A 55,581-nucleotide genomic window follows, 5' to 3' on the forward strand; every position below is an offset into this window, starting at 1 on the left:
GCGCTGAACGCCCCGTGCGTGTTCATCCTCCAGAACAACGGGTGGGCGATCAGCGTGCCCACCCGCGCCCAGACGAAGGCGACCAACCTGTCACGCCGCGCCGACGGCTACGGCATTCCCGGCGTGCGGGTGGACGGCAACGACGTGCTGGCGACCTACGTGGTGACCCGCGAGGCGGTCGAGCGTGCCCGCCGAGGCGAGGGACCGACCCTGATCGAGACGGTGACCTACCGGGTCAAGCCCCACACCGTCGCGGACGACCCCAGCCGCTACCGCACCGCCGACGACACGGCGGGCTGGGACGAGAAGGACCCGGTGGTGCGCCTGCGAACCCACCTGCTCGCCCAGGGCCACCTCACCGAGGAACAGGACGCCGAGATCGTCCGCGAGATCGAGGCCGAGTTCGAGGCCGCGCTCGCGGAGGCCGACGCCTACCCCGAGCCCACCCCCGCCGAGATCGTCAATCACGTCTTCGCGGAGCCGACCCCGGCGCTGCGGCGACAGCGGGCCGAGCTGCTGGCGGAGGAAGGGCAGTGAAGCCGTCCGCCTTTGCTTACCGCCCCACGCCCCTCACCCCCCGCTTTCCCGAGGTGTCCGCATGACCGCCCCCGCAACCCCCACGGTGACTGCCCTGCGCACCATGACGATGGTCGCCGCCATCAACGACGCCCTTGCCCTCGCCCTGGAACGCGATCCCGACGTGCATATCTTCGGGGAGGACGTGGGCATCATGGGCGGCGTGTTCCGCGCCACCGACGGCCTGCAGGCCCGCTTCGGAACGGACCGCGTCTTCGACACCCCGCTGGCCGAGGCCGGAATTGTGGGCATGGGCATCGGCATGGGGCTGGCGGGCCTGAAGCCCGTCGCGGAGATTCAGTTCGCGGGCTTCCTGTACCCGGCGCTCGATCAGATCCTGTCGCACCTGGGGCGCTACCGCCACCGCACCCGCAGCCGTTACCACCTGCCGATGGTCGTGCGGGCACCCTACGGCGGCGGCGTTCACACCCCCGAGCAGCACGCCGACTCGCCCGAGGCAATCCTGGCCCACACCCCCGGCGTGAAGGTGGTTATCCCCTCCACCCCCCGCGACGCCAAGGGGCTGCTGCTCGCCGCCATCGAGGACCCCGACCCCGTCTTCTTCTTCGAGGCGATCAAGCTCTACCGCTCGGTGAAGGAGGAGGTGCCCGAAGGCCACTACACCATTCCGCTGGGGCAGGCCCGCGTGGTGACGGAAGGCGACGACGTGACGGTCATCTGCTACGGCGGCATGGTCGAGGTCGCGCAAAAGGCTGCCGACGCCGCCCGCGCCCACGGCATCGGGGTGGAGGTGATCGACCTGCGGACGCTGGTGCCGCTGGACACGGGCACCATCCTGACCTCGGTGCAGAAGACCGGCCGCGTGATCGTGGTGACCGAGGCGCCGCGCACCGGGGGCTTCCACAGTGAAATCAGCGCGACCATCGCGGAGGAGGCCATCGACTTCCTGCGGGCGCCCATCGTGCGGGTGACGGGCTTCGACGCGCCCTACCCGCCCTTCACCTCCATCGAGGACGCCTACCGCCCCAATCCGGTGCGGGTGGCGAAGGCGATCCGGAAGGTCATGGCGTACTGACCGAGTGCGTCCTGGGGCACGTTTGGGCCTCAGCGCCGAATCATGAAGCTCACGCACCGTAGAGGGGATGCGTCCCGCGCCCCTGCTGCTCACCGCCGCCCTGCTCACGGGGACGGCGGTCTTTGCCGTAGACCGCTTTCGCTCGTCTGAAGAGGCGGTAGCCCAGCCGCCTGCCCCGGTGCTGGCCGCCGCGCAGACGACACCCTCTCCATCCCCTGCCCCCATACCGGAGCCTGAACCCGCGCCCGAGCCTGAACCGGAACCTGCGCTGGAACCCCCCCCGCCGTCCCTCCCTGTCTCCGCCAAGGTGCCCGGCATCCGGCACGAGTACCAGCGGCTGAACAACTGCGGCCCGGTCACGGTGGGCATGGCGCTGAGCCGCTGGGGCAGCACCCTGACCCAGTACGACATCGCTCCCAAGCTCAAGCCCTCGGCGGGGGACGTGAACGTGTCGCCGGACGAGCTGGCCGCCTACGCCCGCTCGCAGGGGATGGACGTGCACCTCGCCACGAACGGGGACCGCCCGCTGCTCAAGCGGCTGCTGGCCGCCGGGATTCCGGTGATCGTGGAAACGTGGTTTGTGACCCCCGACAGCGGTGGCATGGGCCACTACCGCCTGCTGACCGGGTACGACGACGCGGCGCAGACCTTCAGCGCCCTGGATTCTTACCTGGGGCCGCTGACGATGCCGTATGGCCGCTTTGACGAACTGTGGCGCTCGTTCGGGCGCACCTTCCTGGTGGTGACGCCGCCGGAGCGGGCAGCGGAAGTCGAGGAACTGCTCGCCGAGCGGGCCGACCCAGTGCGGGCGAAGGCCGAGGCGCTGCGGGTCGCACTGGCCGAGGCCGAGCGGCGGCAGGACGCGGTGGGGTGGTTCACAGTGGGGCACGCCAAGCTGGCCCTCGGGGACGCACGGGGCGCGGCGCGGGCCTTCGATCAGGCATTCGCGGCCCAGCCCGACCCCACGCTGGACCCCACCCGGCCCGGCCGACACACGGGGGGCCTGCCCTGGCGGGCGACGTGGTATTCCTTCGGGCCGTTCGAGGCGTACCTCCGCACCGGGCGCAACGCCGACGTGCTGCGCCTGACCGGGGAGATCCTGCGTGACGTGCCCACCCACGAGGAAGCGCACTACTGGCGGGGCCGGGCCTTGGGTGCCCTGGGGCGCACCGCCGAGGCGCAGGCCGCCTACCGTGAGGCGCTGCGGCTGCGGCCGGGCTACGCGGCAGCGCGGGCGGAACTGGCAAAGGGCTGACCCACGGCGGCTCGGCGGGCGCTGTCGCCGGCTCTCCTGCTCCGTGTGGGTGCGGGAGGAACGGGGGGCTGGCCCACGACGAACGGCGGCCCACGGCGGTGTTACCCTGTTCCATGCTCTCCACCGCCCGCCTCACGCCGGAAGCTTTCGCCAGCGCCCGCGCCTTCCTGCTGGAGCGGGGCAGGCCGCTGGAAGCCGCCCGCTTTCGCCACGCCTTCGAGGGGGGAAGCGCGGCAGACGTACTGGACGCCCTGAGTGTCTACCGCAATCCCGACGGCGGCTTCGGGCGGGCGCTGGAGCCGGACGTGCGGGCGCCGGGCAGCAGCGTGCTGGCGACGGGGACGGCGCTGGAGGTGCTGCACGACCTCGACGTGCCCGACTCCGACGAACTGCTTGACGGCGCGGCCACGTGGCTGCGAGAGAATCTGCACGTCACGCTCGGCGGGTCGGTATGGCCCTTCCTGCCCCCGGAGGTGCAGGCGCAGCCCCACGCCCCCTGGTGGAGTCAGGTGGAACCCGAAGCGTTCGCGGCGGCCTTCGGGCAGTTCCGGGTCAACCCCCGCGCGGGCATCGTGGCGCGGCTGCACCGCTGGCCGGAACTGCTGCCGGAAGGCCTCCTTGCGCAGCTCACCCTGGAAACGCGCGACGCCATCCTCGCCGGGCTGGAGCCGGGGGACGTGAACGGGCACGCGGTCGCCGCCCTCTTCGCCCAGACCCCTGAAGTGCCCGAGCACCACCGCCAGCCCGTGCTGGAGTACCTGGGCGACGTGCTGCCGGAGCGGGTGGCGAGCACACCGGAGGCCCTCGCCGGGTACGGCCTCGACCCCCTGCATGCGGCCCCCACCCCCGCCTCCCCCCTCGCCCACGCCCTCGAAGAGCCACTCGCGGCGGCGCTGGGCCACCTCCTGACCTCTCAGCGCGGAGACGGCTCGTGGGGGCCGACCTGGGACTGGGGCGGCACCTTCCCCGACGTGTGGCCCGAAGCCGAGGCCGAGTGGCGCAGCGTACGGACGTGGGAGGCGCTGCGGGCGCTGCGGGATTGGGGACGGGTCAAGCAGCGGTAGGAGTCCTTCGCCCTCCCGCCGACCAAAAGAAGCTGCCCCACCTCCTGCGGCAGGGCGGCCCTTCTTGCTGTGTCTACTTCTTCGGCGCTTCGATGGTCTTGACGGTCTTGCCTGCGGCGCGGGCCGGGGCCTTTTGCACCGTCTGGCCCAGGGAGGCGGTCTCGCGCTCGACCTGCTTGTTGATGATGACCTGCTGAATGATCCCGATCAGGGTCGACAGGATGATGTAAATCGTCACGCCCGCCGGGAAAGTCAGGGCAAAGTACAGGAAGATGATGTAGATAAAGGCCTGCTGCCGGAACATGTCGGGGCTCTTGCGGGTCATCACGTAAAGCTGACCGATGTTCACAATGAGGTAGATCAGCGCGAGGATGTAGAAGGGGTCCGGAATGGCGAGGTCCGGCAGCCACAGGAAGCCGCTGTCGAACTCGAAGTTGCGGATGGTGGACCACAACGCAATCAGCACCGGGAAGGGCAGGAAGGTCGAGAAGCAGCCCGCCGGGTTGAAGTTGTAGTCTCGGTAAAGCTGCGCCATCTCGGTCTGCATGGCCCGCTGCGAGTCGGGGTCACGCTTGTCCTTGTACTTCTCCTGAATCTCCTTGATCTTGGGCTGCATCACCTGCATGCGGGCGGTGGTGCGGCCCTGCGCCTGCATCAGCGGCCACATGATCAGCCGCAGCAGCACCGTGAGCAGCACGAGGACCAGGCCCCAGTTGCCCACGAAGCGGTACAGCGTCTCCATCAGCTTCACGATCAGGAGGCTGATCTGCCCGAACCAGTTGGGATCGAACAGCCCCGGCAGGGTGCTCAGGCTGCTCTGGTACAGGTGAATCAGCTCGTTGCGCCCGCCGTAAACCTCCAGGTTGCTGTCTCCCGTCAGGCCCACCCGGATCAGGCCCTGTTCGCCCCCGGTCAGCGCGGCGTCGGCCCGCGTCTCGCCCTGGGGCCGCACGATCAGGGCGTGGGCGACCTGGCTGGGATTTTCCTGCAACGCGGCGTAGACGATATTCTCGACCGTCAGGGTGCCGCTGCCCTGCACGGCGGCGGGCTGCCCGCCCACCGGCACCGCCTGCACGCGGGGGTTGTCGGCCTTGCCCAGACCGGGAAACAGCATGGAGTACGTGTCCGGGCCGTTCTCGATCTGCGTCCGCACGTCCACGAGGTAGTTGCGCGGGTGCAGGGTGACGGTCTTGGTCACGGCCACGCCGTTCTGGGTGTAGCGGAACACGGCGTCCTGGCGGTTTTGCGCGAGGTTCTGGGTCAGCCGGGGCGTGCTGGCCTCGGCGGGCGCGGCGGGGTCAAGGCCCTCGCCTTCCAGGGCCAGCGCCTTGCGGCTGCCCACCATGTTCACGATGCCGCGCTGCTCGCGCAGGGCGGTGAAATCGTAAGTCCCGTCGGCACGCTGCTTGATAAAGGGCGTTCCCGCGTAGTTCTTGACGTACCAGCCGATCACCTCGCCCCGTGCGTTGAACACCACGTCGCTGAGGTTGCTGGTGGCGATGAACTCGTCGCCGGGCTGGCCGTCGAAATCGGCCACGATCCACTCGGGCGTGATCGCCTTGCCGAAGGTGGGAAGGGGGCCGGTGGTGCCGCAGCCGGTGAGCAGCAGCAGCGCCCCCAGGGCCGTCAGGGGAAGCAGGGTTCGGGTCTTCATCAGGGTGACTTTCTGGAGGGAGGGCGGCGGGAGGGGGAAGAGCTGTCCGGAGACGGGTGGCGGCGCGGCCATTCCTCCGGCACCGGATCGAAACCGCCGGGCACCAGCGGATTGCAGCGCACGACGCGCCACGTCGCCAGCCAGCCGCCCTTCAGGGCACCGTGCCGCTCGACCGCCTCGGCCGCGTACTGCGAGCAACTCGGGGTAAAGCGGCAGGTCGGGGCGGGCTTGCGCGGCGAGAGGTCACGCTGGTACCAGCGAACAAGCCGCACCAGGGTACGGGCAGGCGCACTCATCGGGGGGCCTCCTCGGTTGGGGCAGGGGCGGGGGGGGTCACGGGGCCGGGTACGCGGGGGGCAGGGGCAGAGTTCCCGCCCCGGCCACCGCGCTTGCCCTTGCCCGGCGTGCCCGCCAAGGCCCGCGCCAGCGCCACCTGAAGCTCCGGGAAGGGCACTTTCAGGACCGCCGGGTTGGGCAGCAGGATGGCGCGGCAGGGGGGCAGGCCGCCGGGCAGGGTCCGCAACGCCTCGCGCACCCGGCGGCGGGCACGGTTGCGGTCCACCGCGCGGCTGAGGGTCTTTTTGGGCACCACGATCCCTATGGTGGCGCGGGGCCGCCAGACTTCACCGTAGCGGGGGCGGTAATCGGTGACGCGCAGGGTGAACAGGCGGTCGCGCACCACCGCCCCGTGCTGACGCACCCGCCGGAACTCGCGGTCGCCGGTCAACGAAACCAGCGCCACCGGACGGCGGGGCCGCTCCGGGGTGGCGCTGGGGGGTTCAGTCTGGACGATGGCCTGCTCCTGGCGGGGCGGCCTTACTCGTCGCTGACGGTGAGCTGGTGACGGCCCTTGGCGCGGCGACGCGCGAGGATGTTGCGGCCCGCCTTGGTCTTCATACGGGCGCGGAAGCCGTGGGTCTTGGCCCGCTTGCGGACATTCGGCTGGTAGGTACGCTTCATGGTCTTACTCCTTACTCGCGGCGGGCGGCCTGGGGCTTCTCACCCCTGCGGCCTGCCGTGCATGCGCGACAACTCGCCCCCTGGGAGGCAAACTCCGGGAGTGTAGCACGCGCCCCCGGGGGGCGGGAAGGGGCACGGCAGCCACGACCGCCACCGCACTCATCCCGGAAACCGTTCCTGGCAGCGTGACCCCCGGCCCACTGTGACCCCTGAGCTTGCCGCCCCCGCCTCCGCCGCGCTACTAATGGCGGGATATGCGTGACGCCTTGTGGGCTGCCCTGAAGACCGTGAATGACCCGGAACTGCACCGCGACCTCGTGTCGCTGGGCATGATCGAGCGGGCGGAGGTCGAGGGCGGGGTGGCGCAGGTCAAGGTCAACCTGACCACGCCCGCCTGCCCCCTGAAGGGCCAGATTGAGGGCGACGTACGCTCGGCCGTGCTCGGGGTGCCCGGCATTCAGGACGTGGTCGTGACCTTCGGCGCGATGGTCCGCACCGGGGGCCAGCCCGCGTTGCCCGGCGTCAAGCACGTGCTGCTGGTCGGCAGCGGCAAGGGCGGGGTGGGCAAGAGCAGCGTGGCGGTGAACCTCGCGGCGGCGCTCGCGCGGGACGGGGCGCGGGTGGGCCTGCTCGACGCCGATGTGTACGGCCCTAGCGTGGCGCACATGCTGGGCCGCAGCGCCGAGCGCGTGACCGCCAACGCCGAGCGCAAGATGCAGCCCCTCGAGGCGCACGGCCTGCGCTTCCTGAGCATGGCGAACCTCTCCCCGGCGGGGCAGGCGCTGGTATGGCGCGGGCCGATGCTGCACTCGGCCATTCAGCAGTTCCTGAAAGACGCGGCCTGGGGCGACCTCGACTACCTGATCGTGGACCTGCCGCCGGGCACGGGCGACGTGCAGCTTTCCCTGACCCAGACCATTCAGGTGACGGGCGCGGTGATCGTGACCACCCCGCAGGACGTGGCACTGATCGACGCGGCGCGGGCGGTGGACATGTTCCGCAAGGCCAGCGTGCCCGTGCTGGGGGTGATCGAGAACATGAGCTACTTCGTGGCGCCTGACACCGGGCTGACCTACGACATCTTCGGGCGCGGCGGAGCGCAGAAGCTGGGCGGCCTGCCGCTGCTGGGCGAGGTGCCGCTGGACCTCGAGGTCCGCAAGGACGCCGACGCGGGCGCCCCCGCCGTGCTCGCGCACCCGGACTCGGCGGCCGCGCAGGCCCTGACCGGGGTGGCGCGGACACTCGCCGGGCGGGTCAGCGTGCAGGCCCTCTCGCATCTCCCCGACCAGCTCCCGGTGGTCTGAGGTGACAGCCCCGGCCCCCCAGCCCACGCCTGCGCCCCCCCCGGAGCGCACCAAACACCGGTTGCTGGAGCGGCTCAAACGCGCCGGGCCGCAGACGGTACAGGACCTCGCGGCGAATCTCGGCATCAGTGTGCCGGGAGCGCGGCGGCACCTGCTCGACCTTCAGGAACAGGGCCTGATCGAGGCCCGCACCGAGCGGCCCGGCGGCCGGGGGCGGCCCCAGCACGTCTTCGTGCTGACCGACCGGGGCGAGGCGACCTTTCCCAAGACGTACTCGGCGCTGTGTGTGGACGTGCTGCGCCACCTCCAGACCCTCTACGGGGACGAGGCGGTCACGCGGGTGCTGGGTGCCCGCAGCGCGGAACTCACCGCGCAGGTGCAGGCCGCGCTGCCCGCCGAATTGCCGCCCGAGGAGCGGATTGCCCGGTTCGCCGCCTGGCTGACCGAGCTGGGCTTCGACGCGGTGGCCGAACCCGGAGCGCGGGCGGGCGAGTGGCTGATCGCAGAGCGCAATTGCCCCAACCTGACGGTGGCGCGGAGCTTCCCGGAGCTGTGCCACAGCGAGCTGCGGCTGTTCACGGACGTGCTGGGCGTGCCCGTCACCCGCGAGACGCGCATCGCCTGCGGGCAGGGCCAGTGCCGCTACCGGATCGGACCCTGACCGTGACTGCTCCCGACCGGGCCAGCGGCCAGCCCCTCTACAGCCTCGTCGCGTGGCCGCCCGAGGCACTCGACACCTGGTTGCGGCGCACCCAGGAGCGGCTGGGGGTGCGCGGCTTCGGGGCGCCGCACCTGAACCTGCGGGCGCCCTTTCAGACCGACCTGAGCACGGGCGAACTCGTCGCGGCTTTCCGGGAGGCGCTGCGGGGCACCGCCCCCTTCGAGGTCCCGGTGCGCGGCTGGAAGCGGCTGCCGCACATGCTTTTTCTGGAGTGCGTGCGGACCCCCCATCTCTCCGACCTGCACGCCCGCGCCCTGAGCGTGGGGCCGTCCACCCGCGCCCCCCACGACGGCGAGGGGTACACCCCGCACCTCACCCTGGGCCTGGGCATTCTGCCGCGCGTGGAGGACCTGATCTGGGCGGAGGTCCAGAAGCTCACGCCCCCGGCCACGTCGTTCGGGGTGGAGGTCCTGAGCCTGACCCGGGAGGAACGCGGCGAGGTGCAGGAGGTGCATACCTTCCCCCTGGGCGAGGGGGCCGAACTGCTCGCCCGCCTCACCGGGGAAGCGGGGCGGGCGGAGGTGCGGGGAGCGGAGGGCTAAACCAGCGTCGGCACGCCGAGCATCGGGGCCAGCGCCGCCGCGAAGCGCTCGTATCCGGCGAAGTCGAGCTGCTGCTCGTTGTCTGAAAGCGCTGTGGCGGGGCTAGGATGCACCTCAACGTGGATGCCGTCGGCGCCGACCGCCAGGGCTGCCTTCGCCAGTGGAATCAGCAGGTCGCGGCGCCCGGCGGCGTGGGTCACGTCCACGATCACGGGCAGGTGCGTCTCCTGCTTGGCGAGGGCCACCGCCGAGAGGTCGAGCGTGTTGCGCGTCCACTTCTCGAAGGTGCGGATGCCGCGCTCGCAGAGGATGACTTCGGGGTTGCCCTCCGAGAGGACGTACTCGGCGGCATAGAGCCATTCCTCAACGGTAGCCGCCAGCCCGCGCTTGAGCAGCACCGGGCGCCGGGCGCGGCCCACCTCGCGCAGCAGGGCGAAGTTGTGCATGTTGCGGGCACCGATCTGGAGAATGTCGGCGTGTTCGGCCACGACCTCCACGTCACGGGTGTCCATCACCTCGGTGACAAACAGCATCCCGTGTTCGCGGGCGACCTGCCCGCCGATCAAGAGGCCGTCCACCCCCATCCCCTGAAAGCCGTAGGGACTCGTGCGCGGCTTGTACGCCCCGCCACGCAGAATCCGGACGCCCCGGCCCGCCAGGAACGCGGCCGTCTCCTCCATCTGCCCGGCCGACTCGATGGAGCACGGCCCCGCGATGATGACCGGGGGCGCGTCCCCGCCGATCCGCACCCCGTCGATGTCGAGCACGGTATCGGCAGGCTGCACCTTGCGCGACACCAGCAGTTGCTTCTTGTCGTTGCTCTCCTCGAGGTCGAGGCTGGCCTTGAAAATCTCCTTGAAGACCGCCTTGACCGCCGCGTGCGAGAAGGGGCCGGGGTTGAGGCGCTCCAGCTCGCGCAGTTGCTGCTCCTCGCGGGCGGGGTCGTAGTGCTGGGGGCGGCCCTCGGCGGACTTGGCCCGCCCGATCTGCGCGACCACCTCGCCCCGGCGGGAGAGGAGGGTCAGGAGATCCCGGTTGATCGCGTCCACCTCCGCGCGGAGGTCGTCGATGCTGCGCTGAGAAGTCATGCGGCCAGTGTAGGGGGGCACGCCTGAGCCGTCCGTGACCCTGCTAGTCAATTCGGGGCTGGTGTGTCCGGTGCATTGACCATATGCACCGCCACCCGCGCGAGCGCCGCGTACAGCTCCCGCGCCTCAGCCTCCCCGATCTCAGGCGTCTCCCGCAGCGCCGCGTTCATGCAGGCCAGCCACGCCCGGCCCCGCGTGGGCGTGATCTCGAACGGGAGGTGCCGCGCCCGCAAACGGGGGTGCCCGTAATGCTGGTGGTAGAGGGGCGGCCCGCCCAGAAAGCCCGACAGGAAGGCGAACTGCTTTTCCGCCGTGTGCGTGAGGTCCTCGGGAAAGATCGGCGCGAGGTCGGGGTCGCGGGCGACGTGGGCGTAAAAGCGGCGCACCAGCGAGGCGAGCGCCTCCGGCCCGATGCGGTCGTAGAGGGAGCCGCCCTCGGCGAGGGAGAGGGGTGCGGTCATGGCGGCCAGCTTCCAGCTCCCAGCGGCCAGCGTCAAGAAGCCCCAGCACAGGCTGAGGCTTCTCGGAGTTCTAGCTGGCGGCTCTCAACTCCACTGCCACACCGCCGGTTCGTACTCGTAGCTGCCGAGCAGCCGAAGGCCCTGACGCCGCAGGTGCCCGATGGCGTGGAAGGGGAAGTGGTAGCCCGTGACCCACAGTCCATCCTCCACCGCCTCATTGAAGATGCGCTGGCGGGTGCGGGCGGCGAGCGCCCCGTCGGTGTCGAAGCCGATGTAGGCGCCCCGGTGCCGCAAGGAGAGCAGGAAGTGTCCCGCCGCGTCCCCGAAGACCATCAGGCCCGCGTTGCCACTGCCCGCCCGCACGCTGAGGTGCCCCAGGGTGTGCCCCGGCGTGGCAACCGCCGTGACGCCGGGGACGATCTCGGCACCGGGCTGAATCAGCGTGAAGCGGTCGCGCAGCCCGATCAGGTTGGCCTGCACCGCCGCGTTGGGATTGGCCTGGGTGGTCCAGAACTGAAACTCGGCCGAGCCCATCACGTGCCGGGCGCTGGGGAAGGTGGGCTGCCCATTCGTGGTGAGGCCGCCGATATGGTCGCCGTGCCCGTGGGTGATGAACACGGTGTCGATGCTGGCCGGGTCGATTCCCGCCCGCCCGAGGTTGGCGACCAGTTGCCCACCCGTCCCCCCGCGCCCGGTGTCGATCAGCACGCGGCGACCGCCGACCTCCAGCACGACCGGGTTGAAATGGTTGACCGTGTTCGTGGCGGCGACGTGGTACTCGGCCAGGGTCTCGGCGAACTCGGCCTGACGGTCGGGGTTGGCCCCCCAGGTCGGCAGCACGGCGGCGAGGGGCGCGGTGCCGTCGCTCACGACGATGGCCGTCATGTCCCCGATGCGCTGGCGGTAAAAACCGTTGCCGTTGAGGGGTCCGGCAGCGGCGGGAGCGGCGGTGGCGGGCGCGGTCTGGGCGCGGACCAGCGGGGCGGCGGCTGTGACCAGGCCCGCTACACCCAGCAGGCGCAAGGTGTCGCGGCGGTTGAGGGGCGGGGCGGGGGTGTCGGACGGACGGCTCGAATCGCTCATAGGGCAACCTCCTGGGCAGGGTGTGACCCTTTGACGTTAAGGGACCCGGCCTGCCGGATGTGTAGCCGCTCCTGCGGAAGGCTTGGGAGTTCGCCCCAGTCCGTAGAGCCCCAGCCCTGCCCGCATCGCCGGGCCACTCGCCAGCGCGAAGGCCAGGGTGCCCCAGCCCACCAGCCCGCCCAGCAGCCAGCCCAGCGCCAGCACGATCAGCTCGATGCCGCCGCGCACCCGCGCCACGTCCCACCCGGTGCGGCGCGAGAGCCCCAGCACCAGCCCGTCGCGCGGCCCGGCCCCCAGCCCCGCTGCGACGTAGGTGCCCGTCGCCAGCCCCAGCAGGCCCACGCCGAGGCCAAACTGCACCCAGCGGGCAAGCAGGCCGGACGGGTCGGGCACCAGCGGGGCCAGCCCATCCAGAAAGAGGCCGATCAGCAGCACGTTCAGCACCGTTCCCGGCCCGATGCGCTCGCGCAGCCACAGGGCGCTGACTGCCACGATCAGCACCCCCGTCAGGATGCTCACCGTGCCCAGGGTCAGTGGGAGGTGCCGGGTCACGCCCAGGTGAAAGGCCTCCCAGGGCGCCACACCCACCCGCGCGTCCAGCATCAGCCGCAGGGCGAGGCCGTACAGGGCCAGGCCGAGAACCAGCAGGGCGTACCGTCCCGCCGTGGGCAGGCGCGTGGCGGCGGCGAGGGGTGCGGGCCGGGACATGGGGGCGAAGGTAGCACCCCGCCCATACCCGGCCCAGAGTCTCGCTTAACCCTCCCCCGCGTTCCGCGCCCCAGGGGACACAATCGGGGGGACGGAGGTTTCGCCTATGGACTCGCAGATCAACGACCGCCTCGAGGACACCCTCAGCCAGCATGACCGGCTCGAAGCCCTGGCCGACACCTTGCAGCCCAAAGTGCGCGAACTGCTGGATGCCCTGCCCGACTCTGTGGAGGCCGCGCTGCACGGAGAACCGCTGGGCCATCCCCTCCACCCCATCCTGATTCACCTGCCGCTGGGGGGCTGGATCGTGGCGGGACTGCTGGATTTCCTACCGGGAGGGTCGCCCGAGAACGAGGCCGCCGCCGACCGGGCGCTGCTGCTGGGCACGGTCGGGTCGGTGGCGGCCATCGCCGCCGGGTGGACCGACTGGGCGAACACGCGCGGCGAGGCGCGGCGCACCGGCCTGATTCACGGCACGGTGAATGAGGTGGCCTTCCTCCTCAACGTGGCGTCCCTACTGGCCCGCAAACGGCAGAAGCGGGGGCTGGGCAAAGTGCTCTCGGGCACGGCGCTGGGGTTGGCGGGGCTGGGCGGCTTCCTGGGCGGACAGCTCGTCTATCGCCACGGCCTCGGCGTGGGCAAGACCCTGGCGCACCCACAGGGCTGAACGGGGAGAGGAGGGGGGGAGGGGAAGCGGGACAGGCCGCTCCCTTCACTCCTCGCGTGATCCGACCGGAAAAGCCGGATGAATCCGCAACGCCCGCGTCAGCGCGACCACCCACGCCAGTGAGAACAGCGCTCCGCCCAGCACATCGGTCGGGGAGTGAACGCCGATGTAGACGCGAGACCACATCATTCCCAGGACGTACAGCGTGCCCAGGATCAGCGCGGGGACGCGCCAGTGCGTTGGCCCCCCGCACTTCTTCCCCTGGCCCAGCTTCGGACGGCGCGAGGCCTACTGGCAGGTGATCTCCGTCTGCTGAGGCGCGAGGTCAATCCGGCACGGCGTCGTTCCGTCCCCGTACACAAGTTGGCCGGACAGAAGTGCAGGGCCATCTGGCAAGAAGGCGTAACCCTCGTCATCCGTGTTGTAGCTCTGGCCGTTCAACTCCAGGCGTGCCCCAGCGGCCGGACGACCGTCCTGCCACCGCACCAGAACCCAACGGCTCAGGATAAAGTTGCCGCGCCAGTCAAACACAGTGACTCCACTCAGGGGAGGCACCACGACCACCCGGTCGGTGCCCACGCCCACTGTGATGGGCAACCGCGCCAAGTCGACGCTGATCTCCGTGCTCTGCCCTGTCCCCAGGTCTGTGAGAATCAGTTCCCCCTGGCTGTTGGTGGTCATGGGGGCCGCACCATTGATCAGCAGCGGAAGATTCGGGACGCCAGTCTGCACCACAATCGCCCGCTGAGTCATGGCCGGGCTGACCAAGAGCCGTCCACCGGTGAAGGTCAACGCGCCCTGAGCCAGGGCAGTGACGTCACCCGCAGTGGAGACGCCCAGACTGAGCTGTACCGGACCAGCATAGCTGTAGGCCGCAGAAACCGGGCCGGGCTGACGCCATTCAGCCTCCACCTTATGGCCCGGCGCGGGCTGATAGGTCACGTTCAGGCTTCCAGACAAGGCCTGGGGAGCGCTCTCGGCAGCTACGGCGGCCCGCAGGGTGGGAGCCAATTGATAGGTCAGCCCCACACTGGCCCGCCACGACTGCGGGGAGGCCTCTCCCGTAACCGTGACGGCGAGATCGGGTGTGGCCTGGTACGCCCACCCACCTCCCACCGACCATGAAGTTGCCAGTCCTCCCTGAAGGGCGCCGAAAGCGCTCCACCGATTGGTCACATAAGCTCCACTCAGGGCCAGGACCGTCTGGTTGGGGCGCCCCAGGGGAGTTTGAACAGCGGCGCCCAGCACCCATTGACGGGTGCGGTACCGAGTCGTCAGATCCAGGAACGTGCCCGTCGTTCCTGTTCCGCCCTGATACCTGACACCGAAGCTGTGGCTCCACCGCGTCGACGCAGCGTAGTTCAGCCGAGCCGTGGCACGGCTCTGCGTGGTCTGCCAGCGGAGAGAGGTCACCAGACTCATCTGTGGAGACAGACCGAATTCTGCTTGCCCCCCGACTGTCCATCCCCCAGGCTGCCAGCCCACGCTGGCGGCATAAAGGCCGCTGCCAGCGGGCAAAAAGGTGTAAGTTTCGGAGAACTCGCGGGTGAACTCGCGGACTCCGGTTTCATCGGTCACGATCGCCGTCAACGCGTGAAACCCCTGGCGGTCGACCTCAGCACCCTGAATCCGCAGGACCCCGGCGCGGGCGGCGACCCGGCGCCACTCCTGGCCATTAAGCAGAACAACCACCTCGGCGTCTAGGGGCAGGGCTAGGTCCCAAGCTGGGAGGACGCGCCGCATCCCATACTGACCCTGCACGCTGACACCGCGGAACTCCTGCCGTTCCAAGAGCGTTGAGGTTCCGGAGGGAAGGGTGTCCCAGTGCCCCGAGATCAGCAGATCAGGGGTGAAGGCGTAGGACAACCGGGCGCGGGGAGAGAAGATCCAATCGCCCTCCTGCACCTCAGTGAAGAGGTCGGCGAAGACCATGGTCTTTCCCTGAACGAAGCTCGCTCCCAGGGACGCGCGTAACTCCAGAGCCTCACCGCCCTGCACGTTCCCGACGCCCTCTAAGGCGGCCGACACACCAAAGGCGGGCAGGGTAGGAGACGAGGAGACGGGCTTGCGCCCACCCAGATCCAAGACATCGCTGCCGAGGCGTTCGGGCGCGATGCTGAGGTCAAGACGCTGATCCTCAGGGCTGTAGAGAACTCGCGTTCCTTCTGCCGGAACGAAGTAGATCTGTCCGTCACAGACGACCTGGGTCCCGACAAGGGCAGCTTCACTGTCCCGAACCAGCGCTCTGGGCAAATAGAACCGGGGCGGCGCAACTGGCTCGGCATACACAACGTGATCGCCGCGACCACTCCCACTGACCGACACCTGCAGGAGCTGCGGCGGCCATTCACAGCCCTGTGCAGATGCCGTCCCGAGGAGCGCCGCCAGAAGGATGCTGCCCTGCCCCAGGCTACGCCGACCCCAGCACCTGCTGGTCACGGCGCCTCTGTTGAGGAGTTGATCACCAGACGAATCGGTTGACCGGCGGCGTTTACGAAGGTCAGGGTCAGTGGCCCGCTGACCGATGTCAGCTCAGTCAGGTCAAGCTGCTGGGTCGCGCCTGCGAGAAGGGCGAATGACGGCCATTCCTGCTGCCGGTCGCCACGGGTGATTACGAGATCGGAATACGTTTCGTGCCGGGTCCCTGCATTGGTCAAGGTGAGCACGGCGGGCGACCCCGGCTGCAGGGCGTAGGAAACCTTGGCCTGGGCCGCCCCCGGAGCCGCGTAGACCGGCAGCGAAAAGGCGAGGCCAATGCTGATCTGAGCCGTCGCTCCAGCAGGCCCCCCCGTGACAGGCACCGTCTCCTGCGGCATGCTGCCCGGCAGTTCAAGCTGACGAACGATCAGACGGTAGGTCAACTCCTGGGTTCCCGGCTTCTTGCGAAGACCGACACGAATCACCTGACGGCCGCCAGGCTGGACGGTGAACTCGGAAGGGTTCGCAATGATGTCCTGCGTGGGCGTCAGGACGCGCTCTGAACCTTTCATCTGCCAGCCAAAAGTCTCGACTTTGAACCGTGCAGGAGTTGATCCCACATTGTAGAGAGTGGTCTGGGTCGTCAGGGTCTGATCCGTGTTCAGGTTGAGGACTGTGGGGCTGAAACTGAAGCTTTGTGCCTGGGCGCAGCTTAAAGAGAACAACCCACCCAGGATGATCAGCATCCGGCCTAAGGTGAAAGCGGCACGCATCAACGGCCCTCCGAGGGTACAGGTGTAGACGTCACGTTGATCAGTTTGACAGCGGTTGCCAACTGATACTGACCCACAGTCAGCCACTGACCTGCGGGCGCAACGAGGGCAAGACGCCAGACCCGGCTGCCCCGCAAGACGCGGCCCTGCAAAGTGCCCTCCTTGTCGTCCACATGCACACGCAGGGTGTCGGAGCTACCCAGGTGCAGCAGCGACAGGACCTTCCCCGAGTCAAAGGCCTCATCCGTCAGGGACAGCTGATACTCATCGGTCGCCCCTGTACAACGCACCTCGACTGTGAGACTCCCCGATACATCCTGAAGTGGGGCGTAGGGAGCCAGTTGAAAGTGTGCGCTCGTCAGTGAGCAGCTGGCCGAGGCCCAGCCTGTGCCGACGCACAGAGCTGTAGCGATGAGAAGCCGCTTCAGAACGCAACTTACGCGGAAAGAGTGATGGTTAGGAAACATAGTTGGGTAACTTCCTGGAAGATCAAGTTCGGCAAAGAAGAGGTCATACAGGAGCAGACAAGGGGGACGCAGCATGAAACGCCGCGCCCCCCAAGACGAGTGAGCTTCAGTTCCACTCAATGGTCATGGTGATGATGTCCGTGTAGCCCATGCTCTGGGTGTTCACGGGCACGTTCCACTGACCTGCAGGAATCTCAATCGTGAACTTGGGCCGGTACAGCTCGCCGCCGACGCCCTGCACCGTGCGCTTGTCCAGGAAGGCCTTAAAGGTGTAGTTCAGTTGGCCCTCACCCGCAGTGTTTTTGAAGAAGCCGCCGTTGGCGCTCGAGGCCTGCATCTGAACGTTGGTGCCCTTCTGGCACCGCAGGACGAGGCTCGAGCTGCTGCCCGCGCCGGGCAGGGACACGCTGTAGTCCACAGTGCTGCCCGTCAGCGAGTTGTAGCTCGACTGCTTGCTGTTCGGGTTGTATGCACCGCTCGTTCCAGCGGCGACCGTCTCACTGTCCCCCATGGTGCAGAGCGGCTGAACTGTAGCCCCAAAGGTGGTGGTAATGGTATGGGTGCCTGCATTGACCGGAGCAGTCTGGGCAGCTGCGAGACCGAGGGAGAAAATAGCCAGAGTAACAATTTTGTTCATAAGCCCTCCAAGGCGACGACCTCGAGGTTAGACTCCAGTGAGGCCGTGGTGAGACAGTGCTCAGACTAGTGAAGGGAAGCAACAGGGCCAAGCTCCCCCCCTTATAGAGCGTTAAAAGAGTAGAGAGCCTGGGACCGCGCAAGAAGCGAGCATTCACGGATCATGGAGGCGTAAGCCAGCAGCCGTGCCAGGGTGCTTCCCCCTTCACGTCCGTCAGAATCTCAGGGCGGATGTATTAAAAAAAATGTTAAACTTCCTGGGCAGAAGCGATGTCAACCAGCGATCAAATAATGGTGGGGATTTTGAGCCCGGTGGTATCGCTGGGCGGAAATCCGCTGGCGATTTCCCGGAAGGGTAAGGCGCTTCTCACCCTTCTAGTTTTGGCAGACGGACCTATGCACCGGAGCGAAGTTTCTGCCCTTCTCTGGGAAGGACCGGGCCAGCTGAATAGCCTGCGCGTAGAGTTGGCTCATCTCCGGAAACAAGGGCTAGACCTGAGTCGCAGAGGCTCTCCCATGCTGAGCCTCTCAGGGACCACCGACCTGAACCTGTTGGAGCAGCGGCTCACGCAGCCGGGGCAGGTGGCTGAAACCCTGGCTGCCATCGGTCAGCCACCTTTAGCACATCTGCGCGGAATCTCATTGGCCCTAGATACCTGGATTGACCATCATCAATCTGCGGCATTACAGCAACTCCACCACGCTTTGTCTCTGGATACGGTCCTGGCATGGGCTGCCGAGCCTTCCCGACGTGCGGAACTCAACAGGGTTCGTCAAAGGACTCATCTCCCACCTCTTCCAGGCCTCACTGACGCTGTGCCGTGGCTCACGAGGCGCTATGCTTCCTCTCTCGACGAAGCGTTGGCCCGCTTGATTGCCAGTTGGCGCCCTGGCACGGGTACAGGTGGCTCCCAGCTCGTCGTCCTGGGAGGACGCCCCCTGAGCGGGCGCTGGCCCGCCGTCGAGCGGTGGTGCCACGAGCGAAAGCTCCCGCTCGTCCGCATTTCGACCCGGCATACGCCTGCGCTGCTGCTGGAATCTCTCACCACCCAGGTTCGGCGCTTGAGGTCGGCCACCGCCGCAGTCCCTCCCGAGGACCAGGGAGCGGCTTCTCTGCTGGCCGGGTTGCACCGGGCCGGACCTCTGACCGTGGTGCTGACCGGCGTCGGGGCACCTGAAGCGCTGGCTCTCCAAGCTCTTCAGACCCTGCTGGCGATTCCGCACCCCTTGCTGCTCGTGTTACCCGTAGCGCCGCACCACACTGGCGAGTGGACAGGAACACTCAGTGCGGCGATGCCAGACACCCCCCTGACCCTCTGTGAGACTCCAGAACTCAGCTTGAGCGACCTGCATCAGTTGCAGCCCCAACTTTCGGAAACCCAGGCGGCCGATCTCCTGCGCCGGTCAGAGGGGTGGTGGCCAGCCATCTTGGAACTTATCGAACGCCCTGCGGCGGGCGGACGCATCCTTCAGCAGTCACAGCACCGCGAAACCCTGATAGGCAGCTTGAAGACAGCCGCGCATGAAGATGACCTACCTGCGTTGCACGCGCTGGCGGCCCTTCAAAGTCCCTTTCCCGAACTGGTGGCCCGTCAGGTGATTGGGGACTATGGGGGAGAACCGCAACGGCTGCTCTTCTGGGCGTTCAAGCATCGTCTGCTAGAGCGGGTGCCGTCTCTCATCACCGTGACCGGCTGGACGTGGCAGGTCCGCCTTCCGGATGGAGAGCATCCTATCCGGTTTCTCAGCGAACTGCTGCGGGCCAGCCTGGCCGGGAAGCTGGATGGAGGCGCACGCCAACGGTTGCGCCAGCTGACATCGCCAGTGATGGCCCGGCCCCCCGCCTTACAGCCCACCGTGTTGGCGGGAAGGCCAGTCGGGCAGCCCGGACGACCACCCTGGCCTGTGCAAACGACCTATCCCCTCCCCGGCGGTTATATGTTGCTCCAAGAGCCGGAAGGCTTTTGGCTACTGCGAGCTGGCCCTTCCGGTCAGGAGGCCCCACAACTCGCCCTGACGTTCTCAGCACCGCCTGGACCCTGGACCTGGCACCTGGTTGCCAGTCTGCACACGCCAGAGATGCCCTCTGGGCTGATGCTTCAGACCGTGGAGGGCATCTGGAAACCCCTTTGGGGGGGGCGCGGCCAGCCCATGCACTTCAGCGGGCATTCCACTGGCCCCGACTTACGGTTCCTGGTTCAGGAACGCGAGTTAAATCTGAGAATCTGGAGTCTTGAACTTCGGGGAGTGTAGCCCTAACGCCCAGCGTAGTCCCCAGGGTCGCCGGAGAACGAGGCCGCCGCCGACCGGGCGCTGCTGCTGGGCACGGTCGGCTCGGTCGCGGCCATCGCCGCCGGGTGGACCGACTGGGCCAACACGCGCGGCGAGGCGCGGCGCACTGGCCTGATTCACGGCACGGTGAACGAGGTGGCCTTCCTCCTCAACGTGGCGTCCCTACTGGCCCGCAAACGGCAGAGGCGGCGGCTGGGCAAGGTGCTCTCGGGCACGGCGCTGGGGCTGGCGGGGCTGGGCGGCTTCCTGGGCGGACAGCTCGTCTATCGCCACGGCCTCGGCGTGGGCAAGACCCTGGCGCACCCGCAGGGCTGAAGCGGGCGGCGGCGGGTCGCCCCCTTACCCCTCGCGGGACTTTACCGGGAAGGCCGGATGAATCCGCAACGCCCGCGTCAGGGCGACCACCCACGCCAGTGAGAACAGCGCCCCGCCCAGCACGTCCGTCGGGTAGTGAACTCCGATATACACGCGGGACCACATCATTCCCAGGACATACAGCACCCCCAGAATCAGGGCCGGAGCCCGCCAGCGTGTCGGCCACAGCAGCACCACCAGCGAGGTCGCCAGCGCCGAGGCGAACATCGCGTGCCCGCTGGGAAACGAGTAGTCGGGTTCCGGCAGAATGGGGGTCCAGAAGGCGGGGCGGGACCGGTCGAACACGTTTTTCAGCAGCACATTGATCAGCGCGACCCCGCCCAAGCTGATTGCCAGGAAATAGCCCAGCCGGTGGCGCACCCGGTAGAACAGCAACACCAGCACCAGCGTCACGGGCACCATGCCCCGCGCACTGCCCAGCAGCGAGAAGGCGGCGGCCACCCGGTCGAGAAACGGAGACTGCCCCGCGTGCAGCGCCAGCATTAGCGGTTTCTCGAAGGCGAAAGGCTCTTTCTCGAACACGTCCTCCGCGATGGAGACAAAGATCAGCAGCGGCACCAGCAGCCCGAAAAACAGCAGCAGCAGTGTGCGCCAGTGCGCCCGGACAAAGGCGAGAAGGTGTCTCAGGGGGCCAGAGGTGGAGGAGGCCGGGGTCATGAATCCGCCCACGCTACCCTCGCCCATCCGGCGGCGGATTCGGGCGGTGGTGGGCAAGCGTTCATCCCTGCCGGGCGGACGCTGCTGCACCGTCCCTGTCCCCGTCCCCTACACTGTCGGGGTTGCCGCGCGTGCGCGGAGTCAAGGAGGACACTGTGGGACTCGCCATTGGAATCGTCGGGCTGCCGAACGTCGGCAAAAGCACCCTGTTCAACGCCATCACGCGGGCCGGAGCGCTCGCCGCCAACTACCCCTTCGCCACCATCGAACCCAACGTGGGCCGGGTGACCGTCCCCGACGAGCGCCTCGCCGCCCTGAGCAAGGTCTTTACCAAGGGCGAGCGGGTGCCCCCCATCATCCCCACCTTCGTAGAGTTCGTGGACATCGCCGGGCTGGTTAAGGGGGCCAGTCAGGGCGAGGGCCTGGGCAACCAGTTTCTGGCGAATATCCGCGAGGTGGACGCCATCGCCCACGTCGTGCGCTGCTTTACGGACGGCAACGTGGTCCACGTGGCCGGGAAGGTCGACCCCATCGACGACATCGAGACGATCAACACCGAGCTGATTCTCGCAGACCTCGCCGGGCTGGAAAAGCGGCTGGCGAACCTCCAGAAAAAGGCCAAGGGCGGCGACAAGGAAGCCCGCGAGCAGGCCGAGTTGGCCGAGCAGATCCTGAGCGTGCTGGGCGAAGGCAAACCCGCCCGCGCAGGCAGCTACGAGGGCAAGATTCCCAAGGAATTCGGCCTGATCACCACCAAGCCCGTGATCTACGTGGCGAACGTGGGCGAGGACGATCTGGGGGACGACAACGACTACGTGCGGCAGGTGCGCGAGTACGCCGCCCGCGAGGGCGCCTCGGTCGTCAAGATCAGCGCCCAGATCGAGGGCGAACTCGCCGAGATGCCCGAAGACGAGGCCCGCGAGTTCCTCGCCGACCTCGGCGTGCAGGAAAGCGGCCTCGACCAGCTCGTGAAAGTCGGGTACGAGACGCTGGGCCTGATCACCTTCATCACCTCGGGCGAGAAGGAAGTGCGGGCCTGGACCATCCGCCGGGGTGAAAAGGCCCCTGAGGCGGCGGGCGAGATTCACTCCGACCTCGAACGCGGCTTTATCCGCGCCGAGGTCATTGAGTGGCAAAAGATGGTCGAGGCAGGCGGCTGGGCGAATGCCAAGAGCAAGGGCTGGGTCCGCACCGAGGGCAAGGACTACGTCATGCAGGACGGCGACATCATGAACGTGCTGCACAACATGTAAGGGACTCTCCCCCGTGACGCACCCCCTGCGGTCTGGCCGGGGGTGTTTGTCTTTCAAGTCTGGTCCCGCCTCCGTACACTGACGGCAGGAGGACAGCCCATGCGACCCATCTGGACGGCCCTGCTTGCCCTCGCCAGCGCGGGCCTCGCGGCGAACACCAGCCTCTACACCTCGCTCGAACCGGGGGCCTGCCGGAATCTGGTGACCGACCCGTCGGGAGCCGGGTTCGTCCGGGACCTGTGCGGCGGCGTCGGCGGCTATCAGCTTCTGGTCGAAGAAGGCGACTTGCGGCAGAACGTCACCGTTCGGCGCGGCGGAGTGCAGACCTCGCTCGAGTTGTGGTCGGTCGTCGGCTCGGCGTTTTCGAGTCTGGGTTCCCGGGCCGAGTGGCGCCTCGGGGCCGGAGTGCCCGTCGCTCTGATCCTGCGCTACAACCTGTCGGACCCTGTGGAGGCGAGCAAGGTCACGTCCTACCTCGTGGTCGCCCGGCTCGGGACTCGGCCCTGCGTGATCGCCCGCATCGCCCCCGGACCGCAGCAGAACGTGCGGGCGCGGCAGGTGGCGGACAGGGTCGCGGGGCAGAGCTGCCTGCGGGCACCCTGAGCGCCGCCGCTTCCCTGCTAGAGTGCCCCCCGCATGGCTGACTTCTCCCCCACCCCCACGCCCGAGTCGCCCCAGGGCGTCACCCTCGTCATCACCGAACTCGTGCGGCCCGCGCGGGTCGCAGAGTACGAAGCGTGGGCGCGGGAGCTGCACAGGCGGCTGGGACAGCACCCCGGCTTCCTGGGCCTGCACGTCCTGCGCGGCGAGAGCGGCGGCACCCCCGAGTACGTGACGCTGCTGCGCTTCGCCTCGCCGGAGACGCTCGCGGCGTGGCGGGAGTCGGAGGCCTACCGCTCGGCCCTGTCCCGGCTGCCCGAGTTCACGGCGGGCGAGGTGGACTACCGCGAGTCGGTGGGGCTGGAGGCGTGGTTCGACCGCCCGGCCCGGACCACGGCCGCGCCCCCCTTCTGGAAAAATGTGGTGCTGGGCTTCGTGGGGGTCTACCCGCTGATCTTGCTGTTCACGTGGCTCTCGCGCCCCCTGACGGAGGGCTGGCCGTGGTGGGCGGCGATTTTGCCGTCGGCGTTCCTGGCGACCGTCTTCCTGAACTGGCCGGTGCTGCCGCTGCTCTCGCGCCTGCTGCGCGGGTGGCTGTATCCCCGGAGGTAATACGGAGTCGGTCTGTTTCGTTCACAACCCTGAGCCTTACCGGGTTGCCAACTCCACGCCCGGAATCCACCCTTCTCCTGCTCGCTGCGCTCGGAGTCAATCCCCCTGCTCACGCTTCGACCGGAGTCCGTACAGGCACCCATGAACAAGGCCCCAGCGTGCTGCCGGGGCCGTTCGGGGGTCTGGGCTCAGTCCGCCGCGACCGCCACCACGTCGGGCGAGTCCTCCCCGGCGGGCAGTTGGCGCCGCACCTCGCGCATAGAGCCGTGAATCACGCCCAGGGCCAGGCTCATGGTAAGCATGGAGGAAAAGCCGTAGCTCACCAGCGGCAGCGGCACCCCGGTGACCGGGAAGAGGCCCGCCGCGACCGCCAGATTCACGAAGGCCTGCCCCACGATCATGAACATCGCGCCCGTCGCGAGGATGGTGGCCCCGTGAATCTCGGGGGTCATGGGGCGCACGCGGGTGGCGAGTTGCGAGACCTGCAGGGCGGTGGACACGACCAGCCAGTAGGCGAAAAAGAGCATCGCCACGCCCAGCAGCCCGGTGGAAAAGCCCACCGACGCCACGATCAGGTCGGTGTTGTCGGCGAAGTACGGGTAGCGCGGCCCGTCGGGACCCTGCCCCCACAGCCCGCCGAAACTGAGGTCACGGTGCGCCTTGCCGATCTGGTCCAGGCCCACTTCCGCCGACGCCTCGCGGTTCACGTGTCCGAAAAAGCGCTCGAGGATGTAGGGATGCGTTTCCAGATACTTGTTGGCGAACGGCAGGCTCAGCAGCCCCAGCGCCAGCACGAAGCCGCTGATGTTGGTAATGCGGACTCCGGCGGCGTACATCAGGATGATCCCCAGCCCGAAGGTCAGCACCGAGGTTCCCAGGTCCGGCTCCAGCAGGATCAGCCCGGTGGTCAGCACGATCATGCCCGTCGCGCTGATCAGCTTGTTCTGCACGCCCCGCCGTGAGAAAAAGGACGCCAGTTGCAGCACCAGCCCCAGCTTGGCGAGTTCGGACGGCTGAAAGCGGATCGGCCCGATCTCGAGCCAGCGCTTGACCCCCTCGCTGCCCTCGGCCCCCTGACCCAAAAAGAGGGTCAGCACCAGCAGCACCAGCGTGAACCCCCAGAAGTACGGGGCCAGCTTGAGGAAAAAGCGGGGGGGCAGCCGCGCCACCAGAAAGGTCGCCGCGAGCGCGATCAGCGCCTTGCTGCCATGATCCAGAATGTTGCCCGGCGTGGCCGTCGCCACCCCGATCAGCCCCAGCGTCAGCAGGATGACCTGCGCCATCACGAGTTGCAGGCTCATGCCCCCACCTCCGGCCGGGCCGTGTCCACCAGTTCACGGGCCACCCGCGCGAAGGTCAGGCCGCGCTCGCGGTAGTCCCGGAAACTGTCGAAGCTGGTGCCCACGGGCGCGAGCAGCACCGTGCCCCAGCCGCCGGGACCCCCCAGCGCCGCGAGCCCCGCCGCCGCCGCCGCCCGCAGGGTGGCCTCACCCGTCTCGCCCTGCACGACCTCGTAGGGAAGGTCCAGCCCACGCGCCAGCGCCTCGCCGTCCTCCCCGAAGGCGATCACGCGGGCCACCCGGCCCCGCGCGGCTTCCCGCAGCGGAGCGAGGTCAGCCCCCTTGTCACGGCCGCCCACCAGCCACGCGACGGGCGGCACCGAGCGTTCCAGCGCCGCCTGCACTGCCAGCGTCCGGGTGGCGATGGAATCATCCACGAAGCGGACGTTGCCGATGCGGGCGACCGTCTCGAAGCGTCCGGCGACGGGCTGGGCGGCTCGCAGCGAGTCGGCCAGCGCAGGCACGTCCACCGGGCGACCCAGCCGCGAGAGCAGGGCTTCGGCGGCGAGGAACGCAGCAGCGGCATTGGCGGGATGGAGGCCCTCGGGCAGTTCGGCGGCGGGCAGCACCTCACGGCCGTCTGCGAGGCTCAGGTGCTCAGGCGTGAAGGGCCGCACCCGCGCCCGCGTGGGCACGTTCAGCCCCGCCGGGACGACAAGCACGTCCTTCCCCGTCTGCCCCGCCGTGATGTTGAGCTTGGCCGCGTGGTACGCCTCCACCGTGCGGTGACGGTCGAGGTGGTCTACTCCGAGGTTGGTGATCACCGCGACCGGCAGGCGCAGGCCCGGCACCCGCTCCAGTTGAAAGCTCGACAGCTCGACCACCGCGACCTCAGCGTCGTCCACCACGTCGAGGAGGGGGGGGTCAATGTTGCCCCCCTCGCGGGCGCCGACGCCCTGGCCGCGCAAGAGATGGGCGATCAGCACCGTCGTGCCGCCCTTGCCTGCCGTACCCGTCACGCCCACCATCGGCAGCGCGGGGCGAGCGCGGGCCGCCAGCACGACCTCGCCGATAACCTCCGCCCCACGTTCCTGCAAGGCGAGGAGGTCGGGGTGGTCGATGGGCACGCCCGGCGCGGCGACCACCGTGTCGTAGACGCCGTCCACGTCCCCCCGTACGAAGCCCAGCTCACCCATCAGGGCCTCGTCCTCGGCCCCCGGCCGGGCGTCGTGCCACTCGGCCTGCCGCCCCTCTCGGCCCAGAAAGCGGGCCACGCCGCGACCGCTGCGGCCCAGCCCGTAGATCAAGATCCGTTCGCCGCCCCCACCGTCATGTCCCCCGCGCTCCGTCACGCGCTTACCATAAGACAGCGAAGAGGGCGAGGGGGTGAATGTCCACGCTCAGCGCAGAACAGGCAGGGCGTCCTCCTCCGGCTGGGGCACGGCGGGCGGCGTCACGCTCAGGCCCGCCTCCTCTCCGGCCCAGGCCATGAAGGCCGCGAGGCCCCGGCGGAACATGGGCGGACGCTTCTCGCGCTTGCCCAGCTTGCGAACCTTGCCATTCGGCCCCGGCTCGGGGGCGGGGAGTTCGGGCACCAGCGCCCAGTTCACGTTCATGGGCTGGAAGCCTTTGGGGTTGGCGGAAGCGAGGTAGCGCGTCAGCCCGCCCAGCATGGACTCGGCGGGGGGAGTCAGCGGCGCGAGGCCCAGCGTGAGTCGCGCCGCGTTGGTGCCCGCGAGCCACCCGGTCGCGGCGGATTCCAGATACCCCTCGGTGCCCGCCAGAACACCCGCGACGAACTTCGTAGGGTCGGCGCGAAGCCCCAGGGTCGAGTCCAGCACCTCGGGCGCATTGAGGTAGGTGTTGCGGTGCATCACCCCATAGCGGACGATCTCAGCATTCTTCAGGCCGGGGATGAGTTGGACGACCGCCTTCTGATCCCCCCACTTCAGGCCGGTCTGAAAGCCGACGAGCGACCACATCCGGCCCTCGCGGTCCTCCTGGCGCAGTTGGGCGACCGCGTAGGGCCAGCGCCCGGTGCGGGGGTCGTCCAGGCCCTTGGGTGACATCGGCCCGAAGCGCGGGGTGTCCACGCCCCGGCGGGCGATCTCCTCGATGGGCATGCAGCCCTCGAAGAACTCCAACTTCTCCCAGTCGTGGGGGGTGTGGGCGCGGGCCTGCTCCAGCGCCTCGAAGAAGCGCAGGTACTCCTCCTTCGTGAAGGGGCAGTTGATATAATCCGCGCTCTGCTCATAGCGCCCGGCCCGCCACGCCACGTCCAGGTTGATGCTGTCAAAGGCGATCACGGGTGCGGCGGCGTCGTAGAAGCTCAGGCGCTCGCTGCCAGTCAGGCGCATCAGGTCGCTTGCCAGCGCGTCCGAGGTCAGCGGCCCGGTGGCAATCACGGCGATGCCTTCCGGGACGGTCTCGACCTCACCGGGCACGACCTCGATGAGGGGGTGTTCGCGCACCGCCTGGGTCACGCGGGCGCTGAACTCGTCGCGGTCCACGGCGAGGGCGTTGCCCGCCGGAACGCGGCTCCCGTCAGCGGCGCCCACGATGGCCCCGCCCACCGAGCGCAGTTCGGCTTGCAGGAGGCCCTTGGCCTGCATCTCGCCCTCGCCGCCCAGGGACGTGGAGCAGACGAGTTCGGCGAAGTTGCCGGTGCGGTGCGCGGGGGTCATCTTGACCGGGCGCATCTCCAAGAGGCGCACCCGCACGCCGAGGCGGGCCGCCGCGAGGGCGGCCTCCGAACCGGCGAGCCCGGCGCCGACGACGGTGATGGTGGGGGAAGAAGCGGTCATCGGGGGGCAGTGTAGGCGAGCAGGCCGGGCGGCGCGGTGCGCGGCGGCAACATTCAGCGCTCCGGCGTGCCCCCCACCCCCGCCTTGACCCGCGAGAGCCCCTCGTACAGCACCACCCGCAACGCAGCGAGGCGGTCGAACGGCAGCGGCAGAGTCATGTCGAAGCGCGTCTCCCCGGCAGGCACGCTGACGGCTTCCACTCCACCCGACGCGACCAGCCGCGTGGCCCGGCGTGAATGGCTGGGCGAGGTCACCACCAGGACCCGCCGCCACCCCCGCTCGTGGGCGAGAGCGCGGACGCGGGCGGCCTCGTCGCGGGTGGTGGTCACCCGGCGCAGGGTGAGCACCTCCGGGCCGCCTGATGGATACAGGGCGCGAATGTGGGCACGTTGGAGGTCGCTCAGGGGCGGACAGTTCGCCGGGCCGAGCAGACCGGACGGCTCGGAGACGGTCAGCCGGGGCGCGTACCCCGCCCGCCACAGCTCCAGCCCGCGCACCAGCCGCGCGAGGCTGTGAGGGTCCAGCGTGCCCGTGCCGCACTGCACCCCCGCCCCCAGCACCACGATGGCGTCGGCACGGACGGGTGACTGCGACAGCACCAGCCCGGCGAGCGGAGCGCGGAGCACCGGGGTCAGGAGGCAGAGGGCGAGAACGGCGGCCAACCCTCCTGACCCCACCCGCAGCCCCCGCCGCGCCGGAGTGAAAGCGCCCGCCAGTCCACCCCCCACCACCAGCGCGAGCAGCAGCGGCGCCGTGCCCCGAATCTCGCCCAGGTAGGTGGCGAGGACAGCGAGGGCCGCGCCGATGGCCGCCCCCTCCAGCACGCCCCGCACGCGCTCAGTCGGCACGCATCTCCGGCGCCGGGTCAAGCTGCACCCGCAGCCGGGGGTAGGCCACCGCCAGGCCCGCCGCGTCCAGGGCCGCGCGGGCGGCTTCCAGCACGCGCATCCGGGTCACCGGGGAACTCGCCACTCCCTCCGCGTCGATCCAGAAGCGCAGCAGCAGGCGCACCCGGCTCTCCTCCAGCTCCTGCACCAGCACCACGGGCGGGGGGTCGGCCAGCACGCCGGGGAAGGTCTGGAGGACGGGCAGCAGCACCGCCCGCGCCCGCTCCACGCCGCCCTCGTAGGTGACCCCCAGGGGAATATTGAGGCGCAGTCGCCCGCCTGCCGTCAGGTTTTCGACGACCGCGCCCGCCACGTCCTTGTTGGGAATGCTGACGAACTCACCGTCGCGGGTCCGCAGCCGGGTGGTCCGCAGGGTGAGGCCAGCGACCTGACCCTCGTGGTTCTCGGTGCGAATCCAGTCCCCGATGCGGAAGGGGCGGTCGAGCAGCAGCGTCACCCCGCTGATCAGGTTGGCGAGGATGTCCTGCGCGGCAAACCCCACCGCCAGCCCCACCACCCCCAGGCCCCCCAGAATGGGCAGCAGGTCGATGCCGAACTGCGCCGACACGAGGTACACGCCCAGCAGCACCCACACCGCCCGCGTGAGGTTGCGGGCCAGCAGCCGCAGGCTGGCATCGAGGTCGAGGCGGTCGGCCTCCACCCGCAGCAGGTGCGACACCACGCTCCAGCCCACGAACAGCAGCAGCAGCAGCAGGTAGGCCCGGAACACCGGGCGGCTCCAGTCCGACAGCCCCGGAAAGAGCGCCCCCACCGACAGCACCACCAGCAGCCCGAAAGTCAGGCGCAGCACCGTGCGGACGAGGTGCCCCACCGTGGCCTGCGCGTCCGGCCGGACCAGCCGCCGCACCAGGGCCTGCCCTGCCCGCGACGCCAGCCGGAAGACCAGGGCGTAGACGAGCACCAGCCCCAGGGCAATCAGGGCATTCGCGCCGTAGGCGGCCAGCGCCCGCTCCACCTCGCGCCAGGTGTCCAGCAGCGCCGCCCACAGCGCGTCCAGCCCCAGCAGCCGCGAGGTGTTCACGTCGCCCGTCATGGGGCGAGTCTACCGGGCCACGGAAAACGGCCGGGGGACCACCGCCCCCAACCGCCCTCCCTATACTCCCGGCCATGACCCGCCGACCCGCCCTCCTCGCCGCGTTCGCCCTGGCCGCTGCCGCCCTGCTGGCCGTCGCGCTGGCGCTGACCTCGCGCTCCGGTACCCCCGCCGAGAACAGCCCGGAGGTGCGCTTCGTGCGCGAGATGAGCCAGCACCACGCGCAGGCCGTGGACATGGCGACCCGGTTGCGCGAGCGTACCGACGACCGCACCCTGAGTTCCCTGACGCTCGACATCGTGCTCTCGCAGCAGGAGCAGATCGGGCAGATGCGCGGCTGGCTGACCCTCTGGGGCCTGCCCTGGGGCGGCGAGGGCATGAGCGCCGAGCATGCCCGCATGATGGGCATGGCGACGCCAGAGGAGCTGAACCAGTTGGATACCCTGCCCGTGCCTGACGCCGAAGCCCATTTCCTGCGGCTGATGATTCGCCACCACCAGGGCGCCCTGACGATGGTCGAACCCGCCCTCGGAGACGGGATTCGCCCGGAGGTCCGCACCCTCGCCCGGCAGATTCAGGCCACCCAGGGCGGCGAGATTCGGCTGATGGAGGACCTGCTGCGCCAGCGCGGGGAAGCCCTGCCGCCCCCACCGGAAGCGGCGCAGGGCGGGGCACACGAGCACCACTGAGGGCCATACGAGACGGACGCGGAAGTGACTCCTCCGCGTCCGTCTCCCCTTGGTCTACTCGTCGTCCCAGTCCAGCCCCGACACGCGGCCCTCGCGGCGTTCCTTGCGGCGGGCCTGTTTGCCCGACTTCTTCTTGGGGCGGGGGGGCAGTTGCAGCTCGTAGGTCCGCGTAGGGTCGCAGGGGGCAGCCTGCTCGCCCAGCCGCTCGCCGGGGTCGGCGGTGCGGAGGTTGCCTGCCGGGTGCAGGTGCCGCCCCGCGCAGTAGGGGCACTCGTCCACGACCCAGAACATCAGCCGGGTACCGGGCAGGTCCCGCAGGGTCACGTAGGCGGGCCGGGGGCTTTGGCGGTCGCGTTTGCCCATAGGGGGTCAGGCTAGAGGAGGCAGGGCGGGGCGAATGTGGGGGAACGCGGACGGCCGAACGCCCCTATGCTTCGCCCTCCGTGTCGTCGCGCAGATACGTCACCACCGAGCGGCAGTGGGTCAGGCCCGCGTGGGCGTAGAGCGCTCGGGCGGGGCGGGCGTGGTCATGGGCGCGGGCACGGAGGGTGCGCAGTTCGGGAAAGGCGGCGGCCTCGGCGGCGGCCAGCGCCAGCAGCACCCGCCCCAGCCGCTGGCCGCGCTCGGCGGGATGGACCGCCACATAGGTGAGGTCGGCCCGCGCAGCCTCCGGATTCAGTTCCAGCTCGGCAAAGCCCACAGGCTGCCCGCCGCGCGTCAGGACCACCAGGCGCACGTCGTCGCGGGCGAAGTGGGCCTGCAACTCGGCGTCGGTCCAGTCGAGGCGCTCGGACCAGGCGTCCTCGGCGGCGCGGTACAGGGCGCGGTAGGCGGCGGGCGTGAGGTGGTCGGTCGCCACGTAGCCCTCCGGCACGCGGGCCTGCCGGGCGAGGCCCGACACCCGCGCCGTGTAGAAGTCGGTGGTGTGCATGGGCGTGAAGCCGCACGCTTCGAGCGCCTCCCGCGCGGCGAGGTTGTCGCGGGCGGCAAAGGCGTACACCGGCAGCCCGTCGGCCCGCTCCACCGCCCGCGCGAGCAAGCCGGGCAGGTCGCCGCCTTGCCCCAGCGGCCCTTCGAGCACCAGCCCGTCGCGGAAGGGAGCCAGGCCGCAGTAGGCCTCCACCGCCCCGTCCAGACCCTCGGCTACCAGGCACACCCGGTCCTCGCACTCGCCGCGCAACTCGTGCTCGTCGCGGGCGTCGGGCGCGAAGACCTCGCGCTCGGGGGCGTCGTCCATCCAGGCCAGCAGGGCCAGCACGTCGGGGGCATCGGTCGCTTGCATGGGGCGAATCATGAACAGACCTCCGGGAAAGCAAGAAGCTGGGGAACCGGGCGGACGGTGGAGATGACGCTCAGCCTAGAAAGTGGCGCCGCTCACGTCTGCCCGGCCTCTCACCCCGCGCCCTGGCCCCCGCGTGCTATGCTCCGGCTATGCCCTGAAGCAGGGTACGACGCCTTCTTCCCCCACCAACACGCCAGACGTGTGGACGGGGACGTTTTCGTTTAAGGGGGCGGCGTGACCCTGGCCCCCCCGCCCCGGAAGGCCGACGGGAGGTTGCCCCCCATGACCAAATCCCCCGACTCCAAGACGCGCTCCCAGACGGGAGGGACCGATCTGCTCTCCCTGCGTGCCCAGCTTGCCCGCGCGGAGAAAGCGGCCCGCCGCGCCCCGACGCCGCCCCCCGCACGGCCCGAGAACCTGCGCCTCAAGCCGGTCAAGCCCCAGCGCGAGGTGGAACTGGCCGGGGTGGACACCAGCGAGCACAGCCTCTCGCGGGCGCACGCCCGGCTGCGCGACGCCGTGTACGACGGTAAGTATCACCTCTGTTCCCACGCCATCGGGCACGCCCGCGCCGAGGGCTTTCTGGAGCACGACATCATTCAGGTGCTTGTGGCCGGGCGGGTGCGGGCCGTGTACCCGGAGGACCGCCGCTGGCTGGTGTGCGGCTACTTCGAGGCCTGCGGGGTGGCGCTGCCGCTGCATGTCGTTGTCGAGCACGCCCACGACGGATACCTCGACGTGGTGACGGCCTTCGTCCCCAAGCAGCCGCACCACATCATCTCCCGCGCCCGCCTCGCCGTGATGCTGCGCTACGACGACGAGCGCATCCGGACACGCACGGCGACGCCAGGGAACAAGCCGGGGAACCGGAGTAAGGGGAAGTGGAAGAAGGGGGCGTAGAGCCACCTCAAGCGGGGGCGAGCGGCCGGGAATGTTCCCGTCACCGCTCGCCCCCTCCCCTTGGAGTCAGCAGCGCACGTCCTGACCGAAGTACTTCTGGCTGAGCTGGGCGTACGTGCCGTCCTGCATCAGTCCCTTGAGCGCCCCGTTCACGGCCAGGCGCAATTCACTGTTCCCCTTGGCGAGGGCGAGGCCGACCTGCTCCTTCCAGAGGGTGTCCCCCATGACGAGGTTGGCCTTGGAGTAGGTCTTGAGTGCCCCCAGCGCCGCGAAGCGGTCGGTCACGACGGCGTCGACCTTGGCGGTGGCGGCCGCCTGAATGGCCGCCTGGGAGCTGGGGTACACCTGCACGCTCTTCCCGAAGGGGAGCTTGCGCAGAAAGCCGAAGTAGGTGCTGCCCGCCTCGGCCCCCAGGGTCTTGCCCGCGAGCGCCTTGCTGGTCAGCGGCCCACCCCGGCGGGTCAGGATGACGCCGCCCGTGCAGTAGTGGGGGGTACTGAAGTCCACCGTCTGGAGCCGCGTGCTGGTGATCGCGTGCGAGGCGATGACCACGTCGATCTCGCCAGGCCGGGCCGCGAGGTCGCGCAGCAGGCCGTCGAACGGCCGGATGACCCACTCGGCCCGGAGGCCCAACTTGCGGGCGACCGCTTCTCCAAGTTCCACCTCAAACCCGGTGGGCTTGCCGCCCTGCAAAAAGTTGAACGGCTCGAAGTCGGCACTCGTCGCCAACTTCAGGATGCCGCTCGTTTTGACGGCCGCCAGGGACCGGGCCTGGGCGGCGGCGGGCAGGGCGGCCAACAGGGCCGCAGCAATCAGGACAGAACGTGGGCGCATGCAAACCTCCAAGGGGTTGTGCTGAACTATGGGGAAGTGTGCAATGGAGGCCATCACATCCCTGTCACAGCCTGGGCCGCAGGCCGGACGCGGCCCCAAACGCGCGACTCCTCCCCTGCTACCCTCTCCCCCGTGACCCGCCTCGGCTTCTCGGACACCATCGCCGCTATCGCCACGGCCCCCGGCCACGCGGGGGTGGGCATCGTGCGGGTGAGCGGGCCAGGCGCCCTGCGGGTGGCCGACGGCCTCTTCCGGGGGCGCGGGCAACCCAGCCGCACGCGGGGCGGGCGTTTCCTGTACGGGGAATTTGTGGCGGAGGGCGCCGAACGGCTGGACGACGGTCTGTGCCTGGTCTTCCGGGGGCCGCATTCGTACACGGGCGAGGACGTGGCCGAGTTTCAGACGCACGGCAGCCCGGCGGTGCTCTCGCGGTTGCTGGCGCGGGCGCTGGACCTCGGAGCGCGGCCTGCCCGCCCCGGCGAGTTCACCCTGCGGGCCTACCTCGCCGGGCGGCTAGACCTCGCGCAGGCCGAAGCGGTGCTGGACCTCGTGAACGCGGGCACCGACACCGCGCGGCGGCAGGCGGCGCTGGGGCTGTCAGGAGCGCTGGGGGACCGCGTGGACCGCATCGCGGCGGGCCTGACCCGCACCCTGGCCGCGATTCAGGCGATGCTGGACTACCCGGAAGAAGGCGTGCCCGAGGAGGAACGGGGCGTGCCGCTGGCCCAAGCGGAGGCCGACCTCGTCGCCCTCGTCGCCACCGCCCGCGCCGGACAGGTCGCCACGCGGGGAGCGCGGCTGGCCCTGATCGGGCGGCCCAACGCGGGCAAAAGCAGCCTGCTGAACGCGCTGCTGGGTTACGAGCGCTCCATCGTGACCCCTATTCCCGGCACCACCCGCGACTATCTGGAGGCTCAACTCTCGCTGGCCGGGGTGCCCGTCACGTTGGTGGATACGGCGGGCCTCCGCGAGACGGCCGACGAGGTGGAGGCGGCGGGCGTGCGGCAGGCGGTCAGCCTCGCGCAGGGGGCCGACCTCGTGCTGGCGCTGGAGGACGGCAGCCTGCCACGCGAATCGCTGCCCGTGGACCTGCCACCGGGGACACGGGTCATCCGCGTCCGGACGAAGGCCGACCTGAGCGCCGCCTGGGAGGACGCCGGGGCGCGGGCGGTGAGCGCCGTGACGGGCGCGGGCCTGCCCGAGTTGAGGGAGGCCATCCACGCCGCCCTCCTCGGGGACGCGGCACGGGGCGAGGCGTGGCTCACCACCGAGCGGCAGGCCGACGCCGCCCGCCGCGCCCTCGCGCACGTGCAGGCCGCCCGGACCCTCCCCGATGACTTGGCCGGGTACGAACTGGAAGAAGCCCTGCGAGCCCTGGCCGAACTCACGGGCCGTGACGTGTCGGAGGACGTGGTAGACGCAGTGTTCCGCAACTTCTGCGTGGGGAAGTAGCCGGGAGAGGCTCTTCAGCCTTGAAACCACTGCCCCCCTACAGAATGAGGAAGAGCAGAGAGCACGTCCAGGAAAATAAAAAAGCTCCTCCCCCTTGAGGGGGGAGGCCGGGAGGGGGTGAGGCGTGAACGTCAGCCCTGCTCGGTGTCCTCGGAGGTCTCGTCACCGGGAATGGTGCTGGCGGGGTCGCTGGTGATCATGCTGCCCGCCGAGGCCACGTCCTGCTTGTCGAGGCCGCGCTCCTGGTACTCGTCGGCGAGCTTGGCCTCAGCGCGGGCTTCCTTGAGGGCGTCGCGGCGCTCGTCGGTGCGGCCCATGAACTGGAGGTCCACGTTGCTGATCTCGCCTTCCGTCTGGGGCACGTCGTTGGTGCGGTCATCAGGTCCGGTCATGAAGTTACGCTAGCAGGGCTCCTGCGGGCGCGGGCTGAGGCTCCCTTTAGCGATTCAGGCCCCCAGCCGCAGCACGCTCTGGTTGCCGCGCAGCACGAACACCAGCACGCCCACCTCCGCCAGAATCCCGGCGCGGCGCTCCAGATCGCGCACCGTGTCGGGGGCACCGACCCACTGGCGGCGCGGGTTCTCGCCGGGTTCGAGGTAGAAGCCCTCGGGGATGGCGACGATGGCAACCCGGCTGGCGCTCGCCCGCGCTTTCATCGCCTGCTCGACCAGGTCAGGGGGCGCTTTTTGGGTCAGCACGATCAGGTTGCCCCCCGCACGGGGCGGCGGGATGACCAGGGGCGTGCCCACCACGCGGGGGTCTTGTGGCTCCAGCCGCGCCAGCAACCGCAGGGCGGCCCGCAACGCCTCCGGGGTGCGTCCGCTGGGGGTCGCGCCCGCCGGGGTCGCCACGCTGACGGGGAGGTCCAGCGCCAGCGCCTCCTGAATCAGGCTGCTCGCCAGCCGCACCGCGCTGTTCACGAACACGTCGGTGCCAGAGGTGTCCACGAACACGGTCAGGCTGCTCGCGGCGGTGCGGTCGAGTTCGCGCACGGTGAGGTCGCCCGTGCGGGCCGAGAGCCGCCAGTGGACCCGGCCCGGCGGGTCGCCGGAGACGTAAGGCCGCGCTCCCCGCAGGCTGATGGGGTCTTCCAGGCCCAGCGTGCGCGAGAGCTGGCCCTCGCTCAGCAGCGGGCGCAGCAGGTCGGGCAGCACCAGCCCGTGCGTGCCGGGGTAGACCTCGATCGTGGCGGGCACCTTCAGCGGCATGGAGCGCCAGAACAGCCCCAGCGGATCGGCCCAGCGCAGGGTGCCGCCCGGCCACGCGTACTCGCCCCGGCGGTTGAGCAGCAACGAGCCGTCGAGTTCGGTGACCGTCTGCCCCAGGGTCAGCCCGCCCGCCGTGAGTACCTCGCTCGACACCACCGAGAGGGGCGTGGGGTCCTCCACGATCACGCGCAGGGGCCGCCGGGTGTCGATCTCGATGCGGACCCGGTACGGCACGCGGGTGCCCTCGAAGCCCTGTCCGGGCACCTCACGGGTCAGGCGAACGGTGGGCGGCTTGCGTCCCAGGAACCACGCGAGCGCCACGCCCAGCAGCAGCGCGGCCAGGACCAGCCCCAGCGCCGCGAGGTTCAGACGGCCCCCGCCGCCTGCGCCCCTGCTGCCTGGGCCGGATCGGCCGGGACCGGCTCGGCCCGCAGCACCTCCGCGACCACGCTCTCGGGGGGCGTTCCGGCCAGCCGCGCCTCGATGCGGAGGCTGAGGCGGTGGGCGAGGACCGCCGGGGCCGCCCCCTTGATGTCGTCGGGCACGACAAAGGCCCGGCCGTCCAGCGCCGCGAGCGCCTGCGCGACCCCTTGCAGGGCGAGGCTGGCGCGGGGACCGCCGCCCAGCGCGACCTGCGGGTGGCTGCGGGTGCGGGCGGTCAGGGCCGCCGCGTAGCGCCGCAACTCGTCCGAGACGCGCACCGACCGCACCGCCGCCCGCGCCGCGAGCAGGTCGTCCGGTCCGGCGACCGGTTCCAGCGTGTCGATGGGGTGCGCCCCCTGAAGGCGGCCCAGCATCTGCACCTCCTCGTCCAAGGAGGGGTAGCCCACCGACAGCTTGAGCAGGAAACGGTCGAGCTGCGCTTCGGGCAATCGGTAGGTGCCCTCGTGCTCGACGGGGTTCTGGGTGGCGATCACCACGAAGGGCTGCGGCAGGCGGTGGGTCACGCCCGACTCGGTGACCTGCCCCTCGCCCATCGCCTCCAGCAGCGCCGACTGCGTCTTGGGGGTGGCGCGGTTGATCTCGTCGGCGAGCAGCAGGCCGGTGAAGATGGGGCCGGGGACGAACTCGAACTCGCCGGTCGCGGGGCGGTACACGCTGACCCCGGTCACGTCGCTGGGCAGCAGGTCGGGCGTGAACTGCACCCGGCGGAAGGTCAGGCCCAGGCTGGCGGCGAGCGCACGGGCCAGCATCGTCTTGCCGGTGCCGGGCGCGTCTTCCAGGAGGATGTGCCCCCCGGTCAGAATCCCGGCGAGGGTCAGCCGGGTGACCCCCTCCTTGCCCACGAGGACGCGGGCCACGTTGTCCCCCACGGCGCGGGCGAACCGCCCCACGGCGGCGAGGTCGGCGGGCGGGGTCGGCAGGTCAGGGTGGGTCATGGGGTCTCCTGGGAGGGGGAATCGGGGGCGTCGGGAGGCGTCAGCGGGCGGTACTCGGCGCTGAGGGCGGCGATGTCACGGGCGGCGGCCTCGGCCCGCTCGGCGTCCTCGTCGGTCACGCGGCCGCCGTAGCGCACCGGGGCGTAGGCGGTGACCAGCGTGCCCAGTGGGGAAGCGAGGTCGGGAAGGTTCAGGGAGGCGCGGGCGGCGTGCTCGGCGGGCGTTTCGGACGGGCCGCGCCCCAGTCCCGCCGCCCCCAGCGATGCCTGCGCCGAGCGGTAGGCCAGCCGGACCCGGTGCAGGGCTTCGGGCGCGGAGGGGGAAGCGGCTTCCTCGGCCGACAGGTCGACTTGGAGGTCGTCATCGGTGGGACGGCGCAGCTTCCAGGCAAGGAGGAAGATGGCGATGGAGAGGAGAACGGCGGACGCGAAGGCCACGCGGTTAAACCAGGAGGCGAACGCCAAGGCCCAACCCGGCGCGGGTTCACCCGTCGTCTCCCCCGTTCCTACCCCAGCCTCTCCTGCAGGTGCAGACGGCGCCGCCCCCGGCCCACCCGAGCCGCCAGCCGTCATGCCGTAGAACAGCAGCATGGCCCCGAGCAGCAGCATTCCCGCCACCGCCGCAATCTCCCACCAGTGAAGGCGGCGCGGTCCATCCACCACGCGCTTGGGCAGTCGCCACAGCAGGAAGATCACCGACATCAGGAGCAGCATGCCGCCCAGCAGCACGAGGTCGGCTCCGGGAAGCTGCACACCCGTCTGCACGGCCTCGGCTGGTAGGGGGCCGCTGGGTGCGCGTTGGCGCATGACCGTGCCTTCTGAGATGGACTCCGAGCTGCTTACCGGAGCTTCGCCCTGCTGTTCGGTCGCCGCCCCCCCCTCCAGCGAGAACATGGGTTGGGCTGACGGCCCCAGTGCCAGCGTGCCCAGCGCGAGCAGACCCGCGAGAACGCCACCGATCAAAGCCGCGTTCCACACGGCGCGGCCCGACCCCGTCAGGCGGCGGGCGGGGCGCTCCTCGCGCCCGGTGGACCCCAGCGCACACAGCAGCAGCGCGAGCAGGCCCAGCCCCAGCCCCGCCGGAAGCCCGAAGACCGGACTGGGAGCCAGCCCCAGCACGCCCGGCAAGAGCAGCAGGGCGAGCCACACGGCCCCAGCGGGGCGGCCCACCTCCAGAAGATTCAGGCCGATGTGCAGCACCGCCGCCGTCAGCACCACCGGCAGAAAGAGGGCGGCGTAAGCCAGAATCGCCCCCATCGCGTTGCCGCCCCCATCCCCCACCCCAGCCAGCAGCGGCAGCGCGGTGAGGCACGCCGCCGCGAGCAGCAGCGGCACCCGCACGACCTCGGCGGCCTGGTCGAAGCGAATCAAGAGCAGGACGGCGAAAAAGGCCAGCACCCCCCACCACGGCAGCCACGAGGCCGCCACGAAGGGCGCGGCAAGCAGCAGCCACGAGCGGTCGAGGCGCAAGGGCCGCCGAGCGGGAGGAACAGGAAGAGTCGTCATGCGGAGAGCCTCAGCCTAGCGCGGGACCGGCCGCGTCGGGAGCAGACCTGGGGCGGGCCAGCCGGGCCACCGTGCGGGCCGCTGCCTCGGCCTGCTCTGCCCCTTCCTCGGAGGGCGACAGGCCGTAGCGGACAGGCGCATAGACCGCCAGAAGCTGCCGCAGCGGGTTGGCCAGGTCGGGCAGCGCCTCCGACACCCGCGCCGCGTGTTCGGCCGGGGTTTCCTCAGGGGCGCGGCCCAGGCCCACTCGCGTCAGCGAGGCCAGCGCCGAGCGGTAGGCCTGCCGGACCCGGTGGGGATGGCTGGAGTCGGCCAGGACCGTGTCCAGTGCTTCTGCGGCAGCCAGGGAGCGGCCCGTCCGCAGGGGGGAGCGCCACCACCGCCAGATCAGCCAGCCCAAGCCCGTGACCAGGGCCAGCGCACAGGTCAGGGCCACGGCCAGGATCATCCCACTGCGGCGTGACAGGGGCGGAGGAGCTTCTGGGACCGTGCGGCGCGGGGTCGGCGGCTCAGCGGCCGGGGCGTCCTTCGACCAAGCCACGGGGGCGTCCCGCTGCTGCCCAGCCTGAATCACGCGAGGACTCACCGAGCAGCCGGGCGCGTCGTCCCCGCATCCGGCGCGTTTCCACGCCTCATAGTGGCCCAGGACCAGGGCGGACAACCCGTTCACGGCCCACGCCGGAAGCCCCCCGATGCGGGCATTCCGGTCGCTCTGCGTCGGCAGGGGCAGGCTCAGGACCGCGAACACCACCCCCAGACCCAGGGCGGCGAGGGTCAGCCGCCGAAGGGCCTGCCCCCTGCCCGCGAGCACTTGCAACGCCCGGCCCTCCTGATCCGGCGCTCCCGCCACCGCCAGCAGCAGCCCCAGCGCCCCCCACACCAACGCCCAGGGCTCCCCCGCCCCGAACAGCGCCGACCACAGCAGCAGCCCCAGCAACAGGGCGGCTCCCAGCCGCCGCGTTCCTCCCTCCAGCGCCCACAGCGCCACATGCAGCACCCCAAGCCCCAGCAGCAGCGGCAAACTGTCCTGCACGGCCTGCAAACGGGCATCGGCCACCTGCCACGCCATCGCCCCGTCCGGCGTGTCCACCCATACCCAGGAGGGCAACTCTCCCAGAAGGCCCAGCAGCAGCAGGGCCAGCAGGCGCATCCCCCGCAGCCAGGCCCACGGCCGGGCCAGCCCCACGATCCCCACGGCCCCAGCCACCGCCCACAGCGGCCACGCCGCCAGCCCTACGAGCGGCGCGGCGAGCAGGAGCCACGAGCGGGCCTCCGGCCCGGCGGCCGGACGGGTCTGAACAGCGTGCCGAGCCAATTGTGGGGTCATCGCGGCCAGCCTACCGCCTGCCCAGGCGGGCCGTGCAGAAACTTGCGGCCTCTCCACGACCTGTCAGACAGCGAACTGTGCCGACAGCACCAGGCCCCCGCCACGGGGGACGGGGGCCGGAGGACACGGAAGGTCAGTCCAGGAAGTCGCGCAGCTTGCGCGTGCGGCTCTCGTGGTACTTGAGCTTGCGCAGCGCCTTGTTCTCGATCTGGCGGATGCGCTCGCGGGTCACGTTGAAGCGCTGGCCGACCTCCTCCAGCGTGTGCTCGCGGCCGTCGACCAGCCCCTTGCGGAACTTCAGGACCATCGCCTCGCGTTCGGTGAGCTTGGAGAGGGCCTTTTCCAGTTCCTCGGAGAGCAGGGTCTTGGCGGCGTTGTCCACCGGCGAGTCGAGGTTCTCGTCGGGGATGAAGTCGCCATAAAAGGAGTCCTTCTCGTCGCCGATGGGCGTTTCCAGCGAGACGGGCTCCTGGGAGACCTTCTGCACCTCCTCGACCTTGTTGGCGTCCCAGCCGGGACCCATCGCCTCGGCGATCTCCTCGTAGGTGGCCTCGCGCGAGAGTTCTTGCTGAAGCTGCCGGGCGGTGCGGGTGAGCTTGTTGATCGTCTCGACCATGTGGACCGGGATGCGGATGGTCCGGGCCTGGTCGGCAATCGCGCGGTTGATCGCCTGCCGAATCCACCACGTCGCGTACGTACTGAACTTGTAGCGGCGGCGGTACTCGAACTTCTCGACCGCCCGGATCAGGCCCTGGTTGCCCTCCTGAATCAGGTCGAGGAAGCCCAGCCCGCGCCCGGTGTACTTCTTGGCGATGGAGACGACCAATCGGAGGTTGGCCTCAATCAGTCCCTGGCGGGCGGCGGCGCCGTCTTCCATCTGGCGCATCAGGCGGCGGCGCCCACGGTCGTCGAAGGTGTCGCCCTCCTCCTCCAGCCGCTTGCGGGCCTCCTCGCCCTCCTCGATGCGGCGGGCGAGCGCGATCTCCTCTTCGAGGGTGAGCAGCGGCACCCGGCCGATCTCGTGGAGGTACTGCCGCACCGGGTCGTTGGACACGGCGCGGGGCATGTCGTCGAAGTACTTCTCCTCGTCGTCGGTGTCGGTGGCGGCCGCCGCCGCCGGACCCCCCTCGGTTTCCTCGTCGAGGTCGTCGTCCTCGTCCTCGCCCTCGTCCTGCACCTCGATCTGCTGCGCGGCGAGGAACAGTTGCATGTCCTCGAACGCTTCGGCGCTCTCGGGGTCGAGGCCGGAGGCTTCGAGGGCCACCGACAGCGCCGCCGCGATCTCGTCGCTGGTCAGCACGCCCGCCGCCTTGCCCACCTTCAGCAGTTCCTGAATGGAGGGGTGCGCGTAGTAGGGCTTGTCGGCGGGGACGGGGGCGGCGGTTCCCTTGGCAGGGGGCGCGGCTTTGCTCGCTGCCGGGGTCTTGGCCGCTTTGCGGGGAGCGGGAGCCGCCTTTGGAGCCGTCTCGGTGGGAGCCGCTGAAACAGCCTCGGGAGCGGGCGCGGCCTTCTTGCGGGCCGGGGCCTTCTTCGGCGCGGGGGTGGGGGCCGCTTCGGCCTCGGCAGCGGGGGCCGGGGTGGCGGTGGCCTTGGGCCGGGGCGCCTTGCGGGCCTTGGGGGCGGCGGGGATGACGGCCTCAGCCGCTTCGGCGGCCGGAGCGGCGGGCGCGGAAGCCTTGGTACGGGCGCGTGCTCGGGTGGGTTCTGCCATGCGGACTCCTAGGGCGCCGGGGCCGGTGCGGGGAGAGGCCGGAAGGTGGCCACGGCCGGACAACTGGCGTGCGGAAGAGAAACGATAGAGGAAAACTCGGCGCGTGTGGCCAGTGTGGCTGAAACCCCAGAGAGCGCCGGGGGCCTGAAACGGGTCAGTCTAGCAAAGACCCCCCAGCCCCCCGGCAGCCGCCTCACGGTGGGGCGGCGCCCCCGCAGGGGAATAGCAGGTACGCGCCCTGATCTGCAACAGTTCCCGGCACCCCTGCCCGGCACGTCCCTCCGCGTGCTCCCGCCGTTCCCGGAGTCAGGCGGCTTCCCGCCAGCCGGCGGAGGGCGATTGACACCCCCAGCCGCGGGCAGTAGCCTTCGGAGTACCAACAACGTCTGTTCTGGAACCGCTTCCGCCACGGAAGATGGCGTGCCGCCGAGGGATTGGCCCCGGCTGGTGTCCAGGCAGCGAAGGGAGAACCATGAAACGAGTGCTTGCCAGCCTCAGCCTCACCCTCGCCTGCGCCGCCGTGAGCCAGGCGGGGGCCGTGACCCTGACTTTCGCCTGCGACTCGGTCGGCCAGGGCTTCGACGAGTGCAAAAAGGGCGCCGACGCCTGGGCCAAGCGGACGGGCAACACCGTCCGGCTGATTCAGGTGCCCAAGGAAACCGACCAGCGCCTCGCCCTGTACCAGCAGCAGCTCGGCGCCCGCTCGGCGGACGTGGACGTGTACATGATCGACGTGGTGTGGCCGGGGCTGATCGGCCAGCACCTCCTCGACATGAAGAAGTACATTCCGGCGGCCGAGATCAACCGGCACTTCCCGGCCATCGTGCAGAACAACACCATCGGCGGCAAGCTGGTGGGCATGCCCTTTTTCACCGACGCGGGCGTGCTGTACTACCGCACCGACCTGCTCAAGAAGTACGGGTACACCAAGCCCCCCAAGACCTGGAACGAGCTGGCGACCATGGCCCAGAAGATCCAGGCGGGCGAGCGCAAGACCAACTCGCGCTTCGTGGGCTTCGTGTTCCAGGGCAAGAACTACGAGGGCCTGACCTGCGACGCGCTGGAGTGGATCTCCTCCTTCGGGGGCGGCACCATCGTGGATTCCAGCGGCAAGGTGACGATTAACAACGCCAAGACCGTGCAGGCGCTGCAGGCGATTCAGGGCCTGGTGGGCACCGTGGCCCCGCAGGCCGTGACGACCTACGGTGAGGAAGAAGCCCGCAACGTGTGGCAGGCGGGGAACGCGGCCTTTATGCGCAACTGGCCCTACGCCTACGCGGCCGGACAGGAGCAGGGCAGCGCCGTGCGCGGCAAGATCGGCGTGGCGGCCCTGCCCGCAGGCACCGGCGGCAAGCCCGCCGCGACGCTGGGCGGCTGGCAGCTCGCGGTGAACGCCTACTCGAAAAACCCCAAGGAGGCTGCCAGCCTGGTGCAGTACCTGACGGGCGTGCAGGAGCAAAAGCGCCGCGCGGTGGAAGCGAGCTACAACCCCACCATCGCTTCTCTGTACAAGGACAAGGACGTCTTGAAGGCCGTGCCCTTCTTCGGCAGCCTGTACGACGTGTTCACCAACGCGGTGGCCCGCCCCGCGACGGTTACGGGCAGCAAGTACAACCAGGTCAGTGACGCCTTCAGCACCGCCGTCTACAACGTGCTGACCAAGAAGAGCGCTCCTGGCCCGGCCATGAAGACCCTCGAAGGCCAGCTCAACCGCATCAAGGGCCGCGGCTGGTAAGACCCGCGTGGGCGGCGCCGCGTAGCCCGCCGCCCCCGGAGTCCGGGTGCCCCCAGTCGCGGGGCACCCCTTTTTGTTTTCCGGCGTCCTCTCTCTTTCCGCCTTCACCCGCGAGGTGCCCCCGATGACCACTCCCCTCCCCTCCCGCCCCACGGCGGCCCCCGCGCGTCCGGGCCGGGGCCTGCAGGCCAGCCGCACGCGCGTGGCGCTGCTGCTGCTGGTGCCCATGCTGCTGGTGCTGGCCGCCGTTGCCGGGTACCCGCTGCTGCGGACGATCTATCTCTCGTTTACCGAGTACAACATCCTGACCGATCCGGCCCCGAGGTGGATCGGGCTGGGCAACTACTGGTTCACCACCGAAGACGGGGTGGGCCTGGGCGTGCTGCAAATCCCCGAGTGGTGGCAGTCGGTGTGGAACACGGTCAAGTTCACGGTGGGCAGCGTGCTGCTCGAAACCGTGCTGGGGCTGGCCTTCGCGCTGATCATCAATTCCAAGATCCGGGGCCGGGGCCTGATGCGCACCGCGATCCTGGTGCCCTGGGCGATTCCGACGGTGGTGAGCGCCCAGATGTGGAACTGGATGTACAACGACTCGTTCGGGATTATCTCGTCGTGGGGGCAGAGCCTGGGCTTCTTGCAGGCGGGCGAGTCCTTCCTGAGCAACCCCGACACGGCGCTCGCGGCGCTGGTCGCGGTGGACGTGTGGAAGACCACCCCCTTCATGGCGCTGCTGCTGCTGGCCGGGCTCCAGACCATCCCGGACGACATGTACGAGGCCGCCGACGTGGACGGGGCGAACAAGTGGACCCAGTTCTGGCGGCTGACGCTGCCGCTGCTGACGCCCGCCCTCTTGGTCGCTCTGATCTTCCGCACGCTGGACGCGCTGCGGGTGTTCGACATGCCCTACATCGTGAAGGGGAATGCCCCGGAAACGATCACCATGAGCATCTATGCCCGGCAGGAGCTGATCCTGAACTCGCAGTTCGGGTTCGGCAGTGCGATCAGCGTGCTGATTTTCCTGATCATCATGGTGTTCACGGCGATCTACGTGACCAGCCTGCGCGTGAAGTTTGACTGAGGTGGGGCGATGAATTCCAAGAATCCACTGGTCCGCACCGTCACCCTGGTCCTCTTCTGGCTGGTCGTGGCGGCCGTGCTGTTTTACGTCCTCTTTCCCTTCTACTGGGCGATCAAGACCAGCCTGACGAGTTCGGCCCGGCTCTCGGCCGAGGCGCTGCAATGGGTCCCCAGCACCCTCAGCTTCCAGAATTTCCGGGACGTCTTCACGGTCGCCCCCTTCGGCCGCAACCTGCTCAACAGCGTGGTGGTGGCGACGGGCACGGTGCTGCTGAGCCTGCTGCTCTCGGTGCTGGCGGCCTACGCGCTGGGCAAGTTTCGCTTTCAGGGCAAGACCATCCTGATGTACCTGATTCTGGCGGTGAGCGTCTTTCCGCAGATCGCGGTGCTGTCGGGGCTGTACACCATGATCCAGACCTTCGGCCTGTACAACTCGTGGGGCGGGCTGATCCTGTCGTACATGATCTTCACGCTGCCCTTCACGGTCTGGACCCTGACCGCCTTCGTGCGCGAGATTCCCACCGAACTGGAGGAGGCGGCCTACGTGGACGGCGCCTCGCCGCTGCAAACCCTCTTCCGGGTGCTGCTCCCGGTGATGACTCCGGCGCTGGTCACAACGGGCCTGCTCGCCTTCATCAATGCCTGGAACGAGTTCCTGTTCGCGCTGACCTTCACGACCGATGCCACGGCCGCGACGGTCCCGCCCGCCATCGCCAACTTCACCGGGGCCTCGCAGTACGAGAGCCCCTTCGGCCTGACGATGGCCGCCTCGGTGATCGTGACGATCCCGCTGATCATCCTGGTGCTGGTGTTCCAGCGCAATATCGTCTCCGGCCTGACGGCGGGGGCGGTCAAGGGCTGAGGGAGGGCGGCCAGCCGCCAGCTTCCAGCGACCAGCAAGAAACAAGCCCCGGCTCCGGCTGGGGTTCTCTCTTTCTCCTCTCCCTCGTGGGACCCGCAGAGCGTCTGGCCGCGAGGGCGTGTGACCATTCCTTCCGCTCCTTCCTACACCGGCTGGCCGCTCTCCTTACGGCAGCACCGGATACAGGTCCACCCGCCCGCCGGGGCGCACGTCCTCGCGGGCGGCGATGGCAACGGCAGCACTCTGGCCGGAGCGGCTGCCCAGGCGGGTCAGCAGGTCCACGAACTCGTTGACGCCCAGTCCGCCGTTGGTGATGTACTCGGCGGGCACGCCCCGGGTGGTCAGGTGAATGACCGTGTCCTGCACGAGGTCCTGAACCTGGTTCTGGACCGTGCGGGGGTCGCCCAGGGTGACGGTCGCCCGGCGTATGGTCTGCCCGCTCCGGTACAGGACGGTGTTGGGCCGGGCGGCACAGGTGAGGTCGACCGGAAAGCCCACCGCCGTGTTGTTGGCGGCCCGGCACTGCACGAAGGCGCTGGCGTTCAGCCCACGCAGGCTGATTTCCAGGCGCTCGCGGGCCGCCGCGTTCAGGCGGGCAGGCGGCGTGCCCTTGGCGCCCCGGTCCGCCGCTGCCGCCGCCGCGCTCTGGAGAAAGGTGTCGAGGTTGCGGACCCCCGGCACGACCCCGGCGTACACGAGGTCATTCTTGGGATAGGCGAGGTCGGCGCTGCGGCTGGCGCTGAGTTCGTCTCGGGCGCTGGAAAACTCATCCTGAAGCTGGTCGAGGCTGCTGCGGGCGCTGGCGAGGTCGCGGCCGAGCGTCTCGTTGGCGGCCCGCAGCTCGGCCTGCTGGGTCCGCAGGCTGGCGAGTTCGCGGGCCGCCGCGTCGCGCTCGGTCACCAGCCGGGCACGTTCGGCGGCCAGCGTGTCGCGTTCGCGGGCCAGGGCGTCCCGTTCGCGGGCGGCGCTGTCGCGTTCGCGGGCGAGGCGGTCGCGCTCGGCGGCAACCTCGTCGCGCTGGCGAGTGGCTGCGTCGCGGGCGGCGACGGCGGAGGCGCGGGCCTGAACGGCGGCGTCCCGTGCGCGGGCGGCGGCATCCCGTTCGGCCTGCAGGCGGTCGCGGGCAGCGATCAAGGTCTGGCGCTCGGCGGCGAGGCGGTCGCGGGCCTGCTGAGCCTGGGTGCGGGCGGCTTCGGCCTGGGCACGGCCCGCCTCGGCCGCCGAGCGGGCCTGACGGGCGGCGTCGCGCTCGCGGGTGGCCGCGTCGCGCTGGGCCTGCACCTCCTCGCGGGCGATTTCCAGGGCGTCGACCTGACGGTTGAGCACCGTCACGCGCGACTGAGCCGCCTCAGCCCGCGTCTGAGCGGCGTCGGCGCGGGCCTGGGCTTCCCCAGCGGCGGCCTCGGCACTGGCGGCGCGGCGGTCGAGGGCCGCGACCTCGTTCCCCAGCGTTTCCACCTGCGCGTCAAGGGCACGGGCACGCTCGCGGCTGTCGGCAAGCTGGCTCTCGGAGGCGGCCAACGCGGCGCGGCTCTCCTCGGCGCGGGCCTCGAGGGTACGGCCCAGGGCGGTGAGTTCGGTCACCCGCGTTTGCAGGGAGCGGGCCTGCTCCTGGGCGCGGGCGCGGTCGGCCTGGGCGGTGTCGCGGGCCTGCTGGGCGGTCCTCAGCGCTGCCTGGGCCTCTTGCAGACTGGCCTGCGCCTGCACCCGCTCCCGCTGGAGGGCCTCGGCGGCCCGCCGCGCCTGGTCACGCTCACGCTGGGCGGCCTGTAACTCGACCTGCACGCCCTCGACCTCTTCCCGTAGCGCGTTGATCTGGGGCCGGAGCTGATCGGCCTGCGCGATGGTGTTCACGGCGGAGCGGTTGAGCAGCAGGAAGGCGCCCAGGCTCGCCGCGCTGATGCCCATGCCCGCGAGCACCGCCACGACGAGCGCGGTTGTCTTGGGCCGCAGCCCGAAGAGGCGCAGGTGTTTGCGGCCCACCTTGCGGGCGATGGTGTCGGCCGAATAGGCGACCACGCCCGACAGCAGCACCACGAAGGGCAGGAACAGCCACAGCACGCGCCCTCAGCCCCCTTCCTACAGCTCGAAGTCGTCGCCGAGGTAGTGGCGGCGGGCGTCCTCGTCGGCCCCGAACTCCTGCGGGGTGCCCTCGAACTTCACCTCGCCGTCGAACATCAGGTAGACGCGGTCGGTCAGCGCGATGGTCTCGCGCACGTTGTGGTCGGTGATAAAGACCCCGATGCCTCGGCGGTCGCGCAGCTCCCGGATCAGACGCTGAATCTCGCGGATGCTCTTGGGGTCCACCCCGGTAAACGGCTCGTCGAGCAGCAGGTAGTCGGGGTCGGTGGTGAGCGCCCGGGCGAGTTCCAGCCGCCGCCGCTCGCCGCCAGAAAGCTGGTAGGCGTAGTTTCCGGCCAGAGCGGTCAGGCCGAACTCGGCCAGCAGCGCGTCGGCGCGGGCCTCCTGCTCGGCGCGGGGCAGGCCCTGGTATTCGAGGATGGCGAGCAGATTGTCCCGCGCGGTGAGCTTGCGAAAGGCGCTGGGTTCCTGCGGGAGATACCCCAGCCCCAGCCGCGCCCGCTCGTGCATGGGCAGCCGGGTCACGTCGCGCTCGCCGAGCCGGATGCGCCCCCCGCCCGGCCGGATAAAGCCCACCAGCATGTAAAAGGTGGTCGTCTTCCCCGCCCCGTTCGGCCCAAAGAGGGCCACGATCTCGCCGGGCCGCACGGTGAAGTCGGCCCCACGCACGACCGCTCGGCGGCCGTAGCTTTTGCGCAGGCCCTCGGCCCGCAGCTCGGGCCGCTGAAAGTCGATCTGGACGCCGTGCGGGACGGAGAGGGGGGCGGGCGCGGTCACGTCTGCGAGCCTAGCACGGGGGGTCTGGAAGCGGGGGTGAGGAGGGCGACGAAGGGGGTGGCAGAAGCGCGGCGGACGACCCCTCAGTCCGCTTCGCGGCCAGCTCCCCTCAAGGGGAGCCATTGAAGCGCACGAAATTGGGGAGAACGCTCCTCACGAAAGTCTCCCTTTTAAGGGGTGGTGCCCCGAAGGGGCGGACTCGCAGAGCTGCGAAGCAGAGGAGTAAAAGCGGGGCAGTGCAACTGTGGCGACCTCGCTACGGCGCCGACTTCCCCTCCCCCGCCGTACACTACCCCCATGCTCCTGACCCTCATCGTTCTGGATTCTGTCGGCGTAGGCGAGTTGCCCGACGCCGCCGCCTTCGGGGACGCGGGTGCCCACACCCTCAACCACACGCTCACGGCCGCGCCCATTCCCCTCCCCAACCTCGCGCGGCTGGGGCTGTCCCGCATTCCCACCGTGCAGACTTCGCCGGAGACGGTCCCGGCGGGCGAGGTGACGGGCGCTTTCGGGCGAATGCGCGAGGTCAGCCCCGGCAAGGACACCTCGACCGGGCACTGGGAGTTCATGGGCGTGCAACTCGAACACGCCTTTCAGGTCTTCCCCGACGGCTTTCCCCCCGCCGTGATGGACCGCTTCGACGCGGCGACCGGGCGCGGGCACCTGTGCAACCGACCCTACAGCGGCACGGACGTGATTCGGGACTATGGGCAAGAACACCTCCGCACCGGCTTCCCCATCGTGTACACCAGCGCCGACAGCGTGTTCCAGATCGCCGCGCACGAGGACGTGGTGCCGCTGGAGACGTTGTATCGGTGGTGCGAGGCCGCCCGCGAGATTCTTCAGGGCGAGTACGCGGTCGCGCGGGTGATCGCCCGGCCCTTCCGGGGAGAGTACCCCTTCGAGCGGGCCAACGAGCACCGCAAGGACTATTCGCTCGTGCCGCCGCGCACGGTGCTGGACGCGCTCAAGGACGCCGGGCTTGACGTGGTGGGCATCGGCAAGATTCCCGACATCTACGCGCACCAGGGCTTCACCGAGGAGATTCACACCGACAACAACGCGGACGGCCTCCAGAAGACGCTCGCGCGGATGCGGCAGGGCGGGCAGGGCCTGATCTTCACCAACCTCGTGGACTTCGACGCCAAGTTCGGCCACCGCCGCGACCCCGCCGGGTACAGCGCGGCGCTGGCCGAGTTCGACGCCGCGCTGCCGGAGCTGCTGGCCGCCGTGCCGGAAGGCGGGGCGCTGATCCTCGTCTCAGACCACGGCAACGACCCCACCTGGCCCGGCACCGACCACACCCGCGAGCACGGGCTGCTGCTGGGCTGGCACCCCGGCCTGACGGGGGCGGTGGACCTGGGCGAACGGGCCACCTTCGCGGATGTGGGGGCGACCGTCTCAGAGGCGCTGGAGGCCGACTGGAAGGGGCCGGGTGAGAGCTTCTGGACGCGGCTGAAGGGCTGATCCCGCAGGAGGCTGCCCCGACCTTCCGCCCCGGCCCCGAGCAGTTCAGCCTCACGCTGCTGCTGGGCGGGCGCTTCGCGGGGGCGCAGGAATGGACGCTGCACCCGGAACGCGGGGCGCTGATCGCGCGGGTGCAGACCGACTTCGGCGGAGTGCTGCCCGAGCTGCGACGGGTGCAGCAAAGCCGAATGCACCCCCGGCTGCTGACCAGCCTGCACTACGCCGAGGGCGACGGACGAAACCGGGCGAACTTCGAGACGACCTTCGACCGCCGCTCGGGGCTAGTCACGCTGCGGCAGGGCCGCGATGAGGCCACCGCGCCGCTGACCACCGAGCACCACGACCCGGTTTCGCTGCTGGTGTGGCTGCGCGGGCTGGAGGGCGAAGAGCGAGCCACCGTGCAGATGGCGGGGGGACACGTCCTCGTGCAGAGGCTTCCCGACACGGCGGTGGGCGACCTTCCCGCCCGTGCCTACCTGCTGCGGCCCGGCGGGGCCTACGTGTTCGTGGAGGTCGACCCCCCTCACCGCCTGCTGCGCCTGATCCAGCCCACCGATTTCGGGTCGCTGGAAGCCGTGACCGAGCCGCCCAAGAAACCGCAGCCTGAGCGCAGGCGGCGGCGGGCGGGGTAGGAGGCGGTCGGCCCGAAAAGCAGACCACCTCTCGGCCCGCCCTCCCGATTTCTTCCCTGTCCGGCTGACCGCCGCAAGCTGACCCCTCCCCAGGAGTTCCACCATGCAAGTCCTACAAGGCGACGCCGCCCGCGCGGCCCTGACCCGCAGCTTTTCCGAGATTCCCGTGCCCCAGAGCGTGCTGGACCGCATCCAGCAGACCTTCGGGGAGCCGCTGACCCCCGAGGAGGTCGTCTCACGCATCCTCGCGGACGTGCGGGCGCGGGGGGACGAGGCCCTGCGCGACTGGACCGAGCGGCTGGACGGCCACCGCCCGGAGGCGCTGGAGGTGTCTGGGACCGAGCTGGAGGCCGCGCAGATCGAGCCCGAGCTACATGAGGCCGTACGGCTCGCCATCCGCCGCGTCCGGGCCTTCTACGAGCAGCAGCCCGCGCACGGTTTCATGCAGGAGGGACCGGACGGCACGTTGGGGCAACTCGTGCGCCCGCTGGGACGGGTGGGCGTGTACGTGCCCGGTGGCCTCGCGCCGCTGATCTCCACCCTGATTCACACGGCGGTGCCCGCGCAGGTGGCGGGTGTGCCCGAGATCGTGGTGACGACGCCGCCCGGTCGGGATGGCTCGGTGCATCCGGCGATTCTGGTCGCGGCCCGCGAACTGGGCATCACGCGGGTCTTCCGGGTGGGCGGGGCACAGGCCATCGGGGCGCTCGCCTACGGCACCGCCAGCGTGCCCGGCGTGGACAAGATCGCGGGGCCGGGCAACCTCTTCGTGGTGATCGCCAAACGGATGGTCTTCGGCGCAGTGGGCATCGAGAGCCTGCCGGGGCCGACCGAGACGCTGGTGGTGGCCGACGACAGCGCGGACCCCCGTTTCGTGGCCGCCGACCTCCTCGCGCAGGCCGAGCACCTGGGGGCCGAACCCGTGCTGGTGTCCACCAGCCGCGACCTGCTGATCGAGGTGCAGAATCAGTTGGACGGCCAGTTGGAGGCCCTCCCCGAGCCGAACCGGAGTTGGGCGCGGGACAGCGTGCTAAGCCGGATGAAGATCGTTCTCGCCGCCGATGTGGACGAAGCGCTGGACCTGTCCAACCTGTACGCGCCCGAGCACCTCTGCCTGCTGACCCGCGACCCCTGGAGCCTGCTGGACGGAGTGCGCCGCGCCGGGGGCGTCTTTGTGGGCGAGGCGAGCATGGAGGCGCTGGGCGACTACGTGGCCGGACCCAGCCACGTGATGCCGACCGGGGGCACCGCCCGTTTCATGAGTCCGGTCAACGTGCGCGATTTCCAGAACATCATCTCGGTGGTGGGCGTGCGTGAGGAGACGCTGCGCCGCATCGGCCCCCCCGCCGCCATCCTCGCCCGTGCCGAGGGCCTGGAAGCCCACGCCCGCGCGATTGAAAGTCGCCTGACCCCGCCGCCCGCACCCGCCCACCCGGAAGCCACGTTGGAAGCGATGGCGGACGTGTCGGAGGAGGCGACTTCGGGCCTGTGAGCGGCCGCATCTACGCCGCAACCTTCGTCCCCTCCAGCGCATAGTGCCCGGTATGAGTTTCACTTCTCCCCCGGCCCTGGAACTGCTGGACCTGCGCAAGAGCTTCGGGGGGCGCGTGGCGGTCGCGGGCGTGAGCCTGACGGTGCCGCCGGGCGAGCTGTACGCGCTGCTGGGTCCCAACGGGGCGGGCAAGACGACCACCATCCGCATGATCGCGGGGCTGACCCGGCCCGACGGGGGCACGGCCCGCCTCTACGGGCATGACGTGACGCACGACGCCCGCGCCGCCAAGCGCCAGCTCGCCTACCTGCCCGACGACCCGCTGCTGTACGGCAAGCTGACCCCGCCCGAGTACCTGGAATTTGTGGCGGGGCTGTGGGAGATGGACGCCCGCGAGGCCGCCCCCGAAGCCGAGCGGCTGCTGCGCTGGCTGAACCTGTGGGAGCACCGCCGCGAGCGCACCGAGGGCTTCTCACGCGGGATGAAACAAAAGCTCGCGCTGGCCGGGGCGCTGATCCACCGCCCGCGCCTGATGCTGCTGGACGAGCCGCTGACCGGACTGGACGCGGCCGCCTCGCGGCAGGTCAAGGACGCGCTGCGCGAGTTCGTGGACGGGGGCGGCGCGGTCGTGCTGACCACCCACATTCTGGAGGTGGCCGAGCGGCTCGCCGACCGCCTCGGCATCATCGCGGCGGGGACGCTGGTGGCAGAGGGCACGCCGGGTGAGCTGCTGGCCCGCACCGGGACGGGCACGCTGGAAGACGCCTTCCTCAGCCTGACCGGGCTGCGCGTGAATGCCGAGGACCCCGTCGGGACCCCCGCGTGAGACCCGGCTCGTTGCCGTGGCTGCTGCGCTGGCAGACGCGCTGGGCGTGGCAGAACCTGAGCGGGGGGGCGAGGCGGGGGCTGATCGTGGGGGTGGTGTTCGCCGTGGGGGTGGGGGCGGCGCTCTTCTTCCTGCTGCGGAGCCTGCTCGCCGGAGTGCCGCTGGACCGCCCCCTCCCCGACGCGGCGCTGGGGCCGCTGACGCTGGGGCTGGTCTTCGTCTTCACGCTGATGATCTCGGCGTGCGTGACGGCGGCGCTGGAGGCACTGTATACACGGGGCGACCTCGACCTGCTGCTGCACTCGCCCGTCTCGCCGCGCACGGTGCTCGCGGCGCGGGCGCTGGGGGTGGCCTTCACGGGGGCGCTGGGGTCGGCGCTCCTCATCGTGCCGCTGACTTTCCTGTTGGCCGTGCTGGGCGCGTGGCGCGGGCTGGGGCTGCTGGGGTGGTGGCTGGGGGCGGCCCTGCTCGCGGCGACGCTGGGGCTGTGGCTGACCCTGGGGCTGGTGCGGGTGCTGGGGGTGCGCCGGGCGCGGGTCACGGCGTCGGTGGTGGGGGCGCTGCTGGGGGCGAGCCTCTTTCTGGCGTTCCAGTTGCCCAACATCCTGGGGCTGAGCGGGCGCGGCGACCTCGTGGTGCGGCTGCTGGAGGGGTTCGGGCCGGGGCGCGGCGGCTGGCCGGAGCGGGAGTCGGCCGTGTGGTGGCCCGCCCGCGCGGTGTGGAGCGAACCGGGGCCGCTGCTGGCGCTGGGGCTGGGGTCGGCCCTGGCCTTCGCGCTGAGCGTGCCGCTGCTGACCCGCCTCTTCGTGAGCGGGGTGGCCGCCACCGCCGAGGGAGGCGGGGGACGGCGGGCGGGACGGGAACGGGCCGGGCCACTGCGCTTCCGCCCGGCGCGGCAGGCCACGCTGCTCAAGGAGTGGCGCATGGTGGGCCGCGACCCCGAGTTGCTCTCGCGCACGCTGCTGCAACTCGTGTACCTGCTGCCGCTGATGGCCTCGGCGTGGCGCGGCTCGGTGGAGGGGGCGGCGAGCGCGGGCATCGTGCTGCTGGGGGCCAGCCTCGCCTCGGCGCTGGCGCACCTCACCCTCAACGCGGAGGACGCCCCCGACCTCCTCGTCACCGCCCCGCGCAGCCCGGCGGCCCTGCGGCGCGACAAGTGGCTGGCCGCCGCGCTGCCGCCCCTGGCGCTGGGGGTGCTCGGCGTCGGGCTGTTCGCCGCCCGGGACCTGCTGCCCCCCGGCCTGGCGCTGGCCCTCCTCGGCCTAGTGGCGCTGGGGGTCGCGGGCAGCGCCCTGCTGGTGCTGTGGCGGCCCCTGCCCGTGCGCCGCGCGGACGCCTTCAAGACCCGGCAGGGCAACACCCTGGGGCAGACCCTCCTGACCCTGCTGTTTCAGGGCGGCCTGAGCGTGGGCGCCTACGCGCTGGCCCGTGGGCAGGCCTGGAGCCTCGCGCCGCTGCTGGTGGCGGGTGTGGCGCTGGCGGTGGCGTACGGGGGGCGGGGGTCGGACGCGCGGTAGGGAAGGTTGATAGAGGAGCGCTGGTCACACGCCCCCTCACCCCGTTGCTTCGCAACGCCCCTCCGCTTCGCGGCTCTACGAGTCACCCGCAAGGGGAGAGGGGTCAACCTCTGCTTTCGCTGAAGCTCTCTTTTCCCTGTGTCAGCCGTCCTCAACGTCCCCACCGCTCAAGCTCACTTTCCAGGCAGACGAGCCGTTCGGCGCGTCCGCGCCGAGGCCTTTCACTCGGGCGGAGGATGGCGTGGAGGGGGAAACGTGGGCGGGGCAAACAGAGTCGCAACATGGGGGGACGACCTTTGCCCAGCGCAGCGCCGCTCCCCTGCCCCCTCTGGGGGGAGGGGCTGGGGGTGGGGGCAAACCGCAATCAAGACACCTCGCCCCTCCAGCCTCAGCCCTCGAACGCCCCCCGCTTCGGCTCCGGCAACCGGTACGCGATCAGCGCACTGGGAAGCAGCAACGTCAGACTGACCAGCGCCGCCGTCGTCGGCGTCGTCACATCCGCCAGCGCCCCCACCAGAAAGATCAGCAACCCCGCGAACCCCCACGAAAACCCCATCATGATGCTGCTCGCCACCGCGACATGCCCCGGCGCGTACTCCTGCGCGGCGACCACGCCGACCGGGACACTGGCATTCACCGCCGCCCCGACCAGGAACGTGAGCGGGTAGAACCACCAGTTCGCCGGACTCGACAGGATCAGCAGCGCGAAAAAGGGAATGGTCGTCAGGATGGCCGCCCGCAACACGGGAACCCGCCCGTAACGGTCGCTCGCCCGCCCCCCCACGATGCCGCCGATGGCGCTGGCGACGGCGTAGACGGCCAGCGTGACCCCGACCTCCCGCGCCCCGAAGCCCCGCCCCAGCAGGATGAAGGGCAGCATCGCGTTGTACCCCATGCTGGCGAGCGAGCGCAGCACCGCCATCGCCCAGAGACCTACGAGCGGCCCCCGGAAAATGCCCGCGTATTCGGCCAGCGACACCCGGCGCCCTTCGGCCCGGCCGGAGGGGGTAACGGCAAAGGTAATCGCCGCGATCACGGCCCCGATCAGGGCGAACCAGGGCAGGTTCTCCAACCCTACGCCCGCAAACACCGGCCCCAGCGCCATGCCCGCCGTGCCCCCGGCACTGAACAGGCTGGCCCACAGCCCCCGCTTCTCGGAGGGGCTGCTCAGGGCGACGTAGGCGGCCCCAGCCGGGTGGAAAAAGCCGCTGCCGAATCCCGCGACCGCCACCAGCAGCACCAGCGCCCCGAACCACGGCACGAACCCCATCGCCGTGAGGCCCAGCCCCGTCATCAGCGGCCCCAGGGCGGCGGCGTAGCGACGGTCGAAACGCTCGCCCAGAATCCCTAGCAGCGGTTGCAGCACGCTGGAGGTCAGGCTGTAGACGCTGGACAGCAGAGTGACGGCGGCGATAGATACGCCAAACTTGCCCTGAAGGGCCGGGGTCAGGGGCGTGAGCATCGCCCCGTAGGCGTCGTTGATGAAGTGTCCCGCCGTGACGGCCACGGCGACGGCGGTGGCGTGACGGGCGGCGACTCGGGCGGGGGCGGCCTGCATGGGCGACACGCTACGCCCACCGGACAGGTCAGCACGAGTGGG

Annotated in this window: 54 protein-coding genes (1 of these 54 running past the window's edge); 23 read left to right on the top strand and 31 right to left on the bottom strand. The window is 70.2% G+C overall.

The window, feature by feature from the left end:
- From pdhA to F8S09_RS05500, 4 genes are all read left to right on the top strand, one after another.
- A protein-coding gene (gene pdhA, locus F8S09_RS05485) for a pyruvate dehydrogenase (acetyl-transferring) E1 component subunit alpha (RefSeq protein ID WP_227978527.1) crosses the window boundary here: on the top strand, nt 1-537 show its 3' portion. Its footprint begins 510 nt before the window's first position; only the last 537 of its 1,047 coding nucleotides appear in the window; its start codon lies beyond the left edge, outside the window; it ends in the stop codon at nt 535-537.
- Between the two features lie 61 nt (nt 538-598).
- Complete coding sequence (locus F8S09_RS05490; protein WP_152869571.1) at nt 599-1,612, top strand: alpha-ketoacid dehydrogenase subunit beta; 1,014 nt, start codon at nt 599-601, stop codon at nt 1,610-1,612.
- A 67-nt stretch (nt 1,613-1,679) separates the two neighbouring features.
- Nucleotides 1,680-2,867: a C39 family peptidase gene (locus F8S09_RS05495; protein WP_152869573.1), complete on the top strand. Its 1,188-nt coding sequence runs from the start codon at nt 1,680-1,682 to the stop codon at nt 2,865-2,867.
- Nucleotides 2,868-2,980: 113 nt separating this feature from the next.
- A complete protein-coding gene (locus F8S09_RS05500) occupies nt 2,981-3,931 on the top strand; it encodes a hypothetical protein (protein WP_152869575.1) in 951 nt (316 codons plus the stop codon).
- Between the two features lie 73 nt (nt 3,932-4,004).
- Here F8S09_RS05500 and F8S09_RS05505 read toward each other — a convergent pair whose 3' ends face one another.
- The 4 genes from F8S09_RS05505 to rpmH form a co-directional block, all read right to left on the bottom strand.
- Nucleotides 4,005-5,585 (bottom strand): YidC/Oxa1 family insertase periplasmic-domain containing protein, encoded by a 1,581-nt coding sequence (locus tag F8S09_RS05505; protein ID WP_194165221.1) that lies wholly within the window; start codon nt 5,583-5,585, stop codon nt 4,005-4,007.
- Nucleotides 5,585-5,881 (bottom strand): membrane protein insertion efficiency factor YidD, encoded by a 297-nt coding sequence (yidD, locus tag F8S09_RS05510; RefSeq protein ID WP_152869577.1) that lies wholly within the window; start codon nt 5,879-5,881, stop codon nt 5,585-5,587. Before yidD ends, F8S09_RS05505 begins: the two co-directional genes overlap by 1 nt.
- Complete coding sequence (locus tag F8S09_RS05515; RefSeq protein ID WP_152870199.1) at nt 5,878-6,312, bottom strand: ribonuclease P protein component; 435 nt, start codon at nt 6,310-6,312, stop codon at nt 5,878-5,880. Before F8S09_RS05515 ends, yidD begins: the two co-directional genes overlap by 4 nt.
- A gap of 89 nt (nt 6,313-6,401) precedes the next feature.
- Nucleotides 6,402-6,545, bottom strand: a complete 144-nt coding sequence (gene rpmH, locus F8S09_RS05520; RefSeq protein ID WP_019585335.1) for a 50S ribosomal protein L34 — start codon at nt 6,543-6,545, stop codon at nt 6,402-6,404.
- Between the two features lie 254 nt (nt 6,546-6,799).
- Between rpmH and F8S09_RS05525 the strand changes: the two genes are divergently transcribed.
- The 3 genes from F8S09_RS05525 to F8S09_RS05535 are packed head-to-tail and all read left to right on the top strand — an operon-like array spanning nt 6,800 to nt 9,112.
- Nucleotides 6,800-7,849, top strand: coding sequence for an Mrp/NBP35 family ATP-binding protein (locus F8S09_RS05525; protein WP_152869579.1), 1,050 nt, complete (start codon nt 6,800-6,802; stop codon nt 7,847-7,849).
- Nucleotide 7,850: 1 nt separating this feature from the next.
- Complete coding sequence (locus tag F8S09_RS05530) at nt 7,851-8,510, top strand: helix-turn-helix transcriptional regulator (protein WP_322618557.1); 660 nt, start codon at nt 7,851-7,853, stop codon at nt 8,508-8,510.
- Between the two features lie 2 nt (nt 8,511-8,512).
- On the top strand, nt 8,513-9,112 hold the full coding sequence (locus tag F8S09_RS05535) for a 2'-5' RNA ligase family protein (protein ID WP_322618558.1): 600 nt from the start codon (nt 8,513-8,515) through the stop codon (nt 9,110-9,112).
- Here F8S09_RS05535 and F8S09_RS05540 read toward each other — a convergent pair.
- The 4 genes from F8S09_RS05540 to F8S09_RS05555 form a co-directional block, all read right to left on the bottom strand.
- Entirely contained in the window at nt 9,109-10,200 is a 1,092-nt protein-coding gene (locus tag F8S09_RS05540) for a bifunctional 3-deoxy-7-phosphoheptulonate synthase/chorismate mutase (RefSeq protein WP_152869581.1), read from the bottom strand. The two genes, F8S09_RS05535 and F8S09_RS05540, sit on opposite strands and share 4 nt — an antisense overlap.
- Before the next feature lie 47 nt (nt 10,201-10,247).
- Nucleotides 10,248-10,661 carry a globin domain-containing protein gene (locus tag F8S09_RS05545; RefSeq protein ID WP_152869584.1) on the bottom strand — a complete coding sequence of 138 codons (414 nt, stop codon included), beginning with the start codon at nt 10,659-10,661 and terminating at the stop codon, nt 10,248-10,250.
- Between the two features lie 84 nt (nt 10,662-10,745).
- A complete protein-coding gene (locus F8S09_RS05550; protein ID WP_152869586.1) occupies nt 10,746-11,744 on the bottom strand; it encodes an MBL fold metallo-hydrolase in 999 nt (332 codons plus the stop codon).
- Between the two features lie 36 nt (nt 11,745-11,780).
- Nucleotides 11,781-12,452 (bottom strand): YczE/YyaS/YitT family protein, encoded by a 672-nt coding sequence (locus F8S09_RS05555; RefSeq protein WP_152869587.1) that lies wholly within the window; start codon nt 12,450-12,452, stop codon nt 11,781-11,783.
- Nucleotides 12,453-12,558: 106 nt separating this feature from the next.
- Between F8S09_RS05555 and F8S09_RS05560 the strand changes: the two genes are divergently transcribed.
- Nucleotides 12,559-13,119 (top strand): DUF2231 domain-containing protein, encoded by a 561-nt coding sequence (locus tag F8S09_RS05560; RefSeq protein ID WP_152869589.1) that lies wholly within the window; start codon nt 12,559-12,561, stop codon nt 13,117-13,119.
- Nucleotides 13,120-13,164: 45 nt separating this feature from the next.
- On the opposite strand, the gene F8S09_RS17860 is transcribed toward F8S09_RS05560, so the two are convergent.
- From F8S09_RS17860 to F8S09_RS18250, 5 genes are all read right to left on the bottom strand, one after another.
- Nucleotides 13,165-13,389: a phosphatase PAP2 family protein gene (locus tag F8S09_RS17860; RefSeq protein ID WP_227978529.1), complete on the bottom strand. Its 225-nt coding sequence runs from the start codon at nt 13,387-13,389 to the stop codon at nt 13,165-13,167.
- Between the two features lie 18 nt (nt 13,390-13,407).
- On the bottom strand, nt 13,408-15,147 hold the full coding sequence (locus tag F8S09_RS05570; RefSeq protein ID WP_152869593.1) for a fimbria/pilus outer membrane usher protein: 1,740 nt from the start codon (nt 15,145-15,147) through the stop codon (nt 13,408-13,410).
- A 407-nt stretch (nt 15,148-15,554) separates the two neighbouring features.
- Nucleotides 15,555-16,310: a fimbrial biogenesis chaperone gene (locus tag F8S09_RS05575; protein WP_152869595.1), complete on the bottom strand. Its 756-nt coding sequence runs from the start codon at nt 16,308-16,310 to the stop codon at nt 15,555-15,557.
- 573 nt (nt 16,311-16,883) lie between these two features.
- Nucleotides 16,884-17,414, bottom strand: coding sequence for a hypothetical protein (locus F8S09_RS05580; protein WP_152869597.1), 531 nt, complete (start codon nt 17,412-17,414; stop codon nt 16,884-16,886).
- A 2,254-nt stretch (nt 17,415-19,668) separates the two neighbouring features.
- Nucleotides 19,669-19,812 (bottom strand): hypothetical protein, encoded by a 144-nt coding sequence (locus tag F8S09_RS18250; protein WP_322618559.1) that lies wholly within the window; start codon nt 19,810-19,812, stop codon nt 19,669-19,671.
- On the opposite strand from F8S09_RS18250, the gene F8S09_RS05585 reads away from it, so the two are divergent.
- Nucleotides 19,760-20,020 (top strand): DUF2231 domain-containing protein, encoded by a 261-nt coding sequence (locus F8S09_RS05585; RefSeq protein WP_322618588.1) that lies wholly within the window; start codon nt 19,760-19,762, stop codon nt 20,018-20,020. The genes F8S09_RS18250 and F8S09_RS05585 overlap by 53 nt on opposite strands.
- Before the next feature lie 24 nt (nt 20,021-20,044).
- Here F8S09_RS05585 and F8S09_RS05590 read toward each other — a convergent pair whose 3' ends face one another.
- Complete coding sequence (locus F8S09_RS05590) at nt 20,045-20,794, bottom strand: phosphatase PAP2 family protein (protein WP_227978450.1); 750 nt, start codon at nt 20,792-20,794, stop codon at nt 20,045-20,047.
- A gap of 98 nt (nt 20,795-20,892) precedes the next feature.
- Between F8S09_RS05590 and ychF the strand changes: the two genes are divergently transcribed.
- From ychF to F8S09_RS05605, 3 genes are all read left to right on the top strand, one after another.
- Nucleotides 20,893-21,990, top strand: a complete 1,098-nt coding sequence (ychF, locus tag F8S09_RS05595) for a redox-regulated ATPase YchF (protein ID WP_322618560.1) — start codon at nt 20,893-20,895, stop codon at nt 21,988-21,990.
- A gap of 99 nt (nt 21,991-22,089) precedes the next feature.
- Entirely contained in the window at nt 22,090-22,593 is a 504-nt protein-coding gene (locus F8S09_RS05600; RefSeq protein ID WP_152869603.1) for a hypothetical protein, read from the top strand.
- A 33-nt stretch (nt 22,594-22,626) separates the two neighbouring features.
- Nucleotides 22,627-23,202, top strand: coding sequence for an antibiotic biosynthesis monooxygenase (locus F8S09_RS05605; protein ID WP_152869605.1), 576 nt, complete (start codon nt 22,627-22,629; stop codon nt 23,200-23,202).
- Nucleotides 23,203-23,390: 188 nt separating this feature from the next.
- Here F8S09_RS05605 and F8S09_RS05610 read toward each other — a convergent pair whose 3' ends face one another.
- From F8S09_RS05610 to F8S09_RS05630, 5 genes are read right to left on the bottom strand one after another with little or no spacing between them, the layout of a single operon-like run.
- Nucleotides 23,391-24,503, bottom strand: a complete 1,113-nt coding sequence (locus F8S09_RS05610) for an FtsW/RodA/SpoVE family cell cycle protein (protein WP_152869607.1) — start codon at nt 24,501-24,503, stop codon at nt 23,391-23,393.
- Nucleotides 24,500-25,834: a UDP-N-acetylmuramoyl-L-alanine--D-glutamate ligase gene (gene murD / locus F8S09_RS05615; RefSeq protein ID WP_322618561.1), complete on the bottom strand. Its 1,335-nt coding sequence runs from the start codon at nt 25,832-25,834 to the stop codon at nt 24,500-24,502. Before murD ends, F8S09_RS05610 begins: the two co-directional genes overlap by 4 nt.
- A gap of 48 nt (nt 25,835-25,882) precedes the next feature.
- Nucleotides 25,883-27,286: a methylenetetrahydrofolate--tRNA-(uracil(54)-C(5))-methyltransferase (FADH(2)-oxidizing) TrmFO gene (gene trmFO, locus F8S09_RS05620; protein WP_152869611.1), complete on the bottom strand. Its 1,404-nt coding sequence runs from the start codon at nt 27,284-27,286 to the stop codon at nt 25,883-25,885.
- 53 nt (nt 27,287-27,339) lie between these two features.
- Nucleotides 27,340-28,134, bottom strand: coding sequence for a YdcF family protein (locus F8S09_RS05625; protein WP_322618562.1), 795 nt, complete (start codon nt 28,132-28,134; stop codon nt 27,340-27,342).
- Nucleotides 28,124-29,227 carry a mechanosensitive ion channel family protein gene (locus tag F8S09_RS05630; RefSeq protein WP_152869613.1) on the bottom strand — a complete coding sequence of 368 codons (1,104 nt, stop codon included), beginning with the start codon at nt 29,225-29,227 and terminating at the stop codon, nt 28,124-28,126. Before F8S09_RS05630 ends, F8S09_RS05625 begins: the two co-directional genes overlap by 11 nt.
- Nucleotides 29,228-29,301: 74 nt before the next feature.
- Here F8S09_RS05630 and F8S09_RS05635 point away from each other — a divergent pair, with 74 nt between their 5' ends.
- A complete protein-coding gene (locus F8S09_RS05635; RefSeq protein ID WP_152869615.1) occupies nt 29,302-29,916 on the top strand; it encodes a DUF305 domain-containing protein in 615 nt (204 codons plus the stop codon).
- A gap of 54 nt (nt 29,917-29,970) precedes the next feature.
- On the opposite strand, the gene F8S09_RS05640 is transcribed toward F8S09_RS05635, so the two are convergent.
- Together F8S09_RS05640 and F8S09_RS05645 are read right to left on the bottom strand one after the other, a co-directional pair.
- Nucleotides 29,971-30,279, bottom strand: coding sequence for a hypothetical protein (locus tag F8S09_RS05640; protein ID WP_152869617.1), 309 nt, complete (start codon nt 30,277-30,279; stop codon nt 29,971-29,973).
- Nucleotides 30,280-30,343: 64 nt separating this feature from the next.
- On the bottom strand, nt 30,344-31,210 hold the full coding sequence (locus F8S09_RS05645) for a GNAT family N-acetyltransferase (RefSeq protein ID WP_152869619.1): 867 nt from the start codon (nt 31,208-31,210) through the stop codon (nt 30,344-30,346).
- Nucleotides 31,211-31,480: 270 nt separating this feature from the next.
- On the opposite strand from F8S09_RS05645, the gene F8S09_RS05650 reads away from it, so the two are divergent.
- Complete coding sequence (locus F8S09_RS05650; protein ID WP_152869621.1) at nt 31,481-32,098, top strand: DUF4258 domain-containing protein; 618 nt, start codon at nt 31,481-31,483, stop codon at nt 32,096-32,098.
- A 66-nt stretch (nt 32,099-32,164) separates the two neighbouring features.
- On the opposite strand, the gene F8S09_RS05655 is transcribed toward F8S09_RS05650, so the two are convergent.
- Nucleotides 32,165-32,932, bottom strand: a complete 768-nt coding sequence (locus tag F8S09_RS05655) for an ABC transporter substrate-binding protein (RefSeq protein WP_152869623.1) — start codon at nt 32,930-32,932, stop codon at nt 32,165-32,167.
- Between the two features lie 132 nt (nt 32,933-33,064).
- On the opposite strand from F8S09_RS05655, the gene mnmE reads away from it, so the two are divergent.
- On the top strand, nt 33,065-34,384 hold the full coding sequence (mnmE, locus tag F8S09_RS05660) for a tRNA uridine-5-carboxymethylaminomethyl(34) synthesis GTPase MnmE (RefSeq protein WP_322618563.1): 1,320 nt from the start codon (nt 33,065-33,067) through the stop codon (nt 34,382-34,384).
- A gap of 131 nt (nt 34,385-34,515) precedes the next feature.
- On the opposite strand, the gene F8S09_RS05665 is transcribed toward mnmE, so the two are convergent.
- The 6 genes from F8S09_RS05665 to rpoD form a co-directional block, all read right to left on the bottom strand.
- Entirely contained in the window at nt 34,516-34,776 is a 261-nt protein-coding gene (locus F8S09_RS05665) for an M-like protein (RefSeq protein WP_152869625.1), read from the bottom strand.
- 54 nt (nt 34,777-34,830) lie between these two features.
- Complete coding sequence (locus F8S09_RS05670; protein ID WP_322618564.1) at nt 34,831-35,913, bottom strand: DUF58 domain-containing protein; 1,083 nt, start codon at nt 35,911-35,913, stop codon at nt 34,831-34,833.
- Nucleotides 35,914-35,957: 44 nt separating this feature from the next.
- Nucleotides 35,958-36,971: an AAA family ATPase gene (locus tag F8S09_RS05675; RefSeq protein ID WP_152869629.1), complete on the bottom strand. Its 1,014-nt coding sequence runs from the start codon at nt 36,969-36,971 to the stop codon at nt 35,958-35,960.
- On the bottom strand, nt 36,968-38,476 hold the full coding sequence (locus F8S09_RS05680; RefSeq protein WP_152869631.1) for a DUF4129 domain-containing protein: 1,509 nt from the start codon (nt 38,474-38,476) through the stop codon (nt 36,968-36,970). Before F8S09_RS05680 ends, F8S09_RS05675 begins: the two co-directional genes overlap by 4 nt.
- A gap of 10 nt (nt 38,477-38,486) precedes the next feature.
- Nucleotides 38,487-39,803, bottom strand: a complete 1,317-nt coding sequence (locus F8S09_RS05685) for a DUF4129 domain-containing protein (RefSeq protein ID WP_152869633.1) — start codon at nt 39,801-39,803, stop codon at nt 38,487-38,489.
- Between the two features lie 133 nt (nt 39,804-39,936).
- Entirely contained in the window at nt 39,937-41,514 is a 1,578-nt protein-coding gene (gene rpoD, locus F8S09_RS05690; protein WP_152869635.1) for an RNA polymerase sigma factor RpoD, read from the bottom strand.
- A 472-nt stretch (nt 41,515-41,986) separates the two neighbouring features.
- Here rpoD and F8S09_RS05695 point away from each other — a divergent pair, with 472 nt between their 5' ends.
- The 3 genes from F8S09_RS05695 (at nt 41,987) to F8S09_RS05705 (ending at nt 45,188) form a co-directional block, all read left to right on the top strand.
- Nucleotides 41,987-43,249 carry an ABC transporter substrate-binding protein gene (locus F8S09_RS05695; RefSeq protein ID WP_152869637.1) on the top strand — a complete coding sequence of 421 codons (1,263 nt, stop codon included), beginning with the start codon at nt 41,987-41,989 and terminating at the stop codon, nt 43,247-43,249.
- A 124-nt stretch (nt 43,250-43,373) separates the two neighbouring features.
- Nucleotides 43,374-44,327: a carbohydrate ABC transporter permease gene (locus tag F8S09_RS05700; protein WP_152869639.1), complete on the top strand. Its 954-nt coding sequence runs from the start codon at nt 43,374-43,376 to the stop codon at nt 44,325-44,327.
- Between the two features lie 9 nt (nt 44,328-44,336).
- Nucleotides 44,337-45,188: a carbohydrate ABC transporter permease gene (locus F8S09_RS05705; protein WP_152869641.1), complete on the top strand. Its 852-nt coding sequence runs from the start codon at nt 44,337-44,339 to the stop codon at nt 45,186-45,188.
- Between the two features lie 165 nt (nt 45,189-45,353).
- Here F8S09_RS05705 and F8S09_RS05710 read toward each other — a convergent pair whose 3' ends face one another.
- Nucleotides 45,354-47,249, bottom strand: a complete 1,896-nt coding sequence (locus F8S09_RS05710) for a DUF3084 domain-containing protein (protein WP_322618565.1) — start codon at nt 47,247-47,249, stop codon at nt 45,354-45,356.
- 18 nt (nt 47,250-47,267) lie between these two features.
- Nucleotides 47,268-48,047: an LPS export ABC transporter ATP-binding protein gene (gene lptB, locus F8S09_RS05715; protein ID WP_322618566.1), complete on the bottom strand. Its 780-nt coding sequence runs from the start codon at nt 48,045-48,047 to the stop codon at nt 47,268-47,270.
- A 297-nt stretch (nt 48,048-48,344) separates the two neighbouring features.
- Here lptB and F8S09_RS05720 point away from each other — a divergent pair, with 297 nt between their 5' ends.
- From F8S09_RS05720 to F8S09_RS18120, 5 genes are all read left to right on the top strand, one after another.
- On the top strand, nt 48,345-49,514 hold the full coding sequence (locus tag F8S09_RS05720) for a phosphopentomutase (protein ID WP_152869643.1): 1,170 nt from the start codon (nt 48,345-48,347) through the stop codon (nt 49,512-49,514).
- Between the two features lie 131 nt (nt 49,515-49,645).
- Nucleotides 49,646-50,146 (top strand): hypothetical protein, encoded by a 501-nt coding sequence (locus F8S09_RS05725; protein ID WP_322618567.1) that lies wholly within the window; start codon nt 49,646-49,648, stop codon nt 50,144-50,146.
- A gap of 103 nt (nt 50,147-50,249) precedes the next feature.
- On the top strand, nt 50,250-51,638 hold the full coding sequence (gene hisD, locus F8S09_RS05730) for a histidinol dehydrogenase (RefSeq protein ID WP_152869647.1): 1,389 nt from the start codon (nt 50,250-50,252) through the stop codon (nt 51,636-51,638).
- A 52-nt stretch (nt 51,639-51,690) separates the two neighbouring features.
- Nucleotides 51,691-52,464 (top strand): ABC transporter ATP-binding protein, encoded by a 774-nt coding sequence (locus F8S09_RS05735; RefSeq protein ID WP_152869649.1) that lies wholly within the window; start codon nt 51,691-51,693, stop codon nt 52,462-52,464.
- Entirely contained in the window at nt 52,461-53,981 is a 1,521-nt protein-coding gene (locus F8S09_RS18120; protein WP_322618568.1) for a hypothetical protein, read from the top strand. The genes F8S09_RS05735 and F8S09_RS18120 overlap by 4 nt, the downstream gene beginning before the upstream one ends.
- Nucleotides 53,982-54,369: 388 nt before the next feature.
- Here the strand turns inward: F8S09_RS18120 and F8S09_RS05745 are convergent, their stop codons facing one another.
- On the bottom strand, nt 54,370-55,539 hold the full coding sequence (locus F8S09_RS05745; protein ID WP_152869651.1) for an MFS transporter: 1,170 nt from the start codon (nt 55,537-55,539) through the stop codon (nt 54,370-54,372).
- Between the last annotated feature and the right edge of the window lie 42 nt (nt 55,540-55,581).

Origin of the sequence: Deinococcus terrestris, from assembly GCF_009377345.1 — a bacterium.
Lineage (GTDB): Bacteria > Deinococcota > Deinococci > Deinococcales > Deinococcaceae > Deinococcus > Deinococcus terrestris.

Bases quoted from the DNA above. Each gene is read 5' to 3' on its own strand.
- F8S09_RS05490 (WP_152869571.1), top strand. From the start codon at position 599: ATGACCGCCCCCGCAACCCCCACGGTGACTGCCCTGCGCACCATGACG.
- F8S09_RS05495 (WP_152869573.1), top strand. From the start codon at position 1,680: ATGCGTCCCGCGCCCCTGCTGCTCACCGCCGCCCTGCTCACGGGGACG.
- F8S09_RS05500 (WP_152869575.1), top strand. From the start codon at position 2,981: ATGCTCTCCACCGCCCGCCTCACGCCGGAAGCTTTCGCCAGCGCCCGC.
- F8S09_RS05505 (WP_194165221.1), bottom strand. From the start codon at position 5,585: ATGAAGACCCGAACCCTGCTTCCCCTGACGGCCCTGGGGGCGCTGCTG.
- yidD (WP_152869577.1), bottom strand. From the start codon at position 5,881: ATGAGTGCGCCTGCCCGTACCCTGGTGCGGCTTGTTCGCTGGTACCAG.
- rpmH (WP_019585335.1), bottom strand. From the start codon at position 6,545: ATGAAGCGTACCTACCAGCCGAATGTCCGCAAGCGGGCCAAGACCCAC.
- F8S09_RS05525 (WP_152869579.1), top strand. From the start codon at position 6,800: ATGCGTGACGCCTTGTGGGCTGCCCTGAAGACCGTGAATGACCCGGAA.
- F8S09_RS05540 (WP_152869581.1), bottom strand. From the start codon at position 10,200: ATGACTTCTCAGCGCAGCATCGACGACCTCCGCGCGGAGGTGGACGCG.
- F8S09_RS05545 (WP_152869584.1), bottom strand. From the start codon at position 10,661: ATGACCGCACCCCTCTCCCTCGCCGAGGGCGGCTCCCTCTACGACCGC.
- F8S09_RS05550 (WP_152869586.1), bottom strand. From the start codon at position 11,744: ATGAGCGATTCGAGCCGTCCGTCCGACACCCCCGCCCCGCCCCTCAAC.
- F8S09_RS05555 (WP_152869587.1), bottom strand. From the start codon at position 12,452: ATGTCCCGGCCCGCACCCCTCGCCGCCGCCACGCGCCTGCCCACGGCG.
- F8S09_RS05560 (WP_152869589.1), top strand. From the start codon at position 12,559: ATGGACTCGCAGATCAACGACCGCCTCGAGGACACCCTCAGCCAGCAT.
- F8S09_RS05575 (WP_152869595.1), bottom strand. From the start codon at position 16,310: ATGCGTGCCGCTTTCACCTTAGGCCGGATGCTGATCATCCTGGGTGGG.
- F8S09_RS05580 (WP_152869597.1), bottom strand. From the start codon at position 17,414: ATGAACAAAATTGTTACTCTGGCTATTTTCTCCCTCGGTCTCGCAGCT.
- F8S09_RS05600 (WP_152869603.1), top strand. From the start codon at position 22,090: ATGCGACCCATCTGGACGGCCCTGCTTGCCCTCGCCAGCGCGGGCCTC.
- F8S09_RS05605 (WP_152869605.1), top strand. From the start codon at position 22,627: ATGGCTGACTTCTCCCCCACCCCCACGCCCGAGTCGCCCCAGGGCGTC.
- F8S09_RS05610 (WP_152869607.1), bottom strand. From the start codon at position 24,503: ATGAGCCTGCAACTCGTGATGGCGCAGGTCATCCTGCTGACGCTGGGG.
- trmFO (WP_152869611.1), bottom strand. From the start codon at position 27,286: ATGACCGCTTCTTCCCCCACCATCACCGTCGTCGGCGCCGGGCTCGCC.
- F8S09_RS05630 (WP_152869613.1), bottom strand. From the start codon at position 29,227: ATGACGGGCGACGTGAACACCTCGCGGCTGCTGGGGCTGGACGCGCTG.
- F8S09_RS05635 (WP_152869615.1), top strand. From the start codon at position 29,302: ATGACCCGCCGACCCGCCCTCCTCGCCGCGTTCGCCCTGGCCGCTGCC.
- F8S09_RS05640 (WP_152869617.1), bottom strand. From the start codon at position 30,279: ATGGGCAAACGCGACCGCCAAAGCCCCCGGCCCGCCTACGTGACCCTG.
- F8S09_RS05645 (WP_152869619.1), bottom strand. From the start codon at position 31,210: ATGATTCGCCCCATGCAAGCGACCGATGCCCCCGACGTGCTGGCCCTG.
- F8S09_RS05650 (WP_152869621.1), top strand. From the start codon at position 31,481: ATGACCAAATCCCCCGACTCCAAGACGCGCTCCCAGACGGGAGGGACC.
- F8S09_RS05655 (WP_152869623.1), bottom strand. From the start codon at position 32,932: ATGCGCCCACGTTCTGTCCTGATTGCTGCGGCCCTGTTGGCCGCCCTG.
- F8S09_RS05665 (WP_152869625.1), bottom strand. From the start codon at position 34,776: ATGACCGGACCTGATGACCGCACCAACGACGTGCCCCAGACGGAAGGC.
- F8S09_RS05675 (WP_152869629.1), bottom strand. From the start codon at position 36,971: ATGACCCACCCTGACCTGCCGACCCCGCCCGCCGACCTCGCCGCCGTG.
- F8S09_RS05680 (WP_152869631.1), bottom strand. From the start codon at position 38,476: ATGACGACTCTTCCTGTTCCTCCCGCTCGGCGGCCCTTGCGCCTCGAC.
- F8S09_RS05685 (WP_152869633.1), bottom strand. From the start codon at position 39,803: ATGACCCCACAATTGGCTCGGCACGCTGTTCAGACCCGTCCGGCCGCC.
- rpoD (WP_152869635.1), bottom strand. From the start codon at position 41,514: ATGGCAGAACCCACCCGAGCACGCGCCCGTACCAAGGCTTCCGCGCCC.
- F8S09_RS05695 (WP_152869637.1), top strand. From the start codon at position 41,987: ATGAAACGAGTGCTTGCCAGCCTCAGCCTCACCCTCGCCTGCGCCGCC.
- F8S09_RS05700 (WP_152869639.1), top strand. From the start codon at position 43,374: ATGACCACTCCCCTCCCCTCCCGCCCCACGGCGGCCCCCGCGCGTCCG.
- F8S09_RS05705 (WP_152869641.1), top strand. From the start codon at position 44,337: ATGAATTCCAAGAATCCACTGGTCCGCACCGTCACCCTGGTCCTCTTC.
- F8S09_RS05720 (WP_152869643.1), top strand. From the start codon at position 48,345: ATGCTCCTGACCCTCATCGTTCTGGATTCTGTCGGCGTAGGCGAGTTG.
- hisD (WP_152869647.1), top strand. From the start codon at position 50,250: ATGCAAGTCCTACAAGGCGACGCCGCCCGCGCGGCCCTGACCCGCAGC.
- F8S09_RS05735 (WP_152869649.1), top strand. From the start codon at position 51,691: ATGAGTTTCACTTCTCCCCCGGCCCTGGAACTGCTGGACCTGCGCAAG.
- F8S09_RS05745 (WP_152869651.1), bottom strand. From the start codon at position 55,539: ATGCAGGCCGCCCCCGCCCGAGTCGCCGCCCGTCACGCCACCGCCGTC.